Here is a 57,671-nt window from a genome sequence, read left to right on the forward strand (position 1 = left end):
GCGTCGCGTCGAGCCCGGTTATGTCTTTGAAAACGCCGGACTTGCCCAGAAGCTCGGTGAGCCCGCTGGTTCCCTGGCCAGGGGAGGGCAAATCGGGAGCGTTCTGGATGTTGATCAGCGGCGGCGCAAAGTCCTTGAACGCCGCTTTCCAGTCCGTAATGGTCGGAACGGGTGTCGTGACCGGCAGTACCGACGTCGGCTCGTCGGTCGTGAACTTCGTCCAGTCTTGCGAGGAGTTTTCCTTCACCATCTCGCAGGCATCGCACTGTCCCTGAACCGCCTCAAGGAAGACACCCTTCGATGGGACACTTATTCGGTAAGGGGGAATCGGCGTGTAGGGCTTGTAGTGGTCGAAGAGCGAGACTTTCTCGGCCTGACCGTCCTGATTGCTCTCGGCGATGTAGGACTGGCTCACGCGATAGCCGGCCGCGACCGGAAAGACCAGCGAGTTTCCGGTCACCGTCATCAGCTCGTTCTTGACGATCGACGCAAGGCTCCGGCTTCCGTTCGGTAGACCGAAGTCATTGAAGACCTGAATATTGAAGCCGTCGAGCAGCATGTATCGACGATCAGGGTCGAGGTTTAGCCACAGGGCCCTGTTATAGTGCTCTACGTTGCTGTTGAGGTGCTCGATTAGTTTCCGGACAAGGTATTTGTCTTCCTCCCGAGGATTGCGCTGCTCGTCGGAGTTCATTGGCGTGTCAATCAGTTGAATGCCATCGCCGAAATCGTCACCGAGGTACTTGTTGACGATAAATCCTTGGTAGTGCTTCGTGGTGTAGTTGATGTTGAGTGTCTCAAGGCTGAAGGTAACGAAGGCCCAAAAATCGGCCGAGTTCGCAATCGTCTTGGCAAAGTTGACGGTGATGTTCGGGATGCTCTTCCTTGGCAGCGAGGTATTAGTGCGCAAGTTCACGCGCATCAAATACGAGCCGCCGTGATACTTCGCGTTGGGGGTCAGATCGACGCTCCCGAACGGGCTGATGCTGATTGAGTTCTCTAGCAGTGCCTCGACCACGCGCGGCGCGATCTCATCATTGAAGGTCTCCTGCCAGCGCGAGATCGTCTTGTGTGCGAAGTAGTTCGCCAAGAACTCCTCGACGTTGGTATACCCGCAAAGATTAGCGAACGCCGTCCAGAGGTTGCCGTCCTTGGTGCCCTTATCGAAGAAGTTCCCGAAGTTGGTCACCTCTATGACGTCGGCTGGCTGGGCCTCCTGGAAGTTGTCGTAGATCAGAATGTGGTCGTTCGTGAACTTGACCTTTTCCTCCCAAGAACTCCCGACCATGTTCTTCCCGACCACCAAGTCGACGATCGAGCCGAAGATGCCCCCGCCGTTAGCGTTGTGGACCTCCTCTCGTTTAACTATCGGGAAGGACAGGATCCGGTCGAAGACCGTCTTCGGCCGGGGGATGTCGATCCGGATTGTCATGTAACCAGAGACCGAAGTTATCGGCTCGTCGCTATAGGCGCCAGCGGGGAAATCGACGTGGGCATAATTCGTCTTGATCCGCTCGTTGGCGTCGAACGCCGGGATGAGCGGGTGCTTGACCCGATAGCGCAGGAATGAGAAGGCTTGGAGATAGGTGTTGGAGGACATGGGCAGCAAACTGCGTGAGAGCACATCGGCCCACTTGTAGATGTTGTCCTTGGAGAACTCCGTCATCACGAGGGGCACGAAGATGCACTCCTCGACGTTGGCTAACTCTTGGTAGATAGCGAAGTGACGAAGCACCTCGAAATACATCATCGTCAGGGCGTGGCAATGATTGTGGTTGGCTACGACATCGGTGGTGACGGAATATTGCTGATCCTCCCGGACGGTCGTGACTACGGTTGCGTTGAGTTGCCGGTAGCTTTGCGCATTCTGGGTGATGGCCTGACGTAACTTCTCACCGAAGAACATCGACGTTCCGCGGGAGCTGTCTTGCGCGGCAGATGCACTCGCTGACGAGTAGCCGCCCGCGACGCCAAGGGACGCCCCGAACATGCCCATGCTTGCTGCCGCGCCCAATCCCGCGCTGACGCCGCCCGTGCTGGCCGAGCTGCTGCCACGGAGCGCCTCGTTGATGTTCCCGCCGAGCTGATCGGTGATGTCTCGTTCATTGAGAAGGCTCGCCGCCAAGCTTTCGCCTTGCGCAATGTTTTGCGTCTCCGCGCCCCGAAGGGCGTGTGCGGAATCGATCACAACAATCTGCTTCTTCTGACCAGGAGCCAATGCGAGGGAATAGAGGAGGTCACCAAGAGAATAGCCGTCTGCCCGGAACTCAGCTCGGTAGTGCAGGACGTGCCCGGTCGCCACCGTGACCGCCTGGTAAAAGGTCAGGCTGTCACCGGAGTCTGGAGCGTCCTGCCATCGGATGGGATTGTCCAAGTCCACGCGCGCGCGCTGGATCTTTTTGAAATCGCTCGTGAGCTCAAAGCTGAGGTCGAAAGTATGGCTGTCGACGTGCTTGACCAACGTGTAGTTCGACACATCCGGATCTGAGGTTCGCACGACCGCGTGGTAGCTGTATTCGCTTAACGTGCGGTTGGGGGTAGAGAGATTAACACACGATCCACCAATGTCCTGGGTGTAATCGTCGAACTTCACCAGCTCGGCCTGGCCGGGCAGTCGAGGAGCCTTCTTGGGTGCGCTACAGCCGCAGTCGTCCTTGGGCGCATGACAGCCACAGTCGTCTTCTTTCTGCACCTCATCACGTTTGGGAACGTCGATCAAAAGGTAAAGGAAGTCGTCCGTTACGGTTTCGTTCTCGCTGGCGCCACGCACGATCGGAACATTCACTGGACTGTTGGCGGCGACCGAAACCAAAGCCTGGGCGACGACGAAGCGACCAAAGGGATAGGGTGCGGAGAAGTTGCCGGATGCATCAGTTATTGCGGTCGAGACTACGCGCCACAGCTCATCGCCTTCCTGCTTGGCTTGTATGACAACCGTCAAGTCCTTAACGGGACAGGTCTTCGAAAGCTCGACCACTTGCCCTCGGAGCTTCTTACCCACGTTCGGGTTGGCATCGCGATCAGGTGGCAGCAGGCGAGCCGGAAGGACGCGGGAGACGACGATCAGCACTTCCTTTAGTCCGGGGTCATCCGGCGCAAACTGCTTGACCCAGAGCGACGTGCCGTCAAAGGCTTTGACCGCGATCGTGATCTGGCCAGCGACAGCGCCAACAAAGCTGAGATCGACTGACTCGAATTCGAACGGGATGCTGTTGTTAGTGATGTGATGGTTGGGCGCGTTCCAGTCGTAATGGACGACGTGCGGAATCAATGACTTGCCATCGCCACGACTCAGGTGCTCGACCGACAGGTCGTAGAAGAACAGATCATCTTTGGTAATCGGGACATTGCCCGTTGTGTCGACCTCGAAGTGCCCAGCGATCTTCAACGGCTGAATGACCGGGATCCGAATCGGGAAGTCGAAAAGTTCCGAGAATCGCCGATTGAAGAACTCGACGACCTCGCCGGTGCTCTGGAGATCGACCGCCTGCAACGCACGCTCGAGCAGGTCCTCGGAGAACCTGCGGCGGTCGGTCGGGTCACCGGGGTCGAAGGTGGCGCCGTCGATGAGCGCGGTTACAACGGAGAGCAGCGTCGTTTCATCGCCGCGTCCTGTGAGGCCATTGAACTCCGGTAGAAGTGATCGATAAGTATCATCATTCAGCAGAAAGATGTTGTTCTCCAGGAAAGGGACTACAGTCGCCAAGTCGAGCTCTACGGCGGTCCGGCGCATCGCGAATAGAGCATCGGACATTTGGCCAAATGTCCGAATCACATAGAGGACATGGAAGGACTCGGCCCCGATAGCTCTAGCTGACGACTCGATTTGAACGGGAATTACGAACCTCATGTAGTCGAGATCATTGGCGCGGCGAGCGTGGACTATATACTGCAGGAAGTTCGCGATGGACTCGATACGGGAACCGATAAGATCGGCGGTCTGCGCGGTCAGAGCGTAGTCGCCTGAAGTCAGCTCGTGCTTGGACTGTTGCCGATCGGTTGCCACCAGCTCCCGCACCACGTCACGGTGGCCGGTTTCCGTGCGGAGGTAATCGAAGATCGGAAACTCGGTGGCAATCGTGATAGAAGTGGAAGGTACTTGGGCAATGTCGCCACTGTACGTCAGTGGTCCTTGGATTCGGATCATGACCGCCACCCCTTCGAGCGAAGCATCCAATAGGTGAGCGGGGAGGAGACCGTCTCTTCCCCTGGCTCCGTCACTGGCCGAATCGAGGCTAATGCCGCGTGCTCAATTCTGTCTGTCATCTCGAAACCCTTGCCTCCCGATGCCACGGATCTTGAAACACTAAATTGACCATTCGTAGCGTTACTGCCGCGTTACTGCCGCGCCCTTGCCATCAGCCTCGTGTCCGACCCGGTACGCTCACTGACCCACTCGACGCTTGGTTCTAGAGTGAAGAGGGCCTCTCACAGGCTCAGGCAGCAAAGCCAGCCAGGCGCGAGCAGCCTGGGTCGATCAGCTACCTAACAGCGGGCGAAGCCGCCCATCGCCCTGGATGGCTTCGCTTCGGTGCCGATTTGGTGGGACTGAGTGAAAGCTTGTCCTCGGGTCTGCTGTGCCCGGGCGAGGGCTTCGGGCACGGATGCTTTCTCGGCCCCAGACCCTGAATGCCGTCGAGACCAGTGTCGCCGCAATCCAGGGCCTGAGCCACTGGGACGCGACGGCGCAGGCCAGGTCGCTCTGGACAGAAATGCTCGCAGCGAAGACATACCCGGATGACGAGCAAACCATCCGCCTGATCGCGAACCTCCAGTTCCCCGCCATCCGCGATCAACTCATGGCCGACATCCCCGGAATCGACGAGACCGTGGACCGTATCCTCCTGGCCTGAGCACACGACAAGCCGCAGTGGTCCCGCGTCGAGTGGGCCGACCGCAGTATGAAAGCCAGTGATCGAGGCTCTGTGGTCCGGCTGTTCAAGGCTCCCCGTGCGGGCGGACGCTCGGGGCGGCCATGCCGGACATGGTGCCGCGCCTTGACGATCGTCCGTCATGAATATCCGACGAATACGCGTCACCCCCGGCGATACCCGCGGGAACACTAGTCATCCGCCCTTGCCGCGAACGCGACCAAACGCCGGGCTTTCGCGCACGGATCATCTACAGCGAGGTCCCAAGCGATGAACCAAGCACTGTCTCGACTGTTGATAAAGACGAGATCCTAAGCGTCGTGCCAGTAGCTGATTGCCCAATCTTCCCCCTAGAAAGGTCTCGATATCTCACGTTCGTTAGCGGCCTGGCTGCCATGCAATTTGTGAGACGAGTCCCCGAATGGCCTCCGACGGCGCAAGGCCCATGTCCTCCTGCAGCTTCGCTCGATACTTATCGAAGGCCCGAAGCGCGGCGGCATTGTTACCCTGCTGCCGTTGAGCCTGGATGAGAAGTTCAACCGCACTTTCATAGAGCGGTTCAAGTTCCAGTGCTGCCTCCGCTGCTTCCAAAGCAACCTCAAATTCGCCGCACGCCAGCGACTCGCGGGCAATGATGTGGAACGCGTGGAGCCGGTCCTGCCGCAATCTGCTCTGTTCAAAGAGCACCCAATCGTCATACCAGCCCGGAAGCAGTTCGGCATCGCGGAGCAGGTTCAGGGACGATGCGGCGTCGCCGTTCAGCCCGGCGTGGCTCAGCCCTCGAACGAACGACCGGACCCGGTGTAAGTCGACGTCCACCAAGTCGCTAAGGGAAAGTTCGGCGCCCCGGTTCACCAAGAGGCCCGGGACCTGTCGTGAGACCAGGTGCATGCTTACCCGCAGGCTCTCCATGGCCAGACTCTCGCGACTCTCCGGCCATAGGAGCCCGACCAGGTAGCTTCGAGGGCGGGGTCCGTGGATAGCCAACGCAGTGATGAGCCGCTGTTGACGCGCTGCAACATGCATAAGGCACGAGTCCCTGCGCAGTTTCCACGATTGGAAAAGGCTCAGCTGAAAATGGCAAAAGCCGCCGCTTTCCATTGGTACCCCCCAAATCCAGCGTGACCGCGAGCTGAAACAGTCCTAGCCACGAGGATCCGCATTTCGGCTAGGGATGTCAATGACCCGCCGCCAGCGCCCGTTTCGCGAAGTGGCATAGCCCGAGCTCGGCACCTTAATAGCAAATGCACAACATTGTCTTCCTCAAAATTTTCCGTAGAACCCGAGTCAAAAGTCCCTAGTGTCCTGCGCCTGAAGTTCGCTTCAAAAGTCTGCCGATTGATTCGAGGATCTGCCCTGCGGTTTTGGTCCAAGTGAATGGGGTGGGTTTATCGTTCCATGCTTTGACCCAGCTGCGGAGGTCGGCCTCGAGGGCCTGGACGCTGCGGTGGTCGCTGCGCTGCAGGAGGCCCTCGGACGAAATCGAGAACAACGGTCGGGCCGGCTGAAGGACTATCGATGGCTACCGTGACACCTACAGGCGGGTCATCAAGCCCGCGCTGGCCGGACTCCGACTGCACGAGCTGAGCACCGGCCGTATAGACCGGTTCCTCAAAAACGTTGCCTCATACCACCCTGCTACCGCACGTCATTCCAAAATCGTGCTCACCGGCATGATCGGTCTCGCGGTCCGGCACGATGCCCTGCATAGCAATCCGGTCCGCGATGTAGGACCCATCAAGATCGCCACGAAGGACATCAAGGCACTTTCAGTCAAAGACGTTTACAAGCTCCGGTCTGTCATTGGAAGGTGGCAGGAGGACCCCACCCATCAGGGACGCCCGCGCGCTTCAGATCTACTCGACGTTCTCGACATCTTCCTTGCCACGGGCGCCCGAATTAGTGAGGTCCTGGCCATTCGCTGGCAGGACGTCGACCTCGAAGCGGAACCGCCAATCATCACCATCTCGGGAACTATCGTCATGGAGAAAGGGCTCGGCGCCTACCGGCAGGACCATCCGAAGACCAAGCCCGAAGAAATGTTCTTCCCGTCTTCCACAGGAACTGTGCGCAGCCCACACAACTTCCGCAGGCAATGGCGGGACGCACGTGCGGGGTCCCCCCCTATGAATGGGTCACGCCGCACGTCTTCCGGAAATCCGTTGCCACTCTCATCGACCAGGAATACAGTTCCAAGCATGCCGCCGCCCAGCTGGGTCATTCCGGAACTGCGATCACCGAGAAGCACTACATTGCCAAGGCAAGTGAATCGCCTGACCTAACGGAAGCCCTCCAAAAGTTTGGCAAGGAGCCACCGGGTCATCCGGAACGAAAGTCCGGATAAACGCCGGAACCTTTCCCAAAGCGTGTGGTTTCCGTGTGGTCGACCCATCAGCAGCTAAGAGAAAAGCCCTCCAACCCAACGTTTCCGCAGGTCAGAGGGCCTTCAATGTGGAGCTAAGGGGATTCGAACCCCTGACCTCTTCGATGCGAACGAAGCGCTCTACCAACTGAGCTATAGCCCCGGGCCGCTGCCATACCCTCGGAAACTCCGGGAACAGGCAAACCGGTGTCCCTAGGCTACAAACTATCGGCGCGCTTCGCCAGCCAGCTCCCGAATGTCTCACTTCCATAGCGGTGCTCGGGAACCAGGTCCCGGCCACGATGCGCGTGGCCTGGGCATAAGAAAGCCCCGGGCAGCAACCGGCTGCCCGGGGCGAAGAGGCTGGTTAGGCGCGGCGGCGCTGCAGGACGTCGTCCAGGTTGCTCAGGGCGCTCTGAGCCTTGGTCAGGGTCTTGGGAGCGCTTCCGCTGGCCGCCGGGACGGCGGCCGGGCCCTGCTTGAGGGACGGTTTGCCCACGGCTTTCGGAGCTTCGGGCAGGTCCAGCGGCTCCGGGGCAGCCCGTTCTGCCTTGGCAGCTTCCACGTAGGTGGGCTTGGGAACGTCCACAGGCTCCCATTTGGCGTCCGTGTTGACGGCCGACCCTGGTGCGGCGGCAGTCCTCAGGGCGGTGTCGCCCGAGGCCCTGGCTTCGGCGAGGGCAGCTTCACGCAGTTCCTGGGCCGTCAGCGGCTTAACCTTTGGCTTGTTTCCCGCTTCGGCGTCGAAAAGTGGGCTTTCCGGGGCGTCCACGGCCGGTTCCCGGCTGGGACGCGGTACGACTACCCGCATCTGCCGCTCCGGGGCAGTCATGGCTGCACGGAATGCCGCGTTCATTCTGGCGCGCCGGTCCCGCACCGCCAGCCGCCGGAGCCAGACGACGGACGCTACAGCAGCCAAGAAGGCCCCGACAGGCAACCAGGACGAGCCCATCCCGAACATGAGGAAGATGCCTGCCACGAACCCGGTGAGCAGGGACACGAGCCCCACCAGCGCGAGCGCACATCGTCCGTACCGGATCCTCAGTGCGCCCGGGCGCGCCGTCACCGCACCCGGGCCGGCGGCGGGTGTCCGGGATCCCTGCGCGGATCCGGTGGCCTGCTTGGTTTCCATTGAGTTCTCCTGCTGGGCGGCCATTTTCATGACGTTTCCGGCTTGGGGGTCTGCGGGTTCGGCGAAGTTGATTTCGGACATCAGCTCGGCTGCGGGCTGGAGCTGATGCTGGCGGTTTCTCAGAACATACGGGGCCACCCACACAATCCAGAGCGCGACAGCGACAACAAGGATCACTGAGCTGCTAAGGGGGAAGTCCACATTCAAAACCGTATGAGTAATTGGCCGACAGCTCTGGCATTAGCTCCGGTGTGTCGCAGGGCAGCTGGCAATTCAATGGATTTATGACGGAAAACACAGGAGAACAACCTCGGGGTGACTCCGGCAGCGGGCCAGCGTGTTGGTCAGGCCGGGCGGCTTCTCAACCACCTGGCCAGCAGCCCTTCGGGAACTTCCTCGGACGTCAGGGCGAACGAGCGGTGGTCCGCCCATTGGCCGTTGATGTGCAGGAACCGAGGCCGGTAGCCTTCGTCCCGGAAACCCAGCTTCTCCACAACCCGGAGGCTGGGCCCGTTTTCAGGCCGGATATTGATTTCCATCCGGTGCAGGCCGAGGCTGCCAAAGCAGTAGTCAGTGGCCATCGCAACAGCCGTGGGAGCAATTCCCCGGCCGGCACAGGACTTGTCCACCCAGTATCCAAGTGTGGCCATCATCGCCGATCCCCAGATGATGGACGACACCGTCAGTTGTCCAACGATGACTGGATCCCGACGGCCCGGAACACGCTCCGTGATCACGAAAGGCAGCGCCGTGGCCTGCGCAGCCTGGGCATTGAGGGACCTGACCATCTGCCGGTAGTCCGGCAGAGCCCCTCCGGGGGCCGGGTTCGAGGCCTCCCAGGGAGCCAGCCATTCAGAATTGCGGGAACGGACCGCCATCCATTCCTTGCGGTCCCGGTACCGGATGGGGCGCAGCACAATGTCGCCGCATTCCAGCGTCGCCGGCCAGATGCTGCCCCGCATGGGACGTTACTTGGCGAGGGAAGAGGTGAATTCCGGCAGCCACTCGCGCAGCCCGGGGCCGAGGTCGTCGCTGTCGCAGGCCAGCTGGACGCAGGCCTTGAGGTAGCTGAGCTTGTCGCCTGTGTCGTAGCGGCGGCCGCGGAACACCACACCGTAGACGCCGTATCCTTCGCCGTCCCCTGCAGCAAGTTCCTGGAGGGCGTCCGTCAGTTGGATTTCCCCGCCCCTGCCCGGTTCGGTGCGTTCGAGGACATCGAAGACCGCGGGGTGGAGGACGTAACGGCCGATGACGGCCAGGTTGGACGGTGCTTCGGCGGCGTCGGGCTTTTCCACGAGCTTCCGGATCCGTACGAAACCGTTCATGTCGGTTTCGTCGATGTCGGCACAACCGTACGCACTGATCTGGGATGGTTCCACTTCAATCAGCGCGACCACCGAGCCGCCGGTCTTGGCCTGGACTTCGATCATCTTGCTGAGCAGTTCGTCCCGCGCATCGATCAGGTCATCGCCCAGAAGCACCGCGAAGGGTTCGTATCCGACATGCTGCTTGGCGCGCAACACTGCGTGGCCGAGGCCCATGGGGTCGCCCTGGCGGACGTAGTGGATATCGCCGAGGTTGCTGGCGGCCTGGATGGCTTCGAGCTTGGTGGTGTCGCCCTTTGCTTCGAGGGTCGCCTCCAGCGACGGGACCCGGTCGAAGTGGTCTTCGAGGGCGCGTTTGTTCCGGCCGGTGATCATCAGGATGTCGGTGAGGCCAACGCTGACGGCCTCTTCGACGACGTACTGGATCGCGGGCTTGTCCACGACCGGCAGCATTTCCTTGGGCATGGCCTTGGTGGCCGGTAGGAACCTGGTGCCGAGTCCCGCAGCAGGAATGACAGCCTTGCGGACGGAAGTATTGGTGGTAGTCACTGGACTAATCTAGCGTCAGGGACCAAACATTGGGTAATTGCACTAACCGCCCGGGATGGCCTTTACCAGGGTCTCCGCAGGCGGGCCTCCTGACATGGAAGGACGGGCGTTGATGCCATCCAAGGACGAGATCCGCTCAGCCCACCGAATCCGGCGCGCAACAGTCCCTCCCGTCGGCCTTGAAGCCGCCGGGGCCGGTATCGCCCGTCACGGACTTCAGTGGGCCACCATGGTTGCCGCCGGTGAACGAAGCACTTTTGCCGTGTATCTGGGCGTGGGATTCGAGCCCCCCACGTTGCCGCTCATTGCCGCGCTTCACGGAACAGGGCACCGCGTTCTGCTGCCGGTCTGCCGCCCGGACCGCTCCCTCTCCTGGGTCTACTGGACCCCGGCGACCGACTTCGTCCGCAGCAGTTACGCCCCCATCGACGAGCCCGTCGGAGAACAGCACGGCATCGAGGCCATGCGCGACGCGGCCGGGATCTTCGTCCCCGCCACAGCAGTGGACCTGTCGGGTAACCGGATCGGACAGGGTGGGGGCTACTACGACAAGTTCCTCGCCGGTCTCGAACATGAGGGCGTGCCGGTGCCCGCGGCTGCGGTGGTCTTTGACGACGAAGTCCTTCCGGCCGGCAGCATCCCCGCCGAATCCTTCGACCGCAAAATCCCGGTGGCAGTCACACCGTCACGCCTCGCGCAGCTGATGTGAAGCCGGCTCGCAGCGGATGATAGAATTGGCACTCAGGCCCTGCGACTGCTAAGGGAAGGAACCTGCCGAGGAACAATCGGCGGTGATTCCTGCCAGGCAGCACGGGACCTGCTCGTTTGTCCCAGAGGAGGATTACCAGTGCCCACGTATGCATACGCCTGCAAGGACTGCAGCCACGCCTTCGAGATTGTGCAGTCGTTTACCGACAGCTCGCTCACCTCCTGCCCCGAATGTGAGGGGACCCTGCGCAAGAAGTTCAACAGCGTCGGCGTCGTCTTCAAGGGTTCCGGCTTCTACCGGACCGACTCACGCGACAGCAAGGGCAGCAGCGTCTCTCCCGCTCCGGCGGCCGTTCCCGCTGCCGCAGCCGCAAGCTGACTTAAACTCGGCGTCCGCTGCCGAATCTCGCGCAAAGCGCGAAGGGTGCCGGTCCGCTACTCATGGTGCGCTGCCGATGTCGGTTTTCCACATACGGCGTCCCCGGGCTGTCGCCGCGACGCGGCGCCTCCGTAGCCTCAAGGCATGCCATCCACCTTCCGCACCAACGGACGTTCATCGCCGCGGCAGAGCTTTCGGTCCGGACAGCCCGGCCGCCAGCGGCCGTCCGGCCTGCGACGCTTTCCGTCATGGCTCAACCGCCATCGCAGGCTGGTCGTCGCGCTTCTGCTGTGCGCCGCTGCCGGCATTTCCGTCCAGCAACTGACACCGGCACCCGCCCACACCGTCACTGCGCTGGCCTCCGCCCGTGACCTTCCCGCTGGAACCGCCCTCTCAAGCAATGAAGTGGTGCTGGTCGAGGTGCCACCAGGGATGATGCCCGCGGGGAGCTACGCTGACACCGCCGCCGTTGTGGGCAAGCAGCTGGCTGCACCGCTGCGCAAAGGCCAGCTGATCTCCGATACGCAGTTGCTCGGGCCGGGCCTGCTGGCCGGCACTCCCCCGGGATCGGCCGCCGTGCCCCTGAGAATGGCGGACCCTTCGTCCATCCAGCTCGTGGCACCCGGCCAGCTCGTCAACATCGTCATGACGAACGGCACCGACTACGGCAAAGCAGCCGAATCGCAGGTGCTGGCGGCCTCGGTGCCCGTGCTCTGGACGTCCGGGCAGGGCGGGCAAACCGGACAATGGCTGGGCACCGGCGAAACCGAGGGGCTCATCGTGGTTGCAGCGGATCCGGACCAGGCGCGCCGGCTCGCCGGCTCCTCAACGCAGGGCAAACTCTTCTTCGTCATGGTGGGAGCACCGGGCTAGCTGCGCTCGGACCGGCACGCTCCCCTGCCTACGGGAAGTCACCCCCAGTGCGGCGGTTTCTGTTCCTGCAGCCAGGCATCATGGTCGTAGTCGGAGCCCTGATCGCCCCAGCGCTTCGGGTCATCCTCGGAGGCCTTGTTGGGCAGCACTCCTGAAGGAACGCCGGCGCCGGCCGTCTGCGGGGTCCTGTCGGGCGCTACCCTCTCGGGCGCTATCCTGCCAGGCACCGAATTGTCCGCCTCACGGTGCGTAGCCCCGTGGCTATCCGCTGCGCTGTTGTTCATGTCCATGCCGTTGTCCTTGATACTTTCCACTGCCTTGGTGCGGGTCCTGAAGGACTCCTCCGGCTCGGTGCCGCCCTGTTCCAAGGATACCGAGTGCCGGTCCGGAGCGGCGGATTCGCCGGAAGCGCCCGGCTCTCCGCTGCCACCGTTGCCGGAGTCGCCGCTGCCGGAATCGGCTTCCTCTGCGGCCCCGCTGCGCCGGTCGGCGCTGTTCAGGGTCAGGTTGTCCACGTCGTCCTCGAAGAACGCCTGCGAGGAGGACGTGAAGCCGGTGACAGCCGGCTTCTCCAGCCCCAGGTAACCGCCGATCCGGTCGGCGCAAGCGGACGGGTCCGTAAACACCTCGATGGTCCACAAGGGCATGTAGCGCCAGCCCAGTCGTTCCAGCAGCTGAGGGCGGAGCCTGCTCCGTTCACGGACGCTCATCCGCCGGTACTGCTCGGTTCCGTCGGACTCGATGGCCACCGGCCGGGGGATGTCGGCTTCGTCATGGCCGATGGAATGCACCGGGTCCGCGGCCGCGGCCACGTCAAGCACACCGTCGTATTGGTGCCAGACCCGTGCTCCCCGGGCACGCAGCCTGTCACCCAGGTCTGCCACCAGGGGGTCGGCCCCGAGTGCCTGCTCGCTCGCTGCGGCGCGGGACGCCGGCGTCCCCAGATCAGTGTTGCCGGCTATCTCGCGGTTGAGCAGTTCATAGAAGTCGAGGGCGCCGTGGCTGAGGCGGGTGACGTCCAGGTCCTCCGGCTTGAAGCACGTCAGCACATGCAGGGAGCGCCGGGCACGGGTCATGGCGAGTGCGAATTTCGCCCGGCCGCCCTCGGCGGACAACGGACCGAAATTGTGCAGCGCGCGGCCGTGCGGCGTCCGGCCATAACCCGGCGAGAAGATCACGTGGTCCCGGACCAGGCCCTGGGCCCGTTCCAGGTCCACCACACGGAAGGATTCGGGTCCCGCGCTGAAGAAGCTCGCCAGCAGCGGGTAGTTGGGCAGTTGAAGGCGGATGGCCTCGCCGATCCGGGCGGCATGGCGGAGGCTGGCCGTGACCACTGCGAGGGAGGTCCGCGGGCGCAGGCGTGCATGCTCAAATACGAGGCCCACCACCCGGTTCACCTCGGCCACGGCGGATTCAACGCCTTCCTGGTCGGCGCTCGGAAGTCCGGTGCCATCCGGCAGGTATTCCACGAGCAACGCACGGTCAAGCCCGGTGGCCGTCTGTCCCTCAGGGAGCCGGTGAAGGCGGCCGTCGTAGAAACTCTTGCTCAGCTGCAGCACGAGCTCCTCGTCAACTGCCCTGTAGGCGGAGGTCAGACGCCGGGTCGGCAGCACCGCGGACAAGGCCGTGTAGGCACTCTCGACCGCCTGATGGGCCGTCTCGCCGGCAGCCAGCCGCTCGACGCCCACCGTGAAGGTTCGTGGGCTTGCGATTTTGTCGTCGCCAAAGGCAATGACCTGCCTGGCCCGGGCGATGGCCGGAAGGACAGCCTGGAGGGAGGTCGCTTCGGCATCGAGGATGACCACGGCGTCGAACTTCTGCTGCGCCGGCAGCAGTCCGGTCATGAGGTAGGGGCTCACGGACCACACGGGAACCAGCATGGGAACCAGTGCCGGGGCCTGCGCCGTGAGGGCGGCCAACGTGACCCGGCCGTCCTTCAGGAGGCTCCGGAGCAGGTCCGCCTGCCGCGGGTTCTCGGCAATACCGGCGCGCCACCGCTCTGACAGCGTCCACCGCAGCCGGGCAGCCCCGCTGGCGATATGGGCATTGTCCGCCAAACGGTATTCGGCTTCGAGCTGGCGAAGGGCGTCGCCGTCGGACATCGCCAGGTAGTCGTCGCCGCTGATCATTGCTTCAAGGGCCGACTGCCACCAGGCAAGTTCCAGCTCCGATGCAACGGATTCCGCGGGCACTTCGCGATCTGCCAGGTCTGCGAGCAGTTCCCCGAGCCCGTGCTCGCGCATGTTCTCGATGAGCAGCGTGCGCTCCGGGAGGGTCTTGAGCGTCCGGGTGTCAGCTACAAGCCGCTCCAGGCGTTCCATCAATTCCTCGTACGGAGTGTTCTGGAGGTCCCCGCCTGCTGCCGTATGCTTCACGGCAGCCCCCAGCTGGGCCAGCTCGCGCTCCAGGCTGCGGTACATCACGTTCACTTCGCCAAGGCCGGAAGGCACTGCCGGATGACGCTGCGTGGTGGCGTAGTCCGCCCAAAGCGCCCGCTGCTCCTGGACAAGCACCAAGGAGCTGTGGAGGTCGGCAATGTGCACGCCGGGACGGACATATTCCTTGGCTACGCGGCGGAGGCGGGAACGCTGCATGGACGGCATCTCGATGTTGCGTTCGCGGCGCCACGGGGAGGTGGCGGTCGCGGAGATGAGGTCATGGACCGGCCGGTCGAAGATGTCCGGGGTGAACTTGTCCAGGCTCTCCCTGACCGCCATCAGCAACTCGAGCTGGGCGCCCCATTCGGAGAAGGTCGCACCGAGGCGGATCTGTGCGTGCTCGGCTACTTCGTTCATCCGGTGACGCAGCACGGGGAGGTTCTTCTCAACCGAACGCGCAACTTCCTGCGCTTCCTCGGTTTCCTTGCGGGTCAGGAGCCGCGCGCCGTGCCAGGGGCTGGCAGTTGCGGCCCGGCTGAAACTGCCCAGTTCGGCCGCGCGGTGAAGGCGGCCGGCCAGTTCCTCACGGTCACGAATGTTGTCGAGGACACTTCGCTTGAGGCGCACTGTGGTGGCGGGAGCGGGCTGGATGGACGTCAGCTCAGCAAGCGACTGCATGGCCTGATAGGGCGAGCAGCCCCAGCGCTGCCGGACGTTGTGCAGCGAGTCCACATGGTCCATGAGGGCGTGGCGGTGCTCCGCAAGGGTGGTATGCAGGTTTTCCAGCTGGGGCTGAAGGGACTTTTCGTTCCGCATAATGGACCGCACCAGCTGTCCCTTGAGCTGCAGCGGCGTGACCGTTCCGGACAGCGCAAACAGGATGGACTCCAGGCCCAGCGTCTCAAGCTGGGCCCCGATCTCGCTGAGGCTGGCGCGCCGGTCACCCACCACAAGGACAGTCTTGCCTTCGTCCACCAGGGCACCGATGGTGTTGATGGCGGTCTGGGTCTGGCCCGTTCCCGGCGGGCTGCTGACAAGGAGGGAGTCCCCGGCACGCACGGCGTCCACCACGTACTGCTGGTCCGAGTCGGCGTCGAGAAGCAGCAGTTCCTGGGCCGGGTCCCGCTGGTCGATGTCCTGGAAGCGGTCCTCCGCCAATTCGGGCACGTCCACGGCCTCTCCGGCGGCGGCGCGGGCCAGGGCAGCGACGAGGGCGTTGTTCTGGTTGATCCACGGGTCCTCGAGGTTCCCGGACAGGTCCGCGAACGTTGACACGAGCAGGTTGTGCTCCACCTCGGCCCCGTGGATGGGTTTGATGAGCGTGCCCAGTCGGTCCAGCACCGGCAGGGGGTCGAACCGGGCCGTGCTGTAGGCCATCCGGGTCACAGCGTTTACGTCGAAAACAATGCCGTGGATGGTCTTCAGGTGCCGGATGAGCGCCGGGTTGATCTGCGCCTGCTCGGTCAACTGGAGTTCGTAGTCGTCCTCGCCCGGACGGACGGTCAGCGAAATGGCGGTGAGCATCACCGGGGCGGACACCCGCTGCGGCTTTCCGCCCACAGCCGACGTCCAGGACACCGTGCCGGCCGAAAAATAGCCGGCGTCGATGCCACGGTCGTTGCTGAGCTCGAAAATCTTGGAGCGGAGGTTGCGCGATGCCCGGGCAGCCACCACGTACTGGTCATGGTCGCGGATCAGCGTGGACAGGCGCGTGCGCCGCCCCGCCATGAGCTGCGCAAGTCCGGACGGATGCGCATGCGTGAGGTCGATGGAGCCTTCCGGGGTCTTGGTGAAACGAAGCATTGTGTCTGCTCCGGTGACCGGCTTAAGCCCGGACAGCCACTTCCTGAGCTCCTCGGAGCCCTCTGGGAGGCCTTGACCAACTGACACTACTGCCTTCTTTTCTGCGCTTGCACGTGACGCCCTGGACCATACCGGCATACTTTCGAGCGTAGCCCGAATCAGGGCCCAGTGAGAGTCCGCAACACTGGAGCGGGCCAAAATTGAGCCGGATTTAGCGAGAATAAAGCAACGTGGCCGGCCTCATCGCTGAGACCGGCCACTCACACTGCTATTCCCACTCGATGGTTCCCGGCGGCTTGCTGGTCACGTCGAGCACTACACGGTTGACGCCTTCCACCTCATTGGTGATGCGGTTTGAGATTTTCGCCAGCAGGTCGTACGGAAGCCGTGACCAGTCGGCAGTCATGGCGTCTTCGGACGACACGGGACGGAGGACGATCGGGTGGCCGTAGGTACGGCCGTCACCCATGACGCCGACGCTGCGGACGTCCGCCAGCAGCACTACCGGCATCTGCCATACCTCGTTGTCCAGGCCGGCTGCGGTCAGCTCGGCGCGGGCGATGGCATCAGCCTTGCGCAGCAGGTCAAGGCGTTCCTTGGTCACTTCGCCGACGATGCGGATGCCGAGTCCCGGGCCGGGGAAAGGCTGGCGGCCGACGATTTCCTGCGGCAGTCCGAGCTGGGCGCCCACGGCGCGGACTTCGTCCTTGAACAGTGCACGCAGCGGCTCAACAAGTTCGAACTGCAGGTCTTCCGGCAGGCCGCCCACGTTGTGGTGGCTCTTGATGTTCGCAGCACCCTCTCCGCCGCCGGATTCGACGACGTCGGGGTACAGGGTGCCCTGGACGAGGAACTTGATCTTTTCGCCGTGCGCAGCGGCTTCGGCGATGATGGCCAGTTCGGCTTCTTCGAAGGCGCGAATGAACTCGCGGCCGATGATCTTGCGCTTGGTCTCCGGATCGCTGACCCCGGCCAGTGCCGCCTGGAACCGCTCCTGCTCGTTCGCAACGTAGAGCTTGACGCCCGTGGCTGCCACGAAGTCGCGCTCAACCTGCTCGGCCTCGCCCTCGCGCAGCAGACCGTGGTCCACGAACACGCAGGTCAGCTGGTCGCCCACGGCACGCTGGACCAGGGCAGCCGCGACAGCCGAATCCACGCCGCCGGAAAGGCCGCAAATGACCCTGGCGTCGCCGATCTGCTTGCGGATGCGGTCCACCTGTTCCTCGAGGATGTTCCCCGTGGTCCAGTTCGGTTCCAGCTTGGCGCCCTTGAACAGGAAGTTCTCGAGCACCTGCTGGCCATATGCCGAGTGCTTCACCTCGGGGTGCCACTGCACGCCGTAGAGGCATTTCTCTTCGTTGGCGAAGGCGGCAACTTCGGCGCCCGCCGTCGTCGCGAGCACTTCGAAGCCCTCAGGCGCCTCGTGCACGGAGTCACCGTGGCTCATCCACGTGTTCTGGTGCTGCGGCATTCCTTCGAGGACCGAGCGGCCCTCACCCAGGATGGTGGTTAGCGTGGAACCGTACTCACGCAGTCCGGTCTTGTCGACCTTTCCGCCCAGGGCGTTGGCCATGGCCTGGAAGCCGTAGCAAATGCCAAAGACGGGGATCCCGGCTTCAAAGAGGTCGGCACCCACACTTGGAGCACCTTCCGCGTAGACGCTGGAAGGGCCGCCCGAAAGGATGATGGCAGCGGGGTTCTTAGCCAGGAGCTGCTCGGTGCTGTACGTGTGCGGAACCACTTCCGAGTACACGTTCGCTTCCCGGACGCGGCGGGCAATCAGCTGCGCGTACTGGGCACCGTAGTCAACAACCAGCACCGGCTTCTGGGAAGTCTGGGATGCAGTGGGAGTAGTCACCGTCCTAGACTACTTGGGCGCTTGCCCGGTCGCACGTTGAGACGGCTGTCTGCGGCGTAAAACCACCCCGGCGTTAGGGATCTCACACCGGCGCGGTCAGTAGCGCTTGGACGCCTGGGGATTCGCTGCGAGTTCCGCTTCCACCTCTGCATGGAACTTCTTCTCCACAAAGAAGGACAGGAACGGAACCACACCGCCCAGTGCGAGGATGATCAGTTTCGCGAACGGCCACCGCATCAGCGACCACAGGCGGAAGTTGGACATCAAGTACACGACGTACATCCAGCCGTGCACAATGAGCACCGCCACGGAGAGGTTCACTCCCCCGAGGACGCCCTGCGGCTCGGCATCGGCGAACCCGAAGCCAAACGGCTGGCCCGTCACCGCGTTGGTTCCGCCGGCGAACAGGTACTGGCCGAAGGCGTACCGCGCAACCAGTTCGGCGCAGAGCAGCAGCAGCATCCCGCCCGTCATGTAGGCCAGGACCTTGTAGAACTTGAGCGCGGACCGGATCTGGGCTTCTGTCCCGCCGAACCTGCGCTTCTTCACGGTGCCCGTTTTTGCGGTGCCTGCTCCGCTGGTCTCGGTAGGCTGTGGCTGGATGGCCGGCTTGGGATCGATCATGGCTGTACCTTTTGTTCAGACGGGCTGGAATTTTCTGGTGTGCCGGCGCGGGGCTCCGCCGGCGGGGGCTCGACGTCGGCGTCCGCGTCGTGTTCGCCGTCGAGCTCGTCTTCGAGGTCGCGGCGGTAGTCGTCCTTCACCATGCGCCACCAGATGAACAACGCGAAGCCGGCGAAAACGATCCACTCCACGGAGTAGAACAGGTTGAGCCAGTTCACCTGCTGGGCCGGGGGCTGCGGACCGATACGCAATGGTTTCAGCTCACTGCTGACCGCCGCGGGGCTGACGTCGGAGCCTCCGGTTATCTCGGAAGTGGCTGCCACAAACCCCGGATAGCTGCTGATTTCCCAGGCATTGATCAGTTCCGCTACGGATACTGCCGTGGCGCGTCCGGGTTCGGGGGCGGTGTTCGGCAGCGGAGCTTCGGACGGCAGGAGCCGTCCGGTCAGTTCAATAGTTCCCGACGGCGGCGCGCCGGCTTCCGCGGGGTCGGCCACCCATCCGCGGGCCACAGGGATCCACGTTTGGGGCGATGCCCCGGCGCCGTTGAGGACGGGGGCGTCCTGGACCGAAAACGCCGACACCACCCAGTAACCCGTGGCGCCGTCGTAAAGTCGTCCCGGGACCAGCACTTGCTTGTCGGGATCGTAGGCTCCTTTGGCGGTGACCATTTGGTCCGCCACGGAGCCATGGAAAAAGTCACCCGGCTGCAGCACCGTGGTGAGCGGCTTGCTCTCTTCGGTCCCGGTCGAAACGGGCGCTTCCGGCTGGGTTGACCGGCCGAATTGCCACTGGCTTAGCAGCACAAAAACCCCTGAAATGACGATCGCAAACACCAGGCCTGCGATCCAGCGGGGTTTGAGGGCAGTTTTCAACACACATTAACCGTACTTCGTCCTTGTGTAGAACAACGAACCGCAGGTTGCGCGAGCGGACACTTGGGGCCCCTCGCAGCGGGGCCGCAAGTGTACGTTCGCGCAGTTTTGGGCAGCCTGCCCCACTTTCTAGTGGTCGAAGAACACCAGGCTGGAGTTGATGAGTTCGGCGATCACTTCGGGGTCGTAGGCCCGGCGAAGGGATTCCCGGAACGACTCCTTGGACAGCGAGCGGGCCAGCGTGGCAAGTACTTCAAGGTGGTCCGAGAAGGAACTTGCCGGCGTCGCAATCAACAGGATCACCGTTGCCGGCCCGTCAGCGGCCCCGAAGTCCAGGGCCCGTCCGTACTTGGTGATGCCAACGGCAATCGAGGTCCGGGACACGAACTCGCTGCGGGCATGCGGCAGTCCGACTCCGCCGGGCAGGCCCGTTGCCAGCTGGTGCTCCCGGGCATTGACGTGCTTCAGGAAGCCGTCGAGGTCCGAGACGCGCCCGGCCGCGTAGAGCCGTTCGGCAAGCTGGGTCGCCGCATCCGTCTTGTCCTTGGCATCAAGCTCAAGAATCACCATTTCCGGTGTGGTGAGTTCGGCATCGTACCGGTCCAGTGGTTCCGCCAAGAGTTGTCCCTTCAGTGAGGCAGGAGGCGCGGGTCAGGCATCCGCCTTGTGTCAGCGCAGCGGGACGATGTCCTCCACACCCAGGCGCGCGGCGTCGGCAGATTCATCGTCGGGCTGCTCCTGGCTCAGCCGTTCAGCTTCCACCCGGGCAAGGTAATGCTTGATTTCGCTTTCGCGCTGCGCATCGCTCCAGCCAAGAATTTCTCCCATCAGCTTAGCGACTACCGGGACAGCGGACACACCCCGGTCCCAGGACTCGATGGAAATACGCGTCCTGCGTGTCAAAACGTCGTGTACATGACGCGCGCCTTCGTGCGTGGCCGCATAGACGGCCTCGGCCTGCAGGTAGTCGTCGGCGCCCGGCAGCGGTTCAGCCAGGGCCGGGTTCTCCTTGATGAGCGCCAGGACCTCCGTGGCCATCGATCCATAGCGGTTGAGCAGGTGCTCAATCCGGGCAACGTGCACGCCGTACTCTTCGGCCGTCCGGTTCCGGCGGTTCCACGCCGCCTTGAACCCGCTGGCACCCAGCAGCGGAATCGTATCGGTACAGCTAGGGGCTACACGTTCGTCCATGCTCCTCGTTGCTTCATCGACGGCGTCCTTGGCCATCACGCGGTACGTGGTCCATTTTCCGCCCGCCACCACGACAAGGCCCGGCACCGGGTGGGCCACCACATGCTCGCGGGACAGCTTGGCGGTTGAGTCGTTCTCCCCGGCAAGCAGCGGACGCAGCCCGGCGTAGACGCCTTCCACGTCCTCCCTGGTCAACGGCCGCTTCAGCACCTTGTTGACGTGTTCAAGGATGTAATCGATGTCCTTGCTGGATGCTGCCGGGTGCGCCTTGTCCAGGTGCCAGTCGGTGTCCGTGGTGCCGATGATCCAGTGCCGGCCCCACGGAATGACGAACAGCACCGATTTCTCGGTCCGCAGGATCAGCCCGACGGTGGACTGGAACCGGTCGCGCGGCACCACGAGGTGGATGCCCTTGGACGCACGCACCTTCAACTGCCCGCGGTCCGTCACCATGGCCTGGGTTTCATCCGTCCACACGCCGGTGGCGTTGATGACCTGTTTGGCCCGGATACTGAAAGTGGAGCCGTCCTCGCGGTTGACCACCTTGGCGCCCACCACCCGCTCGCCTTCTCGCAGGAAGTCGACCACAGCTGTCTGGTTGACCGCATGGGCGCCGTAATACGCCGCTGTACGGATGAGGTTGGCCACGTATTTGGCGTCGTCGACTTGGCCGTCGTAGTAGCGGATGGACCCGACGAAGGCGTCGTCCTTCAGGCTGGGCGCAGCACGCAGCGTCCCGCGGCGGCTCAGGTGCTTGTGGAAGGGCACGCCCCGCTGGTGGCCGCTGGAGATGGACATGACGTCGTAGAGGGCAATTCCGGCGCCGACATAGGGCCGCTCGAGGAAGGGCCTGGTCAGGGGGTAGAGGAAAGGTACCGGCCGGGCCAGGTGGGGGGCGATCTCCGACAGCAGCAGGCCGCGTTCATGAAGCGCCTCCTTGACCAGCCCGAAGTCCAGCATCTCGAGGTAGCGCAGGCCGCCGTGAATGAGCTTGGAGGAGCGCGAGGACGTGCCCGCCGCCCAGTCGCTGGCCTCCACGATTCCCACGCTCAGGCCGCGGGTCACGGCGTCCAGGGCGGCGCCGGTGCCCACGATGCCACCGCCGACGATGAGGATGTCGAGTTCCTTGCCCGGCTCCATTGTTGCCTTGAGCGCCGCCAGCGACGCCTCCCGGGCTGCGGGGCCGAGCGCCCCTTGGGCAAAGGACGAACCTCCGGAAGAACTGTTCATTTCACGCCTCCATCCGCATCAAACCTCGTTGTTCACCAGACTACTTCCTAGGCATGCGGATGGGCAGGCCCCGCTGGGGGCCTATGGGTGCCGGTCCCGGGGCCGCCGGGACCGGCACCATAGTGCCGTCAGCAGGATGGTGCGTCAGTTTCCCGAGTAGGGGGATACGACGACGTCGACCCGCTGGAATTCCTTCAGGTCCGAATAGCCGGTGGTGGCCATCGAGCGGCGAAGCGCGCCGATCAGGTTGGACGTGCCGTTGGTGTGGTGGCCGGGACCGAAGAGGACCTCCTCGAGGGGACCGACGGTTCCGACGTTGACCCTGTCGCCGCGCGGGAGCTCCAGGTGGTGGGCCTCCTGGCCCCAGTGCCAGCCCTTACCCGGCGCCTCTTCGGCGCGGGCAAGCGCACTGCCGAGCATAACGGCGTCGGCACCCATGGCGATGGCCTTGACGATATCGCCGGAGGATCCCATGCCGCCGTCGGCAATGACGTGGACATAACGGCCGCCGGACTCGTCCATGTAGTCACGGCGGGCGGCAGCGACGTCGGAGATGGCGGAGGCCATCGGCGAATGGATGCCCAGCGCCCGGCGGGTGGTGGTGGTGGCACCGCCGCCGAAGCCCACCAGCACACCGGCAGCGCCGGTGCGCATCAGGTGCAGCGCGGGCGTGTAGCCGGCAGCGCCGCCCACGATCACGGGGACGTCGAGCTCGTAAATGAACTGCTTGAGGTTCAGCGGCTCGTGGTCCTTGGAGACGTGCTCGGCGGAAACGGTGGTGCCCCGGATGACGAAAATGTCCACGCCGGCGGCGACGACGGTTTTGTAGTGTTCCTGGGTGCGCTGTGGCGTGAGCGAACCTGCAACGGTCACGCCGGCTGCGCGGATTTCGGCCAGGCGGGAGGTGATCAGCTCCGGCTGGATGGGCGCCTGGTACAGCTCCTGCATCCGTCGGGTGACGGCGGGGCTGTTGGTCTCGTCCTCCAGTGCCCCGATCTGGTCGAGGACGGACTGGGGGTCCTCATACCGGGTCCACAGCCCTTCCAGGTCCAGCACGCCCAGTCCGCCGAGGCGGCCCAGCGCAATGGCGGTCTCGGGCGACATCGCTGAATCCATGGGAGCCGCAATGACGGGCATGTCGAACTTGTAGGCATCTATCTGCCACGCGACCGAGACGTCCTTGGGATCACGCGTCCGACGGTTGGGGACGATCGCGATGTCATCCAGGGAGTAGGCACGACGCCCACGCTTGCCACGGCCAATCTCAATCTCATAAGTCACGTGACCACTTTACTTGACCACGCGGGATACGGCGGGGCGACTCCCGCGACGCCCCCTTGAAACTGATAGTCCACACTTTATTGACCACTTTTGTCAACTGTTTACAAGCTTAGAAAATACGCTTACGTTTACTCTCGGTTACCACCTGATCCATTACGTGACCATCCATCACTCCATCATCCGGGCCACCCTGTGCCCGATCCGAGAAAGAAGATCCCTTGGGAAGATCAGCTAGCGCATCCATCAGGCGCCACCGCATCCTGGCCCTGTCGCTCGCCGCAGCAGTCGGCACCCTGGCCTTCGCCAGTTCACCGGTCTTCGCCACGACCGAAGCCGGGGACGGGTCGGCACCCGCGCCAGCCGCGGTCCAGAGTTCTCCGGTGCAGGACGTGGCCGCCGGCGAGGCCTATACGAAGTTCATCGTGGACTACAAGGAGAGTGCGGCGAATGCCACACCGAACGGCCGCGCCAACGCCTGGGGCAAGGCCGCCAAGTCACAGGGCGTGACAGTGAAGGAAGTCCGCACCCTGGCCACCGGCGGAACGCTGATCGAGGCGGACAAGGCCCTGTCCGGGCAGGCCGCCGAGGACTTCATGGCCGAAATTGCCGCGTCGGGCTCAGTCGAATCCGTCGAGCCCGACGCCCGGATGACCGTGGCGCTCACGCCCAACGATCCGCGGTACGGCGAACAGTGGGACTTCACCGCCACGAACGGCATGCGGATTCCCGGCGCGTGGGACGTTGCAACCGGAACCGGTGTGACGGTGGCCGTAATCGACACCGGCATCACCGCCCACCCCGACCTGGATGCGAATGTGCTCCCCGGTTATGACTTTGTCTCGGACGCCACCGCGGCACGGGACGGGAACGGACGGGACGCCTCCGCCCAGGACCAGGGCGACTGGTACACCGCCGGCGAGTGCGGCCAGACGACGGCCGGCAACAGTTCCTGGCACGGAACGCACGTCGCCGGCACCGTGGCCGCGGTGACGGGCAACGCCACCGGAGTGGCCGGCGTCGCTCCTAACGCCAAAGTGGTGCCGGTCCGCGTGCTGGCAAAGTGCGGCGGTTCCCTCTCTGACATTGCCGATGCAATCATCTGGTCTGCAGGCGGCACCGTCTCGGGCATCCCGGCCAACGCCAACCCCGCCAAGGTCATCAACATGAGCCTGGGCGGTTCCGGCGCCTGCGGCAGCACCTACCAGGCCGCCATCGACTCGGCCGTCTCGCGCGGGGCAACGGTGGTGGTGGCGGCCGGAAACAGCAACCAGGATGCTTCCGGTTTCCGTCCCGCCAACTGCACCAGCGTTGTGAGCGTGGCCGCAAGCAATCCGAGTGGCACCCTCTCCTACTACTCAAACTACGGCGCCTCGGTTGACCTGACAGCGCCGGGCGGCGACGTCAGGGTTACCGGCGGAGGAATCCTCTCCACCATCAACACCGGCACCACCACACCGTCCGCCGCGGGCTACGCCAACTACCAGGGCACGTCCATGGCCGCTCCGCACGTGGCCGGGCTCGCCGCGCTGATGAAATCCAAGACGTCCTCACTCACCCCGGCCCAGGTTGAATCCACCCTCAAGCAGGGAACCCGGGCCATGCCTGGCGGCTGCACCACCGGCTGCGGCGCGGGACTCTCGGACGCGACCAAGACCATGGGCCTGCTGGGCGGGACCACTCCCCCGCCGTCGGGCAACCTCCTGCTGAACCCGGGTTTCGAAGAGGGCGCAGTTTCCTGGACCTCCGACCACGCCGACACGTTTGAGACCGGCACGAATGCCCGGACGGGTTCCCGTTTCGCGGGACTCAACGGCTGGGGCCAGGCAACCTCCTACAAGCTCGACCAGGCATTCGCAGTCCCTTCCACCGTATCTGCCGCGTCGCTGTCCTTTTACCTGAAAGTGCAGTCGGACGAAACCACAGCCAGTTCGGCTTATGACACCCTGAAAGTCCAAGTGATCAGCGGCGGCACCACCACCACGCTGGCCACGTACTCCAACCTCAACGAGTCCACCGGCTATGTCCAGAAGCAGCTTGATCTTTCCGCCTACAAGGGGACGAGCGTGACCCTGCGCTTCCTGGGCGTTGAGGATTCATCGCTGTCGACGTATTTCTTCCTTGATGACACGTCGGTGACCACCTCCTAGCCCCCACCCGGGAACCAGTAGTGAGGGAACCGCCGGCCGCGCAATCTTGCGCCGCCGGCGGTTCCTGCGTGAAGTACCCCGGACTGGCCGTCTGGTACTGCCGTCAGACGCCGATAACGAACTCCGGGGACAAGTCCCCATCGCGTGGCGTTTGATCGTGGAATAGTTTGAACTGACACATCGCAGGCGGGTATCACCGGCAGGAACAATTGGGGGGAAACTATGGCGCCAGGCCTTTACGGTGCTGACATCGAACAGCTTCGGGCACTGTCAACTCGCCTTCGAACCGGGACCCGGCACGCGATTCACCCGCCGGGCGCTGGGGCTGGCGGCCCTGCCCGACGACCACGACCTGGTCCGGGCCGGTGTCGGCACCCTGAACGTCAGGGATACCGCCTCGGTTGATGGTGAGAAGATCAGCCTTCACGGCCCCGCCCGCCACCTCGCCCGGGTCTTCAGCTCCGCAACGCTGTGGTTCGACATCACCAGGGTTGGGCCGGACGCGGTGGCGCCGGCTTACATAGCAGACTCCCCGGTTGGCCGGGTGGCACTCTTCCTGCGTCCCCTGAGCGAGTACGTGTGCCTGCCAATGAATGACGGCGCGGCTGAGCCTGCCATCGCAAACATTAAGGTTCTCGAAAACGGTGTCCTCCAGCTGGCCGCACCGCCGCTCGACGACAGCGGCCAGCTGACGGTGCGGGATCTTGCGGCCGGGGAACAGCCCGGGGCGGCAGTCCGCGCGCTCCTGTCGGTGCCGGCATGACGGGCATGGCCACGGATCCCCGTGCGACGGCCTTCGGCTTAGCCCAGCGCCGGTCCTGGGTTTTCTCCGCCTGGTGGTATCCCGCAGTGCTTGCGATCTCGGGAGCAGTGCACGCGGGACTCGCACTGGTCCTTGGGCAAAGCGCGGAACCGGGACTCTTTATGGCAATCCTCGGTGCAGTCTTCGCGTCCTTGGGTTGGGTCTTCACAGTGTGGCCGCGGTTTACGCGCAAGCCTCCAAAGCCTGCTTCGGACATCCCCCGGGTGGAGCAGGGAATCCGGATCACGCCCGGCATGATACGGACCTTCCTGATCGCCAGCGCATTGGGCATTGCTGCCCTTGTGCTGTTCACTCCCAAGGGCGGCTGGCCGGAGACGCTACCCATCCTGGGCATGCTCATGACGCTGCCGCTGGGCGTGGCCGCGGGGCTGGCATATACCGGCCGGCTCATGACGAACAGTGCCGAACTGTACGCCCGGTGGCTGGAACGCCGCTGAGGCCGCCCGGCGCACCGGTCAGATGCCCTCGGCTTCGTCCACGGTGAGCTGGGATTCGAACATCCGGAAATACCGGCCCCGGAGGGCCACGAGCTCGCGGTGCGTACCCTGTTCCACGATCCGGCCGTCCTCCAGCATGTACACGATGTCAGCCTTTTCGATCGTCGCGAGCCGATGGCTGATGGCGATGATGGTGCTGCTCCGGTCGGCGAAGAGCCGGGTGAAGATCCGGTGCTCGGCGAGGGCGTCAATCGCCGACGTCGGCTCGTCCATCACCATGAAGGAAGCGTTCCGGTAAAAGTTCCGGGCCATCGCCAGCCGCTGCCACTGGCCGCCGCTCAAACCGCTTCCCTTGCGGCCCCGCGGGTCCTCCATCCAGTTGCTGACGTGGTTGTCCAGGCCGTTCGGCAGTTTGTTGATGAATTCAAGCGCCTCGGCGTCGGACGCCGCCCGCCGGATCCGGTCTTCGTCCCGCGGCGAATCTATGTCGCCAAAGAGAATGTTCTCTGCTGCCGTGGCGAACTCATACTTGAGGAATTCCTGGCTGAGGACCGCGAGATGGCGGTGCCAGGACTTGACGTCGACGGCGGCGAGGTCGACTCCGTCGAGCAATACCTGGCCGGAATCGGGGTGGTACAGTCCCGCCAGAATCCGGATCAGCGTTGACTTCCCGGCACCGTTCTCCCCCACGATGGCGATGTGCTGGCCCTCGCGGATGGTCATGCTGATGCCGCGTATCACTTCGATGTCGCTGCCTGTGTAGGTGAACCGGATATCCCGCAGCTCCACGGTTTTCGGAGCCTGCAGCAGCGGCGGGGCGTGGTCCGTGTGCACAGGCATTGCCATGAAGAGCTCGTAGTCTTTGAGGTTCGCCAGGTCCTCGTCGATGGAGCTCAACGAGGATACGAGGTTGTTGGCCGTGGACAGCGCCCTGCTGACAATCTGCTGGACGTAAAGGAACTGCCCCACCGGCTGGGCGCGGGCGATGATCTGGCCCACCACCCAGATCAGCGAAACAACCTCGGCGCCGTACTGCAGGGCGTCCGCCGCCAACTGCTTGGGGATATAGCGCTTCTGGAAGTCGAGCCGCCGTTTCTCATCGGCGTCCCGGAGCAGGGAGCGAAGCCCCATGAGGTACCCGACGATTCCGTACAGACGCATCTCGGCAATGTGCTGCGGACGCAGGAGGTTTGTTTCAATCATCCGGCGTTGCCGCCGGGAGTCCACCTGCGTGTTCCAGTGGGCAATCTGTTCACGGGAGAGTTTGAACTGCAGGTAGACGCTCGGGACGATGGCCACCAGGACAATCACGGCGATCCACCAGCTGACCAGCAGGAGTGCCCCGACGGCCAGGATCACCGAGACCAGCTGCGTGAAGATCGCGGCGATCCGGTCAAGGACCCGGGCATAGGAATCGGAAAACCGCTTGGCGCGGTCGTACAGGTCCACCGTTTCCTTGTCGTCGTACCGCCAGAACTCGAGTGCCAGGAACCGCTCGTACATAAGGTCCCCCACGATGGCACCCACCCTGAAGCTCATGAGCTGCTGGATGTACCGGTCCACGCTGCTGAAGGCACCCCAGAACAGGCCCAGTGCGGCGGTGATGATGACATAGACAATCGCCTGCTGGCCGGCGGCGGCATCGCCGGCGTACGCGGCTGCCAGGGCGGTGGTGGTCAGCGCCGCAAAGTAGGTGGTGACCAGGGGCAGGAGTGCCGAGATGAGCGAGCCCACCACCTTCATCACGACGGCGGCAGGAGAGGCCCGGAAGCTGACCCGCAGCACTTGAGCCACGGCCCGCGCATAGGGCCTGAGGGCCAGCCGCCGCTGGGGTTCCCTTTTCGGGTTTAGTTCGGCGGGGTGGCGTGGTTCGGACATGGCTCCAGCCTAGTGCGGTGGGCTGATTGAGCTGTCCCGCCCGGTGATTGAGCTTGTCGAAATCCGGTTTCTACGAGCTCAACCACCGGTGCGCCCGGGATTAGCGCGAACCGTAGTTGGGCGCTTCCACCGTCATCTGGATGTCGTGCGGGTGCGATTCCTTGAGGCCGGCCGGGGTGATGCGGACGAACTTGCCGCGTGCCTTCAGCTCGGCAACCGTAGGAGCGCCGGTGTAGAACATGGTCTGGCGGAGGCCGCCCACCAGTTGGTAGGCAACGGATGCCAGCGGGCCCCGGTAAGCCACGCGGCCTTCGATGCCTTCCGGGATCAGCTTGTCGTCGCCGGAGACGTCGGCCTGGAAGTAACGGTCCTTGGAGTAGGACGTGTTCTTGCCACGAGTCTGCATGGCCCCGAGGGACCCCATGCCGCGGTAGCTCTTGAACTGCTTGCCGTTCACGAAAATGAGCTCACCCGGCGATTCGTCGCAACCGGCCAGCAGGGAGCCGAGCATCACGGTGTCGGCGCCGGCAACCAGCGCCTTGCCGATGTCGCCCGAGTACTGGAGGCCGCCGTCGGCAATCAGCGGAACGCCGGCCGGGATAGCGGCCTTCGCGGACTCGTAAATGGCGGTGATCTGGGGAACGCCCACGCCGGCCACAACACGCGTGGTGCAGATGGATCCCGGACCCACGCCTACCTTGATGCCGTCTGCACCGGCGTCGATCAGCGCCTGGGCGCCTTCACGGGTGGCGGCCTGGCCGCCGATGATGTCCACGTGGGCGGCGACGGGATCGGACTTCAGGCGGCGGATCATGTCCAGCACGCCCTGGGAGTGTCCGTTGGCAGTGTCCACGAACAGTGCGTCCACGCCGGCGTCGATGAGGCTCATGGCGCGTTCCCAGCCGTCGCCGAAGAAGCCGATGGCGGCGCCCACGCGGAGCCGGCCTTCATCGTCCTTGGTGGCCAGCGGGTACTGCTCGGCCTTGGTGAAGTCCTTGGTGGTGATCAGGCCCTTAAGCCGGCCCTGATCGTCAACCAGCGGAAGCTTTTCGATCTTGTTGGTGGCGAGCTTGTGCGAGGCTTCCTCGCGGCTGATGCCGACGTGCCCGGCGACCAGGGGCATCTTGGTCATGACGTCGCTGACGAGGCGGATGGGGAAATCGGCTTCCGGCACAAAACGGGTGTCGCGGTTGGTCACGATGCCCAGGAGCCGCATGCCCTCGTCCACCACCGGCAGCCCGGAGACGCGGTACTGCGAGCAGATCTCGTCCAGTTCGGCGAGTGTCGCTTCCGGTCCGATGGTCAGCGGGTTGGTGATCATCCCGGATTCGCTGCGCTTCACACGGTCAACCTGGTCGGCCTGGTCCTGGATGGACAGGTTGCGGTGAACCACGCCCAGGCCACCCTGGCGGGCCATGGCGATCGCCATTCGCGACTCGGTGACGGTGTCCATGGCCGCGGAAAGCAGAGGGGTCTGGACGGAGATGCGCTTGGAGATGCGGGACGAGGTGTCCGCTTCCGACGGGATGACGTCGGTGTGCCCGGGAAGGAGCAGGACGTCGTCGTAGGTCAGTCCGATAAAGCCGAACGGGTTGTGTTCGGGCTGGGTCATGAGTGCGCCTCTTACCTTATTTCTGGGGTTCACGGGTAGGGGTTGCAGCTGATGACCAGCCCGTCATTACGGGACTGGCCTGTGCAGATGGTGGTGCGTTCGTGCGGAAGTATTGAATAAATTCTAGAACCTCGGCGGCGATCCCCATATTCCGCGGCGGTAATGTGAGGAACCGCACGCCCGGCTCAGCGCGGGCCCGGACCTCTGGCGTCAGGTCCAGCCGGTGGCGGCCAGCAACCGCTGCTCGAACATGGGAATCATGCTCTGCACGTATGTCTTGGTGAGGTGGTTGTCATCCTTGTAGACGTATACATTGCCCACCACCGCCGGACAGATTCCATCCGCGCAGATGAAGTCGCTCAGGTCCATCAGATGGAGCCCGGCCACCTTGCCGCGGTAGGCGTCCAGGGGCGACGAGTCCGCGAGCGATTCACTGAGGGGCGGATTGCACTCCTCCGCGGCGGCGCCCCTCTTCTGCACGCACTCCGGCATGTTGGACCCAAACCGCGGGTTGTCCCGGACCCCCACCACGTCCATTCCGGCGTCGGTGAAAGGTTTGATGCCCTCGAGGTAGCCGGGAACTTCAGTTTCGAACGGCGCCTCTACGTGCGTCAGTGACGCAACGGTGAACACCGCGTCCGGCTTGTGCTCGAGCACATATTCCGCGCTGGCCTTGTTGAACGCATTGCACTCGGCGTCGCGCTCTGGGGATTCAGCACCGAATCGGCAGTTGCCCTTGAGCAGCGTGACCACTTCCCAGCCGTGTTCCTTGGCGATCGGGCCCAGCGCCGCCATGTATTGCTGCGCGTGCGAATCGCCAAGCACCACGATCCGCTTGGTGACAACCTCGGGCTTGCTGTTCTGCAGGCAGCCGGAGAGCAGCGGATCGCTAGGCACATTCCCGTCCGTGCAGAGGCCGTCAATATCCGCCCACTCGTTCTTCATGGCTGCCGGCGCCGGGATGATCTTCGCTTCGGGCGTCGGTTTGCCCATATTTTCGGGGGCCAGGGCGGCCGCACCGGGAGTCAGTTCCCTCGGCTGCGCGGCGGCCGCGGCTTCCTCTGCTGTCAGCTTGGTCTGCCAGAGGGAGACCGGCCCGGCGAGCAGCGCTCCGCACGCCACGATCACAACAGCGTTCCGCCAGATCCGCCGCTGGGGCCAGTGCCATTCGCGCAGGGGCTTTTCCACAAACCGCGTGGTGAGGACGGCCATCACCACGGAAGCCGCCACAATGGCCAGGCCTTGGACGAGGTTGGGCGAGACAACCCCGGTGCCGGCGAGGGCGAGGACCAGCAGCGGCCAGTGCCAGAGGTACAGCGCGTAGGAGTTGTCGCCCAGCTTCACGAGGGGTTTCCAGGTCAGGAGTCGGTCCGCACCGAAGCGGCTGCCGCTCTGGCCGGCCACGATGATTGCCGCGGCCGCCAGCGTGGGCCACAGCGCCACAAACCCCGGGAAGGACCGGTCCACGGTCAGCAGGAGGCCGCAGGACACCATGGCCGCCACGCCGGCCCACCCCAGGACGACGCGAAGCAGCTTTCCCGGCTTCAGGTAAGGCAGGGCCAGGGCGAGGAGGGAGCCCAGCGCGAACTCCCACAGCCGGGTCCGGGTGTCGAAGTAGGCATAGGCCTGGTTCGTGGCGGTCTGGTCAATGGAATAGGCCAGCGACGCAGCGAAGATTACGCCGAAGGCAAGGGCCAGCAGCAGGCGGTAGCTGACCGCCGGCCGGCGCAGGACGCGGTGCAGTGCGGCTGCTCCGGCAAACACCAGGGGCCACAGGATAAAGACCTGCCCCTGAATGGCGAGTGACCAGAAATGCTGGAGCGGGCTCGCGCCCGAGTGGTCCTGGGCGTAGTAGTCAACCGCCGAGTCCGCGAGCAGCCAGTTCTGCCGGTAGAGCAGGGAGGCCCACGCCTGCTCCAGGACGTCCGGCCAGCGGCTTTGGGGAAGGATGGCCCAAGTGCCCGCCAGGACACCGAGGATAACGACGACGGCGGCCGGCAGCAGCCGTTTGAACAGGTGCAGCCAGTGGCTGACCAGTTTGAGGGGGCTGCCGCTTTCCACTTTACGCACGAACGAGAGGGTGAGCAGGAATGCGGAGATCAGCAGGAAGATGTCCACACCGCCGGACACCCGGCCCAGCCAGACGTGGTACGTGACCACCATCAGGACGGCGAGTGCCCGGAGCCCCTGGACTTCTGGGCGGTACCCCTTCCCGGCTGCCTTGTTCGTCCTGTTCCTTTTGCTCGTGGTTTCCGTCCCCATTAGTCCTTCCAGCCCGTTGCCGCCATCAGCCTTTCTCCAAAAGTGGATGACATGCTGGCGACGTACGTACGGGTGAGGTGATTGTTGTCCAAATAGACGAATGTATTTCCGACAACGCCTGGGCAGTAGGTTCCGTCACAGATCAGATCCGTCATGTCAACAAAGGCTAGGCCGCGAATCCTCCCTTCCAAAGAAGCAAAGGGGCTCTCCGCTGCCAGCAGGTCGGCCTGCCCGAGCCTGCAATCTGGACTGTCCTTACCCTTGCTCACAATGCAGTCGGCGATATTGAAGTCGAAACGGGGATTGTCGCGGATAGCAACAACATCGATTCCCCGGTCCGTCCATGATCTGGCGCTTTCTTCAAGTCCAGGGGTGAGGATTTCGGCCGGGGACGACGGCGCCGCTGCGGTGCCGACGACCATGATGGCGTCTGGCGGGTTCTTGGCAATCTGTTCCCGAACCGCGTCGTTGTACCTCCCGCACTCGGGGTTCGTCTGTTCCAGTTCCGGTGTTGACGGCTGAACCTGGCACCCGCCCTTGAGCATCGCATAGACGGTCCAACCCTTTTGTTGGCCGATCTCTCCTATAGCTGCAAGCCATTGCTGGGCGTGGGAATCACCTAGGACCAACACCGACTTTGCCGAATTTCCGGGTTCCCCACTCTGGCTGCATGTGTCCCTGACCGTATCGTCCTCCGGTTCCAGGTCACCGGTGCAGGGGCCGGACAGCGTGGCCCAGTCCAAAGGCAACTGCTCCGGTGTTGGGAGTATCTCCGCATCCCTGTCACTCTGGTCAACAAACCCGGGGACCAAGGCCTGCGCGCCGGGATTGTTTCTCTGCGCAGCGGCCTGTGCCGCCTGGGCAGCAAAGCGCTGCTGCATTTGGATTGCCGTCAACGGAAGCGCGACAGTGACGAGACAAGCGCAGACGGCGAGAAGTGCACGACGCCTGTTGACTTCCGGCCACTGCCATTCACGCCAGGGCTTCTCGATGAATTTGGTGGTCAGGAACGCCAGTCCCATCGACAGGACAATAATGATGCTTCCTGAGACAGGACCGGCATGGTCGCGGCCTGTTGCCGCCAGCGCAATGACCAGGATTGGCCAGTGCCACAGGTATAGGGCGTAAGAGTTGTCACCTAGGCGGACTAAAAGGCCGGCACTCAAAATTCGGTCAACACCAAACCGGCTTGCCGTTTGTCCCGCTACGATGACGCACGCCGCAGCGAGCGTGGGCCAGAGGGCTGCCACGCCGGGAAATGCAGCTTGGACATTCAGCAAAATTCCACAAGTCAGCATGGCCACGATGCCCACCCAACCGAGGACTATGCGCACGGCCCTGGGAATGCGTAGACCGGGGAGAATCAAAGCGACCAGTGTGCCAAGGGCAAATTCCCACAACCGCGCGCCAGTGTCGAAATAGGCTTGTGCCTGGTTTGTCAAGGTGAAGAAAATCGAGTACGCCAGCGACACCAGGAAGATGCACGCAAAAATGTAGCAGAGCAATATGCGGTACCTCAGACGGTAGCGCTTGGCCACAACTGCTGCGCCGGCAAAGATCAGTGGCCAGAGAATGAAGATTTGGCCTTGGATGGATAGGGACCAGAAGTGCTGGAATGGGCTGGCCAGGCTATGGTCCATCGCGTAGTAGTCCACTGCACGAGACTGGAGCAAAGCATTTTCATAGTAGAACAGGGACGCCCAGGCTTGGTCCACAATGTCCAGCCAGCGCGTGCGCGGCAGTACCAGGTAGCTCACTGCCAAAGTTGCCGCGATGACAGTGACCGCCGCCGGCAAGAGGCGCCGGAACAGGTGCAGCCAGTGCTTGATAAGTGCCATTGGCCTGCCCTGCTCATATTTGCCCACAAACTGCAGGGTCATCAGGAAAGCAGAGATCAGCAGGAACACGTCAACCCCGCCGGAGACCCGGCCAAACCAGACGTGATAGCTAACCACCATCAGCACAGCCAGCGACCGCAGGCCTTGGATTTCGGGCCTGAACTTTGACTTTCGGCTCGGTCCAGCTCCGGCGCCACTGCGGCGCGGCGAGGCTAGGGCTCTCGCTACAGACATAGAAAAACCCCTCAAGCGGACAACCAAAGCATCCATGTTACCGATTCGTAACTTTCATCGCCAATCGGCGGCGCGGGAGAAGAGAACCCCCCACCTTTCATTAAGGCACTCCAAACTGGGAGTTTCCAGAGGAATGCGCCTTCGGGGGCGGGCCGGGAAACTAGGCTGGTGACGAAGCGGGATGGTGGAACCCGGAAATGCTGAGGAGTGGCCATAGTGATCGTTCAGGTGCGTATCTGCACTCCCCCTGAGCTCTCCGACCTGGTGGTGGAAAGCTGCACCCAGCAGACTGGCGCGGCCGAAGTAGCCGTGCACAAGGGCGCGTCCATCCATCCGCCGGGCGACGTCGTAGTGGTCCATATGGCCAGGGAAGCAGTAGAAGAGCTGCTGGAAAAGCTGCATGTCCTGAAGATCCAGGAACTTGGCTCTATTGCCATTTCCATGCCGGAGCTCATGCTATCCCGGCTCGCCGACCGGGCTGAAGCCGCTGCGCCGGGAGACGGGGCGGACGCCATGATCTGGGACGAGGTGACGCGCCAGACGGGCGAGGATTCGCGGCTCACATGGAGCTATTTGGCGTTCCTGGTCCTTGCGACGCAGCTGGCCGCGATCGGGATTGTCACGAATTCCACCATCGCCATCGTCGGGGCCATGGCCGTTGGACCCGAATTCGGACCGCTTGCAGCCCTTGCCGTCGCCATAGCCCAGCGCAAATGGAAACTGGGACGCAGTGCCGCGCTGGCGTTGGGGGTCGGCTTTCCCGTGGCAATGCTCCTGGCGGCGCTGACGGCCTGGCTGTCCGTGCCTCTGGGGCTCTTCCCCGCCGACACCCTCGACACCGGATCCGCCGTCGAGTTCATCTACCACCCCGGGCCTTATTCGCTGATCGTTGCCGTGCTGGCCGGTGCCGCCGGGATGCTCTCCGTCATCAGCCGGCGGTCCGCCGCCCTGATCGGTGTCTTCATTTCCGTGACCACCGTTCCCGCCGCAGGGTTCGTGGCCGTGGCGCTCGTCCTCGGCGAGTACCAAAAAGCGGCGGGGTCCGCCCTGCAGCTGCTGCTCAACCTTGTGGGCATTGTGGTATCGGCGCTTGCCGTGCTCATTTTCTACCGCCTCATCACCAAACGCCTGCCGGACGGAATGGCCCGGAGGCTGAGGCGCCAGGCGCTGCGCGCCCGGAGCTAGCCCCGAGCCCCCGAGCCAAGGCCAGCGACGGCGCGAAGGCAGGCCCCTAGGCCAACGACGGCGAGGTCAACGAGGTTGCAGCCGGGATCTTTCCCGCCAGATACCGGGCGTCCCGGCATGCACCGATGAGAGTAGCCGATGTCGCGGCATACATGAATTCCTCGCCGAGGAAGAACAGTCCCGGCAGGTCCGTGGCCACGCCGCGGTGCTGCCGGGGCCGGCCGCCGTCGTCGAACACCTGCGGTTCAATCCAGTCGAAGGACTCGCGGTAGCCGGTGCACCAGATCACGTTGGACACCCCATCGAGGGGGCTGCCCGCCACAACAGGCCGCCCATCCTGCACTCCAGTCACCCGGGGCACAATGTCGACGCCCGCGGCAGCAAGGTCCTTGCGTTTCGTCCTGATCAGGGGGTCGGCATGCGCCAGTTTGTGCTGTGCAGCCTTACGACCCAGCGGATTGTCGACGGTGAGCACGTGGACCCCCAGGAACCGCACCACTGGCAGGGCGAAGCGCGCGGCGTTCCTGCCGTGGCGCACGGGCAGCTCTCCGCTCGGCTTTCCTGCGACCACCGTGGGGTGCGTCCTGCTCACTTCCAGGGCAATTTCGGCTCCCGAGTTGCCTAGCCCCACGACGAGGACGCGCCCTTGCCGGAGCTGGCCAGGATTCCGGTATTCGCTGGAGTGCAGCTGGACGATGGACGGATCCAGCCCGGACGCAAAGTCCGGCAGCCTGGGCGCCTGCGTGCAGCCGGTCGCCACAACGACGTTGCCGGCTTCCCAGCGGCGGCCGCCGGAGACCGCGACGAACCGCCCCTGTTCCCGCCATAGCCTCTCGACCCGGATCCCGGTACGCACCGGAAGGTCAAAGGTGGCGGCGTAGCCTTCAAGGTAGTCAGCGAGGTCGTCTTTGCCGGGAAAGGACAACCTGTCTCCCGGAAACGGCATGCCGGGAAGGCCGTCGTACTTGGCCGGCGTGAACAGCCGCAGGGTGTCCCAGCGCTGCCGCCAGGCGTCACCGATTCTCGGATTCGCATCCAGGATGAGGAATTTCCGGTCCTGGCGCGTGAGGTAGTGGCCGATGGCCAGGCCGGACTGGCCCCCTCCGATGACCAGGGTGTCGAGCACTTCGACTGCAGACCCGTCGTCGTTATTGTTGCTCATTGCAGTGCCTCCTGTTCAACCGCTATGGGTTCATTCAATGAACCGTCCCGGTCACTTCGCGGACGCCGTGGCTCCGGACCGCACCGTTCAGCCTGGTAGCGCAGCCACCACACCAGCATCAGCGCGGAGGCCAGCACGTAGAGCGCGTGAAGCAGCCAGATCGGGCCGGCCGGGAGGTGGAAGACGTACACGGAATGGACAGCGTTGGCCACATTGCTCAGGACCAGGCTGCTGAGGCTATAGGACGCCAAATCACGGGTCCGCACTGCCTTGAGAAGCATCGGCAGCAGGCCAAGGGCGAACAGCACGGTCGAGAGTGTGCCGGCCAGGACGGGAAGGTTCATAGTTCGACACTAGTTCCGCGACCTTGCGCTCCGCGTCGGCAGAAATATGTAAGTTTCAGCGAGCAGGCTGGGCAGTTATATGCAGCCCCGGCTTACGCTGTGAGCCCGTGGTCGTAGGCGTACTTTGTGGCGGCCACCCTGGACTGCAGCCCCAGCTTGAGCAATATGTTGCTGACATGCCGGGCCACGGTCTTTTCACTCAGGTAGAGCTCCCCGGCGATCGCCCGGTTGGCCATCCCGGAGGCCACGAGCCGGAGCACTTCGAGTTCACGCGGCGTGAGGGGTCCGGGCTGCGCGTCATGCGCCGGAGTGTCCTGGAGCGACGCTGCCCAGGCAGCGGCGGGGGCGGCGCCGAGGGCAAGGAATTCCGCGTGTGCCGCTTCGAAGTCCATCACCGCCGAATCGTCGTCGCCGGATGCGCGGCAGGCCTGGCCCACAAGGGTGCGGCAGCGCGCAGCTTCGAACGGAACGCCCAGTTCCCGCCAGAGCGTCCACCCCCGTCGCAGGACCGGCTGCGCCAGGGCGGGTTCTCCTTCGGCGAGCAGGACGGCCCCGCCGGCCTGGCAGGACGCAGCCTGCAGCATCGGCATCCCGCAGTCCTGCGCCACGGAGGCCAGTTCGTCGGCGGCCCGACTCGCAGCGGCTGTGTCCCCCGCGGCCAGTTCTATTTCCACGAGCGCCGGCAGCAAGTGGCGGCGCGTGGCCAGGTCGGCAGCGTCTGCTGCCCTGCGGATGAGGGTCTGCGCGGCGGGGACCTCTCCACGGGCCAGCTTGAGCAGCGCGAGTCCCGGCTGGGGCTCATAGCCGCTGCGCGCCGCCTGCCGGTAGCAATCCTCTGCCGCCGCGAACTCACCCCTCAGCCGTTCCACTTCGCCCTGCTGGTAGTAGCCGCCGTAGAGGGCCTGGTAATCCCCCGCCGCAGACAGCCGCTGCGCGTCCTTGGCGGCGCTGACGGCGTCATCCCAGGCCCCGTGCAGCCGGTACAGGTCGGCGCGGTGGCTCTGGCACTGGCCGCTGAACAGGACCATGTCCGGCCGTCCGCCGCACCACCGGTCCAGTGCGGCCGTCCACTCCAGGGCGCGGCGCAGATCGAAGGCCAGGTGGCAGGTGCCGATGACGGCGCAGTAGATGATCCCGGAGGGGACTGGCGAGAGCTCCCCGGCGGTTACCGCGACCATCACCTCATCAAGGAGCCCGACGCCGGTGCTGATGTCACCGAGCGCCACGCAGGCCTGGCCCGTTCCCAGCAACGAAAGCGAGATGAGGTCCCGGTCCTGGAACTTCTCCCCGATGGCCAGGGCGTCCGTGAACACCCGGCGGGCACCTTCGGGGTTGCTTCCGAACAGCATGCCCAGTGCCGTGGGCATCAGCAGCAGCCCCTCCACTGCGCAGGGTTCGTTCAGCTCAGCCACCAGCCGTCCGGCGCGGGCGAACCATCCCGTACTGCGGGCCGGCTGGCCCGCGTTCATCAGGTGTATGCCGATCCACCCGGCGCAACGGGCCGCGCCCGCCACGTCGCCGACGACGAGGTACTCCTCGTGCGCGCGGGTGAGGGTGTCGATTCCGGCGTCGGTTTTGCCGGTCAGGATTTCCACGGTGGCCAGGCGCTCGAGGTCCGGCGCGGGGAGCCCCCCGCTCTGGTCGGCATCGAGGAAGTGCTCGACGGCGTCGGTCCAGCGATGTTCCTCGAAGGCGGCTCGGCCCCTGTCCAGGCCGGCTTCGGACGTTGCCATGATGCCTCCCCGCACCCTTCCGAGCTCCATCTAAGCGCCACGGTACGCCGGGGGTGCCGGGTGCACAAGCTCCGGCAGCAAGCCCCGGACCGGGGTGAAAAGAGGTGTAAGACAGAATGCAAAGGGGTTCAAACGGGCGCGAAAAAGCCGGCCCGGCGTGAGCGGTTCCTGGGAACCGCCCGGCCGGACCGGCCTTTTTGCTGCGCTAGTAAAGCACAGCACTGCCTGCAAGCTAGTGCTTGTGGCCTGCGTGCTCGTCCTCGTCGGCCGGCTTTTCGACAACGAGGGTCTCGGTGGTGAGAACCAGCGCTGCGATGGAAGCCGCGTTGCGGAGGGCTGCGCGCGTCACCTTGACGGGGTCGATGACGCCGGCAGCGATGAGGTCTTCGTACTCGCCGGTCTTGGCGTTGAAGCCGTGGTGGATGGCGGATTCCGCGACCTTGGCAGCGACGACATAGCCGTCGAAGCCGGCGTTCTGGGCGATCCAGCGCACAGGCTGGACCAGGGCGCGGCGCACGATGCCCACAGCGGCTGCTGCGTCACCTTCGAGCGCGGTGACCGACGGATCCTCGTCCAGTGCCTTCAGGGCGTGGATGAGGGCGGAACCGCCACCGGCTACGATGCCTTCTTCGAGGGCAGCGCGGGTGGAGGACACGGCGTCCTCGATGCGGTGCTTCTTTTCCTTCAGCTCAACCTCGGTGGCTGCGCCAACCTTGATCACGCCGATGCCGCCGGCCAGCTTGGCCAGGCGCTCCTGGAGCTTTTCCTTGTCCCAGTCCGAGTCGGTGCGGGTCAGCTCGGCCCGCAGCTGGGCAACGCGTGCCGCAACGTCCTCGGCCGATCCGGCGCCGTCAACGATGGTGGTGTTGTCCTTGGTGACCGTGATGCGGCGGGCAGTGCCGAGCACCTCGAGGCCAACGGAGTCCAGGCTCAGGCCGAGTTCCGGGGAAACAACCTGTGCGCCGGTGAGCGTCGCGATGTCCTGCAGCATGGCCTTGCGGCGGTCGCCGAAGCCGGGAGCCTTGACGGCAACAACGTTCAGGGTGCCGCGGATGCGGTTGACGATCAGGGTGGAGAGGGCTTCGCCTTCAACGTCCTCGGCAATGATGAACAGCGGCTTGGAGCTCTGCAGCGCCTTTTCCAGCAGCGGCAGGAAGTCCTGCACCGAGGAGATCTTGCCCTGGTTGATCAGGATGAGGGCGTCTTCGAGTACTGCTTCCTGGCGTTCCGCGTCGGTGACGAAGTACGGGGACAGGTAGCCCTTGTCGAACTGCATGCCCTCGGTGAGGACCAGTTCGGTCTGCGTGGTGGAGGACTCCTCAATGGTGATCACACCATCCTTGCCGACCTTGCCGAAAGCCTCGGCCAGGAGCTCGCCGATCTCATCGCTCTGGGCGGAGATGGCTGCGACGTTCGCAACCTGGGTGCCTTCAACGGGACGGGCGTTCTCGAGCAGGCGTGCTGCGACGGCCTCAACCGAGACCTCGATGCCGCGCTTGATCTGGCCCGGAGCGGCGCCGGCTGCAACGTTGCGCAGGCCTTCCTTGACCAGTGCCTGCGCCAGGACGGTGGCGGTGGTGGTGCCGTCGCCGGCGACGTCGTTGGTCTTGGTGGCGACTTCCTTGGCCAGCTGAGCGCCAAGGTTTTCGAACGGGTCATCCAGTTCGACTTCGCGGGCGATGGTCACACCGTCGTTCGTAATGGTGGGAGCGCCCCACTTCTTGTCCAGCACGACGTTGCGGCCGCGCGGGCCAAGCGTCACCTTGACAGTGTTGGCGAGCTTATCGATGCCGGCTTCAAGCGACCGGCGGGCAGCGTCGTTAAACGCAAGCTGCTTTGCCATGGTTGTGTCCTTTCGAGACAGAAACCCCGCGCCGCTGACCAGTCAGAAATGAATCAGACGGATCGGCGGCGCGGGGTCAAAGAGTTACTTTACGACGATCGCCAGAACGTCGCGGGCGGACAGCACGAGGTACTCGGTGCCGCCGGTCTTGACTTCGGTTCCGCCGTACTTGGAGTAAATAACAACATCGCCGACGGCGACGTCGACCGGAACGCGGTTGCCGTTGTCGTCGAAGCGGCCGGGGCCTACTGCAACAACTTCGCCTTCCTGCGGCTTCTCCTGTGCGGAGTCCGGGATAACCAGGCCGGAAGCCGTGGTCTGCTCGGCTTCGAGCGGGCGGACAACAATACGATCCTCAAGAGGCTTAATAGAGACCGACACTCGGACCTCTCCTTTTCGTCAGCAAATTCATGGACTGGAAAACTGTTGCGCCTATGCATGCAAACCGTCGTCGCGGTGCCGGCAGCAGCGTGGCTGGCAGTTCTTCATGTATTAGCACCCTCCTAGGGAGAGTGCTAATGACGACTCTATGTAAGTCGTTAGCACTCGGTCAAGGCGAGTGCCAGAATTTCGTCCGCGGTGAACGCCTAGCGACCTGCCAGGTCCTCAAAGTCGACGTCGTCGCCGTCGTCCGTGTCGTCGTCGTTCGTAACGTTGCGGTTCCGGTACAGCACGACGGCGGCGGCGAGCGCCGTGGCGACCGAGGCGACCAGGAACACGAGGCCTCCTGCGCGGACAGCGGCGTACGACTCGCGGATTTGCCGCGCCTCGTCGGTGTCGTCCTGGATGTTCTTGCCGCCCACGGAGTACACGGTTGCGTTGAAGGAGTCCAGGAAGAAGATGATCACCAGGAGCGCCAGGCAGACGACGGCGATGGCGGCACCGGCGATCAGCGCGGGGCGGGCGTACCTGGCAAGGCCCGTGTGCTGGTGGTGGTCATTGCGTTGATCTTCTACGGGTGGCTGCGGCCCTGCGCTGTCTTCCATGCCTCCAACCCTATCCGTACAGGGGTGCCGGGCTGCCCGATGAGTCTTCTCGATTAGGCTTGATGACATGGCTGACGCACCGCAGGACCTGATCGCCCCGCTCCTGACCAGCGAAGGCTGGGAGCTGCTGGCGTCGCTGGGGCCGTACCGGGAGGACGATGCGTTCCGGCTCAATGAGTCGCTCCGGAAAGCCGGCCACTCCCCCGCGCTCGTCTCGGCAGTCCTCACCCAGTCCAGGCTGCGGACCAAGGCTGAGGCCAAATTCGGCGAATTCGCCCGGCAGATGATCTTCACCCAGGCGGGCCTTGAACAGGCCACGCGCCTCAATGTCGCCGCCCGGCATGCTGAACGGTTCGCCTCCGCGGGAATCGAGCACGTGGCGGATCTCGGCTGCGGGCTGGGCGCCGATGCCATGGCGCTGGCCTCCATGGACATCCGGGTCACGGCAGTGGAAATGGACGAAACCACTGCCGCCTGCGCCACCATGAACCTGATTCCCTTCCCCCACGCCAGTGTGGTTCACTCCGATGCCACCTCCGTCCCGCTCGACGGCGTGGGCGGCGTCTGGCTGGACCCGGCCCGCCGCACCACCTCCACCTCGGGCACGCGCCGGATCTGGGATCCGGAGGAATTCTCGCCGCCGCTGTCCTTCGTGGAATCCCTCGCCGAATCCGGGCGCGCGGTAGGCGTGAAGATGGGGCCCGGCATGCCGCACGAATCCGTCCCTGCCGGTTGCGAGGCACAGTGGGTCTCGGTAGGCGGCGACGTCACCGAAGTGACACTGTGGTTCAATGCGGTCAGCCGCCCCGGCATCCGGCGGGCCGCCCTGCTCCTGGGCCCGCAGGGCGCTGCCGAAATCACCAGCGCGGAAGGGTTCGACGGCGGACCGGTGGCCCCCGTGGGTCCGGTGGAGGGCTACCTGTACGAGCCCGACGGGGCCGTCATCCGGGCCGGGCTCGTGGCGGATGTCGCGGCGCGGCTGAACGGCCACCTCGTGGACGAACACATTGCCTACATCTGCGCACCGGAGCTCGTGGACACCCCGTTTGCCAGGGCCTACAAGGTCCTGGAGGTGATGCCGTTCAACGTCAAGGCCCTCAAGGCGTGGGTGAAGCAGCACAACATCGGCGTGCTGGACATCAAGAAACGGGGCACATCGGTCACGCCGGAGGAACTCCGCAAGCAGCTCCTCGCCGGAGGCAAGGGGTCAAAGGGCAAAAAGACAGCCACCCTGGTCCTCACCAGGATCGGCGAGGACCGGGTGGCCATTTCGGTGCAGCCGGTGCAGCCCAGGTAGCCTGCTGCCCGGTGACCGGGCATGCCTGGGCATGGCCTGCTACTGGGCGCGCATGAAGTCTTCGGCCGCGCGGACCTGCTCGTCCGTGGGCCGGACGCCGGTGTACAGCACAAACTGCTCCAGGGCCTGGATGGTGGCCACTTCGGCGCCGGTGATGACCGTCTTCCCGGCAGCCCGGGCAGCCTTGACGAGCGGCGTCTCGGCCGGCAGCGCGACGACGTCGAACACCACCTTCGCGGCATCCACCGCCTCCGGCGGGAAGGACAGCGAGTCGGCGTCGGGACCGCCGGCCATTCCAACGGGTGTCACGTTGATGATCATGTCCGCAGTGCTGCCAGCGTCCGCCGCGGGCAGTTCGGCGCTCCACTTGAAGCCGTAGAGGTCCGCGAGCGGCTTTCCTGACGCCTCGTTGCGGGCAACGATGGTGACGTCGCGGAAGCCTGCATCGCGGAGGGCGGCGGCCGTGGCTTTGGCCATGCCGCCGGAGCCCTTGAGCAGCACCGAGTAGTTCGTCGGGACGGCGTTGCGCTGCAGCAGCTGCTCGATCGCCGTGTAATCCGTGTTGTAGGCCGTGAGCTTGCCGCCGTCGTTCACGATGGTGTTGACCGAATCGATGGCCTTTGCCGAGGGGTCCATCACGTCCACCAGCGCAATGACGTCTTCCTTGTACGGCATGGACACCGCGCAGCCCCGGATGCCAAGTCCACGGACCCCGGCAATCGCCTGGGCAAGGTCCGTGGGCGCGAAGGCCTTGTAGATCCAGTTCAGGCCCAGCTGCTCATACAGATGGTTGTGGAAGCGGGTCCCGTTGTTGCTCGGGCGGGCCGAGAGCGAGATGCACAGGGTCATGTCTTTATTCAGAATTGGCACGGGTCCATTAAACGCCCCCGGAGCCCGGACAGCACTGTTACGCCACGGAGCGGTGCGTTAGCAGCCGCTTCCGGGCGCAAAAGGTCCGACGGCGGCGGGCAGCTTTCCGGGGGCAGGCGCCTTGCCCGCGAGGACGGCCACCAGGGCGTTGAAGGCTTCCTGGCTGCGGCCGTAGAGGGCAACTTTGGCGGGGGCCGCCGATCCGGCCAGCGGCCACGGCGCATCGAGCGCCACCACGACGTCGCCTTGGGCCGGGGGCCCTTCATAGCCGATCAGCGTCACGAGCGGTCCGGCGCCGAGCGAAATGCCGGCCGCGCGGGCGGCCTCGGCGAAACGCGCGCGGTCCTGTTCATTGCCGCCGGCCAGCCGGACGCTGCCGGGCACCATCGGCCCATGGCACGGCCCGGCCAGGACGGTGACTGCTGCTGCGGACACCCGCTGGGAAAGGGCGGAGCCGCTTCCGGGCGCGGCAGCCGGGGACGCAGGGGTGCGGGCGCGCCACATCATCATGGTCACCACCCGCTGGGCTGCCTCGTCGAGGCGGGACGCCGGCAGCGCGCCGGTCTCGACGGCGCCCACCACGGCTGCGTGGGCGGCTGCGACGTCTCCGGGCATCAGCAGCAGGTCCGCCCCGGCGGCCAGTGCCAGCGGTGCGGCGGACTCTCCGGGGAACTGCTTGTGCACCGCGCCCATGTTGAGCGCATCCGTCACGGCCACACCCTTGAAACCCATGCCGCGGAGGGCGGCGTAGCTCGCTTTGGACAAGGACGCGGGCACGCCCGGCTCCAGGGCGGGCACGGAGATGTGGCCGGTCATGATCATGGGCAGGCCTGCTTCGATGGCAGCCTGGAACGGTTTCCAGTCCTTCGCCCGGAGTTCCGCCACTGTTGCCTTCTGCACCGGCAGGTTCTCGTGCGAATCGACGGCCACGGAGCCGTGCCCGGGGAAGTGCTTGGCGGAGGGCAGGAGCCCGCCCGCCAGCATTCCCCGGGCAAAACCGACGCCGAGGCCTGCCGCAGCATCAGGGTTGCCGGACATGGCCCTGGCCCCGATGGTCGGGTCCAGCGGGCCGGCCGTGACATCCGTGGCCGGCGCGAAGTCCGCGGTGAAGCCGAGCCCGGCAAGCTCCGCGGCGAGCGCCCTGCCGGCGTCCGTAGCGAGCCCGACGTTTCCGGCGGCGCCGTAGCTCATGGGGGCCGGCCACTCGGTCAAGGGTGCGCGCAGCCGGGCGACCACGCCGCCTTCCTGGTCCACGCCGATCACGGCCGGCCAGGTGCGTCCGTCCGCCTTGGCCGCCTTCTGCAGGAGGCTTATCCCCGAGGCCATCGCGGCGGTGTCCACGGTTCCGTCGGCAGACCGCGGCACGTTGTCACCCATGACGATTGATCCACCCAGGTGCAGCTTTTCCATCGTGGCGGCGTGGGCAGCAAAGTCGGTTCCAGTGAAGAAGGGCATCAGCACCTGCCCGGCTTTCTGTTCGACGCTCATTTTTGCGACGGCGGCGCGGGCAGCGTCTTCGTCCTTCTGCTGCGGTCCCCAACCCAGCTGGCGTTCTCCGGGGGCGGGGGTTGAAGGCCTGGGCGCTGCCGGGCTCCCCGACGCGGGCGCGGAACGCAGGGCACTGCCGGACGCCGGTGCCGGTGCCGTTGACGATGGCGTTCCGGACTGCGGTCCGGAGGAGGGGGAAGGTGCGCCTGTACAGGCGGCGGTGGCAAGCATTGCCGCCGTCACCGCCAGCGTCGTCGCTGTTTTGTGGAAAGTCCTTGTGTGAAAACTGTCACTGCGTCCTTGAAACCAAGCCATCATCTCGATGCTACCCCTGCACTAGACTTGAACCACCCGTTGCCCGCCCTCTGGCTGCTTCTGCAACGGACGGCGGAACAGTGAAGGGACCACATGAAGATTGATTTCGCTTCATCCAGGCAATCAACTCTTGGTGTGGAATGGGAGCTCGCACTGGTCAATGCCCAGACCGGCGAACTGGCCTCCGTAGCCAATGAGGTGCTCCGCGGTGTGGCCGCCAACCATCCCGAGCTCAACGAGGACGACGAACACCCGCACATCAAACAGGAACTCCTGCTGAACACGGTGGAGCTCGTCACCGGTATCTGCGAGACGGTGGCGCAGGCCAAGGCGGACCTCAGCAGTTCGCTCGCCGCCGTGCGGGAAGTCACCGATCCCATGGGTGTCGAACTCTTCTGCGCCGGAAGCCATCCTTTCAGCCCTCCGCAGCTGCAGCCGGTCACGGACAAAGCACGGTATGCCAAGCTCATCGACCGCACCCAGTGGTGGGGGCGCCAGATGGTGATCTACGGCGTACACGTCCACGTGGGCCTGGACAGCCGCGACAAGGTCCTGCCGGTGCTGGACGGACTGCTGAACTACTTCCCCCATTTCCAGGCGCTCTCCGCCTCGAGTCCCTTCTGGGGCGGCGAGGACACCGGCTACGCATCCCACCGCGCGCTCATGTTCCAGCAGCTGCCTACCGCGGGCCTGCCGTTCCAGTTCTCCACCTGGGCAGACTACGAATCCTATGTCCAGGACATGTTCACCACCGGAGTGATCGACACCATCTCGGAGATCCGCTGGGACATCCGCCCGGTCCCCAACCTGGGCACCATCGAGATGCGCATCTGCGACGGCCTGGCCACGCTGGAGGAAGTCGGCGCAATCGCAGCCCTGACCCAGTGCCTGGTGGACGAATTCTCCACCATCATGGACAACGGCGGCACCATTCCCACCATGCCGCCCTGGCACCTCCAGGAAAACAAGTGGCGTGCGGCCCGGTACGGCCTCGATGCGATCATCATCCTCGACGCCCAGGGCAACGAGCAGCTGGTCACCGAGCACCTGCTCGAAACGCTGAACCGGCTCGCGCCCGTGGCCGCGAAACTCGGCTGCTCGGACGAGCTTGCCGACGTCGAAAAGATCATCAGCCGCGGTGCCGGGTACCAGCGGCAGCGCCGTGTCGCGGCGGAAAACGGCGGCAACCTCCAGGCCGTGGTGCTGGACCTCGTCAAACAGATGCGGAACGGCCCCACCGCCTGAATCCCCCTGAGTTTCCCCTTGAGGGGTTTTAGGCGGGAAGGGATACCGCCGTGACCGGCATGGACGAATCCGGGGCGAAACTGATGCCGCTGGGCTCGATGCCGGCCATGACCAGCTGGGCCCCGAGGGCGGCCACCATGGCCCCGTTATCCGTGCACAGATCCAGCGGCGGGACGGTCAGCCGGATCCCGGCCGCACTGCACCGCTGCTCGGTGAGCTGGCGCAGCCGTGAGTTCGCGGCAACTCCGCCGCCCAGCAGCAGCTCGGTGATGCCGTATTCCCGGCAGGCAAGCACCGCCTTGGACGTGATCACGTCCACCACAGCCTCCTGGAACGCGGCCGCGACGTCCGCGACCGGCACCTCCTCGCCGCGGGCTTCGAACTGCTCCACGCAGCGGGCGACGGCGGTCTTCAGTCCGCTGAACGACCAGTCGTAGCGGTGCGGGCCCGGTTCGTCCGCGGTGCCCATATATTTGGGCTGGGTCAGCCCGCGCGGGAACCGGATCGCCTTGGCGTTGCCGGTCCGGGCAAGTTTGTCGATGGCCGGTCCGCCCGGGTAGCCGAGGCCCAGAAGCCGGGCCACCTTGTCGTAGGCTTCCCCGGCGGCGTCGTCGATGGTGGAACCCAGCAGCTCGACGTCGTCAGTGATGCTCCGGATCCGGAGGATTTCGGTGTGGCCGCCGGACACCAGGAGGGCGCCCAAATTCTCAGGCAAGATGTTCTCAGGCAGGCTGTTCCCCGCCTGCAAGAGGCCGACGCCGACATGGGCCACCAGGTGGTTGATGGCATACAGCGGCTTGCCGGTGGCCACCGCGAGCGCCTTCGCGGCGCACACGCCCACCATCAGCGCCCCGGCCAGGCCCGGACCGGAGGTGACGGCGATAGCGTCGACGTCGTCGAGTCTTACTCCGGCCTCTGCGAGGGACGCCTGCAGCGTGGGCACGAAGGCGTCCAGGTGTGCGCGCGACGCGATCTCGGGGATAACCCCGCCGAAGCGGACGTGTTCCTCCATGGAGGAGGACACTGTGTTGCTGAGCAGGGCCGTTCCGCGCACGATTCCCACGCCTGTCTCATCGCAGGAGGATTCGATGCCCAGGACAAGGGGTTGCGTTTGGTTCATGGTGTGTCTGCCTCCGTGGCCGTCAAGTGGTCGGGGGTCGCATTAGTGGACTCCGGTCCTGCCAGAAGGCCGGAGTCCGGGAGTTGGAGGCGCATGATCAGGGCGTCCACCCCGTCCCGGTAATACCGCGGGCGGACGTGGATCTGTTCGAAGCCGAAGCGGCGGTAAAGCTGCTGGGCCCGGGGGTTGTCCGCCCTGACTTCCAGCAGCACGTCCGCCGCCCGGCGCCGCCGGCTTTCGGCGATGAGCTCGGTCAGCAGGGCCGAGCCGATCCCCCTGCCTTCACACTCCGGCACGACGGCGATGGTCTGCACGTCCGCGATCGGTTCGATGCACATCAGACCGGCGTAGCCCACGATTTCGCCGGCAGCCTCGGCCACCAGGTAGTGGCGGGTTTCGGCCTGTGCCAGTTCGTCATGGAACATCTGGAGCGGCCAGGCGTCCACCGGGAACAACCTGCATTCGAGGGTGTGCACCGCAGGGATATCCGCACCGCTCATGGCCCGCAATGTCACGCCGTTCGGGACGACTCCGGTGATTCCTGCCGTCCCGTTCACAGCGCACGCTTCCGGGGGCCCGGGACCTGGGCGTCGGACTCGCGGAGGTACAACGGGGTGGAGTCCGGCAGCTGCTCCCCCGCGGCCAGCCGGGCCAGTGCGAACTGGCCCAGGTAAAGGGCATCGGGCTGCTCCGAGCTGAAGTCCGGATCAGCACGGAGGACATCCTCGTAGATGCCTGCGCCGGCTCCATAGGCCGGCAGGTCGGGCAGCCCGGCCGCGAACCCCACGTGCGGGCCGTCAACCAGCAGGGGCAGCTGGCCGTCTGCGAGTGAATAGCGGGCCCAGTACACCTCTTTGCGCCGGGCATCCGTTGCCACCAGGAATTCCGGCACCGCGGACGTCGATTCAGCCACTTCCAGCGCCATGGCGTCCAGGCTCATCAGGCCGTACAGGGGTTTGCCCCACACGTAGGACAGGGTCCGTGCGGTGGCAATCCCGGACCGCAGCCCCGTGAACGGCCCCGGGCCAACACCGGCCACAATCGCGTCGATGTCCGCACCCGTCACCCCTGCGTCGGCGAGCATGTCGCCGATGCCCGGAGCCAGCACTTCGGCATGGCTGCGGGTGTCCTCGGTGGAGAAACTCGCCAGCACCCCTTCGGGCGCATCGTCCGAAACCAGGGCGGCACTGGCCACGGCTGACGTGTCGATGGCAAGGATCAGCATCAGTCATTCCCTTTCAAGGCGGCAGGCAGCAGGGGCTGCTCAGCCCAGCGCGGGCCGAAGCCGCGGATCACGATGGTGCGGGGTTCGTCGTCGTCGTCCGTATCGAAGTCCAGCACACCGTCCTCGGAGTCTGGTGAGCTCACCAGCGGCCGGTGCAGTTCGACGTCGAGCAGGCTGTCGCTAAGGTGCTCCACGCGTCCGCGGCCCCACTCCACCACCGTTACGGTGCTGTCCAGCGTGTTTTCGAGGTCGATGTCATCGATTTCGGCGGCGCTTTCGAGCCGGTACGCATCAACGTGCACCAGGTCTGGTCCGCCGGGACGCGGCCCGTCCGCAAGGTTGGGATGGATGCGGACCAGGACGAACGTGGGCGAAATGATGCCGGCCCGGACACCCAGGCCCTCGCCGAGCCCCTGGGTGAAGGTGGTCTTCCCCGCGCCGAGCTCGCCCGTCAGGACCACCAGGTCGCCGGCCTCGAGAACGGCACCAAGGGCGGCAGCCAGGGCATGGGTTTCCTCGGCGGTCTGCACCGAGAGGGACAGCTCCCACTGCGGATCGCTCATCGTGATTCACCCGGCCGGTCTGCCGGATTTTCGTTGACGTACCGCCTCGGGACGCGCGGGCTGATCCGCGTCACGATCTCGTAGTTGATGGTGCCGGCGGCGCGGGCCCAGTCGTCCGCCGTCGGGCCGCCGTCGGCGCCGTCGCCGAAGAGGACCGCCTCGGCACCCAGCAGGCTGGGTCCGCCGGATGCCACGCCGCGGGGTCCCAGGTCGATCACCATCTGGTCCATGGCGATCCTGCCCACCACCGGGTAGTTCCGGCCCTCCACCCGGACGGGGCCGCCGGTGGCAACGCGCGGCACGCCGTCGGCGTATCCAAGCGGGATCAGTCCCAGGGTGCTGGTGCCGGAGGTGCGGTAGTTGAGTCCGTAGGAAACACCCTGGCCTGCCGGGACGTCCTTGCAGTGCGACACCTTGGTGCGGACGGTCATGGCCGGGCGCAGCCCCAGTTCGGCCGGCGACTGGCCGTCAAACGGTGAGAGCCCGTAGATACCCAGGCCCACCCGGACCAGGTCGAAGTGTGTGTCGGGGCGGGAAAGCGTGGCCGGCGTGTTGGCCAGGTGGCGGACTTCGGGGTCCACTCCGGCGTCCTCGGCGATGGCCAGGACTTCGCGGAAGGCCTGCAGCTGCTGGTCCGTTTCCGGGCGGTCCGGTTCGTCCGCCACGGCAAGGTGGGAGAAGATACCCACCACACGGAGAAGGCCTTCGTCCTGGTATTCCATCGCTTCGCCCACCAGGCTGTCCCAGGCTTCCAGCGTTGCGCCGTTGCGGCCCAGGCCGGTGTCCACCTTCAGGTGGACCCGTGCCGGCCGTTCCTGCTCGCGGGCCGCCAGGACAATCTTCTCCAGCTCCCAGCCGGAGCAGCCGATGTCGATTCCGGCGGCGACGGCGGCACCGAAGTTGCTGTCCGGCGTATGCAGCCACGCGAGAAGCGGCGCCTCGATGCCGGCGGCGCGCAGGGCAAGCGCCTCAGAGATGTGCGCAACACCGAGCCACTGCGCCCCGGCGTCGAGCGCTGCCCGGGCCACCGGAACGGCACCGTGCCCGTAGGCATCAGCTTTCACCACGGCCATGACCTGCGCCGGTGAGGCAACGGCTGCCAGGTGGCGGACATTGTGCCGGATGGCGTCCAGGTCGATCACTGCTGAACGTTCGCTGGCGGGGCTTTCACTGGCGGAGCCTGGCGCTGAGTCCGGGACGGGCCGGAAGTCGCCGGTTGCTGCTGGGTAGGTCACCCTAGTGATTCTAGTGGCGCCGCGGCGGGTGGCTTAATTTGGCCAGGCGTGCCTCCACTATCGGCTCCATCACCCGGGTATAGGGTCGTGCGGTATGGCACTGCGACTTGTTCAAGTGAATTTCAAGGCCCGGGACGACTCAGCCCTCGGCCGGTTTTGGGCGGAGGCTCTCGGCTGGGGCGTTTCCAGCGAGGGGCCCGGTGTGACCAATGTTGAACCCGTGGGCTTCACCTGGCCGGACGCCGCCGCCGTCTGCGTCGATGTGGTCAGCGTCCCGGACCCCGAGACAGTGAAATACCGCGCGCACCTTGATCTCGCCACCACCTCTGCGGCCCATCACGAGGAGCTGGTCGCGCACTTGTTGGAGCTGGGTGCCACGGCCGCCGACGTGGGCCAGGGCGATGTGCCGTGGACGGTTCTGGCCGACCCGGAGGGCAATGTGTTCTGTGTGCTGGAGCCGCGACCGATCTACCGGGACACCGGGCCCATCGCCACAGTGGTGGTCAACTGCGCGGATCCGCGGGCCTTGGCCCGGTTCTGGAGCGAGGCTACGGACTGGACCCTGCATGAGCTGACCGACGATCATGCGCGGCTGCGTTCGGCCAAGGGTGTCGGGCCGTACCTGGAATTACTTCGCACGTCCGGCGTGGAGACCGTATGGAACCGTGTCCATCTCGACCTGATGCCGTATCCCGGTGACGATCACGCGGCAGAGGTGGCCCGGCTGCGGGCCCTGGGTGCCACTGACGCCGACGTCGGCCAGGGCGATGTGCCCTGGGTGTGCCTCGCCGACCCGGAGGGCAACGAGTTCTGCGTCCTCACCCCGGGCTGAGCCCCGGCTCGCCGCGCGTCCAGGAGACGCGCCCTACGCGTCGGAGAGGTGGGCGATCGTGGCAGTGGCCCGGCGCAATGCCTGCGGGGGAACGTCGCGCACGATTTCCTCCAGGAAGCTGAAGCGCCGCAGCCACTGGCTGCTCTGCCGTTCAGGCCTGGCGTTGGCCCGCTTCCACCAGTCGGCGATGTCGCCCCAGCCGGGCGCTGCCAGGGAACCGCCCACTTCCTGGACCGCCAGGGACGCGCACAGGTTGGCGAACCGGAGCCGGTCAGCGAGCGGCCAGCACGCCAGGCTGCCCACAATGAACGCCGCGCCGAAGCAGTCGCCGGCACCGGTGGGGTCATAGGCGGAGACCGGCAGGGACGGCACCCATTCCTCCTCGCCCGTCTCGGAGTCCACGGCCATGGCACCCTGCGGCCCCAGGGTCACGACGGCCACCGGAACCCGGTCAGCGAGCGCATACAGTGCCGCCCATGGTGTGTCCCGGCCGGTGAAGGCCATGGCCTCGCGCTGGTTGGGCATGAATGCATGGAAATACTTCAGGTTGTCCAGCCGGGCGGACGACCATTTGCCGGTGGCGTCCCAGCCGACGTCGCCGAAAAGTTTGACCCCCGCGCTGTTGGCGGCAATGGCCCACGGGGCCAGTTCCTCGTCCAGGTCAGCGACGGCGGCGAGCGCGGCGGGCGGTGTGCCGATCAGTTCTGATGAGGTGACCGGTGCAGGGTGGCCGTGGGTCACCATGGAGCGGTCGTGCTGAACGCTGAGCGAGACCGTCACGGGTGAGTGCCAGCCGGGGATGCGCTTGGAGAGGGACAGGTCCACGTGCTCCTGGGCGGCCAGGATCTTCCAGTTGTAGTCCCCATAGCCGTCGTCACCGAAGGCGGCCGCCAGTCCGGTGCGCAGGCCCAGGCGCGCGGCGGCGATGGCTTGGTTGGCCACACCGCCGGGGCAGCTGCCCATGCCCTCGCTCCAGATCTCGGTCCCCGGCTCAGGCGCGTGGGGCAGGCCGGTGAAGATGATGTCCTGGAAAACCGTCCCGGTCAGGAGCAGATCGAAGCTCCCGTCCGCGGGCGTGCGGACGGCGGAGAGCGGGTCGAACCGGCGCTCTGGTATCGCGTCCATGTTCGGCAGACTACGCCCTCGCGCCACCCCTGCAAAGTGCCCCGCCGCGGCGCACCGAGAGGCGTGCGCCCGGTGGCCGAATAGACTGCGTGGTATGCGGCTCATGATTGCCGGTGGCGGCGGGTTCCGTGTCCCGCTGGTGTACCGGGCGCTCACCTCCGGCCCCTTCGCAGGGCTGGTGCGCGAGCTTGTGCTCTTCGACGTCGATCCCCTGCGGCTGGCCGCCATCAAGGCGGTCCTGTCATCGATGGGTCCTTCCGGCGGGTCTCCTTCATCCGGCCACCCCGGCCCTGCGGTCAGCACCACCACCTCGCTGGCCGAAGGCCTTGACGGCACCGACATGGTATTCGCTGCCATCCGCCCGGGCGGAACGGCGGGCCGGATAGCCGACGAACGTGTGCCCCTCGGCCTCGGCCTCCTGGGCCAGGAAACCACGGGCGCCGGCGGAATCTCCTACGCGCTGCGATCCATCCCCGGGATGCTGGAACTGGCCCGCGAAATGAAGCGGCGCTGCCCGGAAGCCTGGCTGGTCAACTTCACCAACCCCGCCGGAATGGTCACCCAGGCGCTGGTCCCTGTGCTGGGCAGCAGGGTGATCGGCATCTGCGATTCGGCCGGCGCCCTGGTTCACCGGGCGGCCCGGGCGGCCGGTGCCCCGCTGCCTGAGGGAAAGCTCGACGGAGTGGGCTACTACGGGCTCAACCATCTGGGCTGGCTTTACCGGCTGGAGTCCGGCGGTCAGGATCTGCTGCCCGGACTGCTGGCGGACGCGCAGGCGCTGTCCGGATTCGAGGAGGGCAGGCTCTTTCCACAGCCGTTCCTCCAGTCCCTGGGCTGCCTGCCCAACGAGTACCTGTACTACTACTACGACACGCAGCGGGCCGTCGGTGCCATCCGCACCATGCGGCAGACCCGCGGCGAATCGATCCACGAACAGCAGTCCGGGCTGTACCCCGCGCTGGCCGCCGCCGGGTCCCGGGCCTACGAACTGTGGGACGCGGCCCGGCGCTCGCGCGAGGAAGGCTACCTGGCCGAGGCGCGCGAGGGCGGAGAACAGCGTGACGAGGACGACCTCGCCGGCGGCGGATACGAGCGCGTTGCCCTCGGTGTGATGCGTGCCCTGTCCGGCGGGAAGGGCGGCGGGGCCGCCGAGCTCATCCTGAACACCCCGAACGCCGGTGCGCTTCCCGGGCTGCCGGCGGACGCCGTCGTCGAGGTTCCCTGCGTGGTGACGTCCGACGGCGCGGTGCCGGTGCCGCAGGACCGTCCGGCGGACGCCCAACTGGCTCTCATGCAGCGGGTCAAGGAGGTGGAGCGGCTGACGGTGTCCGCGGCGGTGCGCGGCCGCCGTGACGACGCCGTCCGGGCGTTCGCGCTCCACCCGCTCATCGATTCCGGGGAGCTCGCCGTCGAACTGTTGGACGGGTACGAGGCGGCCTTCCCCGCGCTCCGGCGCCTGTGGCGCGACGGATCCTGACACCGGGAAGCCCTGAAACCGGCTGGTCCTGAAGCCCTGTTGCCGGCGGGTCCTACAGCTTGCGGTACATCACCTTGAGGCCCACGTAGCCCAGCGTCGGGTGGTTGAAAGCCTCCGGGATGGTGGCCAGGACTTCGAACCCCATGCCCTGCCAGGCCGACACCGCGCGGACGTTGCTCTCCACCACGGCGTTGAACTGCATGGCGCGGAAACCGGCCGCGCGGGCCGCGTCCAGGGAGTAAGCGCAGAGCGCCTTGGCCAGCCCCTTGCCGGCGTGGTCCGGGTGGACCATGTAGCCGGCGTTGGCCACGTGGCTGCCTCCCCCGCCCTGGTTGGCGTGCAGCTCACCGGTGCCCAGCACTGCACCGTCCCGGACAGCCACGAACGCCTGGCCCGGAGCGTCCTTGAACCAGCGGGCCCGGGCTTCGTCCTCCGTGGTGCCGCGGTCCCAGGTGAAGGTGTCGCCGGCCCGGATGACGGGTTCCAGGATCGTCCACATGCCGGGCCAGTCGGCCGCGGTGGCCGGGCGGATATCGATACCGGCTGCGGTGCCGGCTGAGTCTGCGGTTGCGTCTGCGGTTGGGCTCACAGCCGCCACGTTAGCAGGAGGGCCACGGCTGGTGTACAGGAGGACCGCACGGCATTCGGTCCACTGTGAAGGCCGGGGCACTTCAGGAGTACTGTTTTATCGGATGCAGTTCCGCCAGCCGAAGGGAGAGCCGTGACTCTGATCCGCCGTGTCGCATTCCTCTCCCTGCACACCTCGCCCATGGAACAGCCCGGTTCCGGTGACGCCGGCGGCATGAACGTGTACGTGCGGGCGCTCGCGTCGGCGCTGGCCGCCAGCGGTGTGGAAGTGGAAATCTTCACGCGGTCCACGTCGTCGGGACAGCCCGCCGTCGAACACCCGGACCCCGGCGTGTGCGTTCACAACGTGATCTCCGGCCCGCCGCGGAAGCTGCCCAAGGAGGAACTTCCGGAGCTGCTGCACAGCATGGTGGAGGAAGTCGAGCGGATCCGGCAGCGCCAGCCGCACGGCCGGTACGACCTCATCCATTCGCACTACTGGGTCTCCGGCGTCGCCGGGCTGGAGCTTTCGCGGCTGTGGGGGGTGCCGCTGGTGCACACCATGCACACGATGGCCAAGGTCAAGAACCTGCTCCTGCACTCCGGCGAGAAACCCGAACCGCGGCGGCGCGAGGACGGCGAACACCGGATTGTCGACGGCGCCACCCGGCTGATCGCCAACACCCCGGCCGAAGCCGCCGAGCTTGTCTCCCATTACAACGCAGACTTCGACCACATCGACGTCGCTCCCCCGGGCGTGGACCTGACAGTGTTCACCCCGGCCTTCCGGACCCGTTCCCGCGCACAGCTCGGTGTGCCCGCCGGCAAATTCCATCTGCTCTTCGCCGGCCGGATCCAGCGGCTCAAAGGCCCGCAGATTCTCGTCAAGGCGGCTGCCTTGCTCCGCTCCCGCCGCCCGGACATCGACCTGCAGGTCACCATTTTGGGCGCCCTCAGCGGGGCCAAGGACTTCGACCTGAAATCGCTGATCAGCGACGCCGGAATGGACGACGTCGTCACGCACCATCCGCCGGTGAACGCACCTGCGCTTGCCAACTGGTTCCGCTCGGCCGACGTCGTGGTGATGCCCTCGTACAGCGAGTCCTTCGGGCTGGTGGCGCTGGAAGCCCAGGCCTGCGGGACACCCGTGGTGGCCACCCGCGTGGGCGGGCTGTCCCGGGCCATCTTCGAGGGACGGACCGGGCTGCTGGTGGACGGCCACAAAGCCGCCGACTGGGCCGATGTGCTGGAGGCGCTCTACGACGACCCCGCCACGCGGGAGGACATGGGCCGCGCGGCAGCCGTGCAGGCCCAGGGCTTCGGCTGGCAGCGAACCGCCGCGATCACGCTGGAAAGCTACCATGCCGCCGTAGACCAGTACATTGATAGTCACAGAATTCCGGCGGGCCACACGCCTTAGCCGGGAGTGCCGGGAGGGACCCCCGAACGGCTTTGCCTGCAGCCACGAACTGAAGGACAACGATGTCTGACAACAACGTCATGAGTGACCTGGAAATCGCCCAGCGCGCCACCATGCGGCCCATCGAGGAAATCGCCGCCGCGGCCGGCATCAGCACCGATGCCCTGGAACTCCACGGCCGGTACAAGGCAAAGATCGATCCGGCGAAGCTACTGGTGCCGGGAGGGGCGCCCGACCGGCTGCCGGGCAAGGTGGTGCTGGTTTCGGCGATGTCCCCCACACCTGCGGGCGAGGGAAAGTCCACCACCACCGTGGGCCTGGCGGATTCCCTGGCGCGGGCCGGGAAGAAGGTGATGATCGCGCTGCGTGAGCCGTCCCTGGGGCCCGTACTTGGCATGAAGGGCGGAGCAACCGGCGGCGGCTACTCGCAGGTGCTCCCGATGGAGGAAATCAACCTGCACTTCACCGGGGACTTCCACGCCATCACCTCGGCGAACAACGCGCTCATGGCCCTGGTGGACAACCATATTTTCCAGGGCAACGAGCTCAACATCGATCCCCGCCGGATGACTTTCAAGCGGGTCCTGGACATGAACGACCGCTCGCTCCGCGAGGTAGTGATCGGTTTGGGCGGCCCGTCCCAGGGGACACCACGGCAGGACAGCTTCGACATCACCGCGGCGTCCGAGATCATGGCCGTCTTCTGCCTGGCCACGGACATTGCCGATCTCCGTGCCAGGCTGGGCCGCATCACCTTTGGCTACACCTATGACCGTGAGCCCGTCACGGTGGCGGACCTGGGCGTCCAGGGTGCACTCACCATGCTGCTGAAGGATGCCCTGAAGCCCAACCTCGTGCAGACCATCGCCGGAACTCCCGCCCTGGTGCACGGCGGCCCGTTTGCCAACATCGCACACGGCTGCAACTCGCTGATCGCCACCCAGACCGCGCGCCGGCTCGCGGACATCG

General features: G+C 65.2%; 46 protein-coding genes and 1 tRNA gene (2 of these 47 cut by a window edge). 15 read left to right on the forward strand and 32 right to left on the reverse strand.

Features of this window, described 5'->3' with window-relative positions:
• Positions 1 to 4,147, reverse strand: the 5' portion of a protein-coding gene (locus AC07YR_RS05925; protein WP_494733420.1) for a hypothetical protein. It extends 1,346 nt beyond the left edge of the window; only the first 4,147 of its 5,493 coding nucleotides appear in the window; its start codon is at positions 4,145 to 4,147; the stop codon falls past the left edge of the window.
• Positions 4,148 to 4,604: 457 nt separating this feature from the next.
• Here AC07YR_RS05925 and AC07YR_RS05930 point away from each other — a divergent pair, with 457 nt between their 5' ends.
• Positions 4,605 to 4,853 carry a hypothetical protein gene (locus tag AC07YR_RS05930; protein ID WP_494733421.1) on the forward strand — a complete coding sequence of 83 codons (249 nt, stop codon included), beginning with the start codon at positions 4,605 to 4,607 and terminating at the stop codon, positions 4,851 to 4,853.
• Between the two features lie 396 nt (positions 4,854 to 5,249).
• On the opposite strand, the gene AC07YR_RS05935 is transcribed toward AC07YR_RS05930, so the two are convergent.
• The 5 genes from AC07YR_RS05935 to galU all read right to left on the reverse strand — a co-directional run bounded on the left by AC07YR_RS05935 (position 5,250) and on the right by galU (position 10,239).
• On the reverse strand, positions 5,250 to 5,783 hold the full coding sequence (locus tag AC07YR_RS05935; protein WP_494733422.1) for an AfsR/SARP family transcriptional regulator: 534 nt from the start codon (positions 5,781 to 5,783) through the stop codon (positions 5,250 to 5,252).
• Positions 5,784 to 7,323: 1,540 nt separating this feature from the next.
• Positions 7,324 to 7,396 (reverse strand) — tRNA-Ala (locus AC07YR_RS05940).
• A gap of 204 nt (positions 7,397 to 7,600) precedes the next feature.
• Positions 7,601 to 8,542: a hypothetical protein gene (locus AC07YR_RS05945; RefSeq protein WP_494733423.1), complete on the reverse strand. Its 942-nt coding sequence runs from the start codon at positions 8,540 to 8,542 to the stop codon at positions 7,601 to 7,603.
• A 167-nt stretch (positions 8,543 to 8,709) separates the two neighbouring features.
• The gene (locus AC07YR_RS05950) at positions 8,710 to 9,327 is read right to left on the reverse strand and encodes a GNAT family N-acetyltransferase (protein ID WP_055796909.1); all 618 of its coding nucleotides are present in this window, start codon (positions 9,325 to 9,327) and stop codon (positions 8,710 to 8,712) included.
• Between the two features lie 6 nt (positions 9,328 to 9,333).
• Entirely contained in the window at positions 9,334 to 10,239 is a 906-nt protein-coding gene (gene galU / locus AC07YR_RS05955; RefSeq protein ID WP_436058169.1) for a UTP--glucose-1-phosphate uridylyltransferase GalU, read from the reverse strand.
• A 112-nt stretch (positions 10,240 to 10,351) separates the two neighbouring features.
• On the opposite strand from galU, the gene AC07YR_RS05960 reads away from it, so the two are divergent.
• From AC07YR_RS05960 to cpaB, 3 genes are all read left to right on the forward strand, one after another.
• Positions 10,352 to 10,948, forward strand: a complete 597-nt coding sequence (locus AC07YR_RS05960; RefSeq protein ID WP_494733424.1) for a 5-formyltetrahydrofolate cyclo-ligase — start codon at positions 10,352 to 10,354, stop codon at positions 10,946 to 10,948.
• Positions 10,949 to 11,086: 138 nt separating this feature from the next.
• A complete protein-coding gene (locus tag AC07YR_RS05965; protein WP_055796912.1) occupies positions 11,087 to 11,326 on the forward strand; it encodes an FmdB family zinc ribbon protein in 240 nt (79 codons plus the stop codon).
• 144 nt (positions 11,327 to 11,470) lie between these two features.
• Positions 11,471 to 12,199, forward strand: a complete 729-nt coding sequence (cpaB, locus tag AC07YR_RS05970) for a Flp pilus assembly protein CpaB (RefSeq protein ID WP_494733425.1) — start codon at positions 11,471 to 11,473, stop codon at positions 12,197 to 12,199.
• 38 nt (positions 12,200 to 12,237) lie between these two features.
• Here the strand turns inward: cpaB and AC07YR_RS05975 are convergent, their stop codons facing one another.
• The 7 genes from AC07YR_RS05975 to AC07YR_RS06005 form a co-directional block, all read right to left on the reverse strand.
• Positions 12,238 to 16,518, reverse strand: a complete 4,281-nt coding sequence (locus AC07YR_RS05975; protein ID WP_436058172.1) for an AAA family ATPase — start codon at positions 16,516 to 16,518, stop codon at positions 12,238 to 12,240.
• Positions 16,519 to 16,648: 130 nt separating this feature from the next.
• Positions 16,649 to 18,238, reverse strand: coding sequence for a glutamine-hydrolyzing GMP synthase (guaA, locus tag AC07YR_RS05980; RefSeq protein WP_494733426.1), 1,590 nt, complete (start codon positions 18,236 to 18,238; stop codon positions 16,649 to 16,651).
• A gap of 96 nt (positions 18,239 to 18,334) precedes the next feature.
• Positions 18,335 to 18,862, reverse strand: a complete 528-nt coding sequence (locus AC07YR_RS05985; protein WP_055796919.1) for a DUF3817 domain-containing protein — start codon at positions 18,860 to 18,862, stop codon at positions 18,335 to 18,337.
• Entirely contained in the window at positions 18,859 to 19,740 is an 882-nt protein-coding gene (locus tag AC07YR_RS05990; protein ID WP_494733427.1) for an SURF1 family protein, read from the reverse strand. Before AC07YR_RS05990 ends, AC07YR_RS05985 begins: the two co-directional genes overlap by 4 nt.
• A gap of 126 nt (positions 19,741 to 19,866) precedes the next feature.
• Positions 19,867 to 20,355, reverse strand: a complete 489-nt coding sequence (locus AC07YR_RS05995) for a PTS sugar transporter subunit IIA (protein ID WP_055796925.1) — start codon at positions 20,353 to 20,355, stop codon at positions 19,867 to 19,869.
• A 51-nt stretch (positions 20,356 to 20,406) separates the two neighbouring features.
• Positions 20,407 to 22,158, reverse strand: a complete 1,752-nt coding sequence (locus AC07YR_RS06000) for a glycerol-3-phosphate dehydrogenase/oxidase (RefSeq protein ID WP_436058175.1) — start codon at positions 22,156 to 22,158, stop codon at positions 20,407 to 20,409.
• Between the two features lie 144 nt (positions 22,159 to 22,302).
• Complete coding sequence (locus tag AC07YR_RS06005; RefSeq protein ID WP_055796931.1) at positions 22,303 to 23,439, reverse strand: GuaB3 family IMP dehydrogenase-related protein; 1,137 nt, start codon at positions 23,437 to 23,439, stop codon at positions 22,303 to 22,305.
• A 218-nt stretch (positions 23,440 to 23,657) separates the two neighbouring features.
• On the opposite strand from AC07YR_RS06005, the gene AC07YR_RS06010 reads away from it, so the two are divergent.
• The 3 genes from AC07YR_RS06010 to AC07YR_RS06020 all read left to right on the forward strand — a co-directional run bounded on the left by AC07YR_RS06010 (position 23,658) and on the right by AC07YR_RS06020 (position 26,846).
• Positions 23,658 to 25,586 (forward strand): S8 family serine peptidase, encoded by a 1,929-nt coding sequence (locus AC07YR_RS06010; RefSeq protein ID WP_494733428.1) that lies wholly within the window; start codon positions 23,658 to 23,660, stop codon positions 25,584 to 25,586.
• Positions 25,587 to 25,827: 241 nt separating this feature from the next.
• On the forward strand, positions 25,828 to 26,349 hold the full coding sequence (locus AC07YR_RS06015; RefSeq protein WP_494733429.1) for a hypothetical protein: 522 nt from the start codon (positions 25,828 to 25,830) through the stop codon (positions 26,347 to 26,349).
• Positions 26,346 to 26,846 carry a hypothetical protein gene (locus AC07YR_RS06020; protein WP_494733430.1) on the forward strand — a complete coding sequence of 167 codons (501 nt, stop codon included), beginning with the start codon at positions 26,346 to 26,348 and terminating at the stop codon, positions 26,844 to 26,846. Before AC07YR_RS06015 ends, AC07YR_RS06020 begins: the two co-directional genes overlap by 4 nt.
• A gap of 18 nt (positions 26,847 to 26,864) precedes the next feature.
• On the opposite strand, the gene AC07YR_RS06025 is transcribed toward AC07YR_RS06020, so the two are convergent.
• The 4 genes from AC07YR_RS06025 to AC07YR_RS06040 all read right to left on the reverse strand — a co-directional run bounded on the left by AC07YR_RS06025 (position 26,865) and on the right by AC07YR_RS06040 (position 34,670).
• Complete coding sequence (locus AC07YR_RS06025; protein ID WP_028269501.1) at positions 26,865 to 28,724, reverse strand: ABC transporter ATP-binding protein; 1,860 nt, start codon at positions 28,722 to 28,724, stop codon at positions 26,865 to 26,867.
• A gap of 100 nt (positions 28,725 to 28,824) precedes the next feature.
• Positions 28,825 to 30,336: an IMP dehydrogenase gene (guaB, locus tag AC07YR_RS06030; protein ID WP_494733431.1), complete on the reverse strand. Its 1,512-nt coding sequence runs from the start codon at positions 30,334 to 30,336 to the stop codon at positions 28,825 to 28,827.
• A gap of 210 nt (positions 30,337 to 30,546) precedes the next feature.
• Entirely contained in the window at positions 30,547 to 32,598 is a 2,052-nt protein-coding gene (locus tag AC07YR_RS06035; protein ID WP_494733432.1) for an acyltransferase family protein, read from the reverse strand.
• Positions 32,598 to 34,670 carry an acyltransferase family protein gene (locus tag AC07YR_RS06040; RefSeq protein WP_494733433.1) on the reverse strand — a complete coding sequence of 691 codons (2,073 nt, stop codon included), beginning with the start codon at positions 34,668 to 34,670 and terminating at the stop codon, positions 32,598 to 32,600. Before AC07YR_RS06040 ends, AC07YR_RS06035 begins: the two co-directional genes overlap by 1 nt.
• A 216-nt stretch (positions 34,671 to 34,886) precedes the next feature.
• Between AC07YR_RS06040 and AC07YR_RS06045 the strand changes: the two genes are divergently transcribed.
• On the forward strand, positions 34,887 to 35,855 hold the full coding sequence (locus tag AC07YR_RS06045; protein WP_494733434.1) for a DUF389 domain-containing protein: 969 nt from the start codon (positions 34,887 to 34,889) through the stop codon (positions 35,853 to 35,855).
• A 46-nt stretch (positions 35,856 to 35,901) separates the two neighbouring features.
• Here AC07YR_RS06045 and AC07YR_RS06050 read toward each other — a convergent pair whose 3' ends face one another.
• The 6 genes from AC07YR_RS06050 to AC07YR_RS06075 form a co-directional block, all read right to left on the reverse strand.
• The gene (locus tag AC07YR_RS06050; RefSeq protein ID WP_494733435.1) at positions 35,902 to 37,017 is read right to left on the reverse strand and encodes a flavin-containing monooxygenase; all 1,116 of its coding nucleotides are present in this window, start codon (positions 37,015 to 37,017) and stop codon (positions 35,902 to 35,904) included.
• A complete protein-coding gene (locus tag AC07YR_RS06055; protein ID WP_494733436.1) occupies positions 37,014 to 37,361 on the reverse strand; it encodes a hypothetical protein in 348 nt (115 codons plus the stop codon). Before AC07YR_RS06055 ends, AC07YR_RS06050 begins: the two co-directional genes overlap by 4 nt.
• Positions 37,362 to 37,453: 92 nt before the next feature.
• Positions 37,454 to 39,094, reverse strand: coding sequence for a LuxR C-terminal-related transcriptional regulator (locus AC07YR_RS06060; RefSeq protein ID WP_494733437.1), 1,641 nt, complete (start codon positions 39,092 to 39,094; stop codon positions 37,454 to 37,456).
• A gap of 232 nt (positions 39,095 to 39,326) precedes the next feature.
• Positions 39,327 to 40,937: a chaperonin GroEL gene (gene groL / locus AC07YR_RS06065; protein WP_028269509.1), complete on the reverse strand. Its 1,611-nt coding sequence runs from the start codon at positions 40,935 to 40,937 to the stop codon at positions 39,327 to 39,329.
• Positions 40,938 to 41,021: 84 nt separating this feature from the next.
• A complete protein-coding gene (groES, locus tag AC07YR_RS06070; protein ID WP_028275747.1) occupies positions 41,022 to 41,318 on the reverse strand; it encodes a co-chaperone GroES in 297 nt (98 codons plus the stop codon).
• A 206-nt stretch (positions 41,319 to 41,524) separates the two neighbouring features.
• Positions 41,525 to 41,923 carry a hypothetical protein gene (locus AC07YR_RS06075; protein ID WP_436058185.1) on the reverse strand — a complete coding sequence of 133 codons (399 nt, stop codon included), beginning with the start codon at positions 41,921 to 41,923 and terminating at the stop codon, positions 41,525 to 41,527.
• Between the two features lie 67 nt (positions 41,924 to 41,990).
• Between AC07YR_RS06075 and AC07YR_RS06080 the strand changes: the two genes are divergently transcribed.
• Positions 41,991 to 43,220, forward strand: a complete 1,230-nt coding sequence (locus AC07YR_RS06080) for a THUMP-like domain-containing protein (RefSeq protein ID WP_494733438.1) — start codon at positions 41,991 to 41,993, stop codon at positions 43,218 to 43,220.
• Between the two features lie 39 nt (positions 43,221 to 43,259).
• On the opposite strand, the gene AC07YR_RS06085 is transcribed toward AC07YR_RS06080, so the two are convergent.
• Positions 43,260 to 44,090 carry a shikimate 5-dehydrogenase gene (locus tag AC07YR_RS06085; RefSeq protein ID WP_494733439.1) on the reverse strand — a complete coding sequence of 277 codons (831 nt, stop codon included), beginning with the start codon at positions 44,088 to 44,090 and terminating at the stop codon, positions 43,260 to 43,262.
• Positions 44,091 to 44,147: 57 nt separating this feature from the next.
• Positions 44,148 to 45,545, reverse strand: a complete 1,398-nt coding sequence (locus AC07YR_RS06090) for a glycoside hydrolase family 3 N-terminal domain-containing protein (protein WP_494733440.1) — start codon at positions 45,543 to 45,545, stop codon at positions 44,148 to 44,150.
• On the opposite strand from AC07YR_RS06090, the gene AC07YR_RS06095 reads away from it, so the two are divergent.
• Both AC07YR_RS06095 and AC07YR_RS06100 read left to right on the forward strand, forming a co-directional pair.
• Positions 45,532 to 45,861 (forward strand): hypothetical protein, encoded by a 330-nt coding sequence (locus tag AC07YR_RS06095; protein WP_494733441.1) that lies wholly within the window; start codon positions 45,532 to 45,534, stop codon positions 45,859 to 45,861. The two genes, AC07YR_RS06090 and AC07YR_RS06095, sit on opposite strands and share 14 nt — an antisense overlap.
• Positions 45,862 to 45,986: 125 nt before the next feature.
• Positions 45,987 to 47,138, forward strand: a complete 1,152-nt coding sequence (locus tag AC07YR_RS06100) for a glutamate--cysteine ligase (protein ID WP_494733442.1) — start codon at positions 45,987 to 45,989, stop codon at positions 47,136 to 47,138.
• A 28-nt stretch (positions 47,139 to 47,166) separates the two neighbouring features.
• On the opposite strand, the gene tsaD is transcribed toward AC07YR_RS06100, so the two are convergent.
• The 5 genes from tsaD to alr are packed head-to-tail and all read right to left on the reverse strand — an operon-like array spanning position 47,167 to position 51,281.
• Positions 47,167 to 48,258, reverse strand: a complete 1,092-nt coding sequence (gene tsaD / locus AC07YR_RS06105) for a tRNA (adenosine(37)-N6)-threonylcarbamoyltransferase complex transferase subunit TsaD (RefSeq protein WP_494733443.1) — start codon at positions 48,256 to 48,258, stop codon at positions 47,167 to 47,169.
• On the reverse strand, positions 48,255 to 48,758 hold the full coding sequence (gene rimI / locus AC07YR_RS06110) for a ribosomal protein S18-alanine N-acetyltransferase (RefSeq protein WP_055797303.1): 504 nt from the start codon (positions 48,756 to 48,758) through the stop codon (positions 48,255 to 48,257). Before rimI ends, tsaD begins: the two co-directional genes overlap by 4 nt.
• 53 nt (positions 48,759 to 48,811) lie before the next feature.
• On the reverse strand, positions 48,812 to 49,483 hold the full coding sequence (gene tsaB, locus AC07YR_RS06115) for a tRNA (adenosine(37)-N6)-threonylcarbamoyltransferase complex dimerization subunit type 1 TsaB (RefSeq protein ID WP_436058193.1): 672 nt from the start codon (positions 49,481 to 49,483) through the stop codon (positions 48,812 to 48,814).
• A complete protein-coding gene (gene tsaE / locus AC07YR_RS06120) occupies positions 49,483 to 50,046 on the reverse strand; it encodes a tRNA (adenosine(37)-N6)-threonylcarbamoyltransferase complex ATPase subunit type 1 TsaE (protein WP_436058194.1) in 564 nt (187 codons plus the stop codon). Before tsaE ends, tsaB begins: the two co-directional genes overlap by 1 nt.
• On the reverse strand, positions 50,043 to 51,281 hold the full coding sequence (alr, locus tag AC07YR_RS06125) for an alanine racemase (protein ID WP_436058195.1): 1,239 nt from the start codon (positions 51,279 to 51,281) through the stop codon (positions 50,043 to 50,045). The genes tsaE and alr overlap by 4 nt, the downstream gene beginning before the upstream one ends.
• Before the next feature lie 94 nt (positions 51,282 to 51,375).
• Between alr and AC07YR_RS06130 the strand changes: the two genes are divergently transcribed.
• On the forward strand, positions 51,376 to 52,113 hold the full coding sequence (locus AC07YR_RS06130) for a VOC family protein (protein WP_436058196.1): 738 nt from the start codon (positions 51,376 to 51,378) through the stop codon (positions 52,111 to 52,113).
• A 33-nt stretch (positions 52,114 to 52,146) separates the two neighbouring features.
• On the opposite strand, the gene AC07YR_RS06135 is transcribed toward AC07YR_RS06130, so the two are convergent.
• Positions 52,147 to 53,238: a PfkB family carbohydrate kinase gene (locus AC07YR_RS06135; protein WP_436058197.1), complete on the reverse strand. Its 1,092-nt coding sequence runs from the start codon at positions 53,236 to 53,238 to the stop codon at positions 52,147 to 52,149.
• Positions 53,239 to 53,332: 94 nt separating this feature from the next.
• Here AC07YR_RS06135 and AC07YR_RS06140 point away from each other — a divergent pair, with 94 nt between their 5' ends.
• A complete protein-coding gene (locus AC07YR_RS06140; protein ID WP_436058198.1) occupies positions 53,333 to 54,715 on the forward strand; it encodes a family 4 glycosyl hydrolase in 1,383 nt (460 codons plus the stop codon).
• Between the two features lie 52 nt (positions 54,716 to 54,767).
• Here AC07YR_RS06140 and AC07YR_RS06145 read toward each other — a convergent pair whose 3' ends face one another.
• Positions 54,768 to 55,304, reverse strand: a complete 537-nt coding sequence (locus AC07YR_RS06145) for a GNAT family N-acetyltransferase (RefSeq protein WP_494733444.1) — start codon at positions 55,302 to 55,304, stop codon at positions 54,768 to 54,770.
• A gap of 132 nt (positions 55,305 to 55,436) precedes the next feature.
• On the opposite strand from AC07YR_RS06145, the gene mshA reads away from it, so the two are divergent.
• Together mshA and AC07YR_RS06155 are read left to right on the forward strand one after the other, a co-directional pair.
• Positions 55,437 to 56,702 carry a D-inositol-3-phosphate glycosyltransferase gene (gene mshA / locus AC07YR_RS06150; RefSeq protein WP_494733445.1) on the forward strand — a complete coding sequence of 422 codons (1,266 nt, stop codon included), beginning with the start codon at positions 55,437 to 55,439 and terminating at the stop codon, positions 56,700 to 56,702.
• A gap of 62 nt (positions 56,703 to 56,764) precedes the next feature.
• Positions 56,765 to 57,671, forward strand: partial view of a formate--tetrahydrofolate ligase gene (locus tag AC07YR_RS06155; protein ID WP_494733446.1) — the 5' portion only. Its footprint extends 791 nt past the window's final position; 907 of the gene's 1,698 nt are visible here — the first part of the coding sequence; it begins with the start codon at positions 56,765 to 56,767; its stop codon lies off the right edge, out of view.

The sequence above is a fragment of the Arthrobacter sp. GW460-12-1-14-TSB2 genome (assembly GCF_059423525.1).

Bases quoted from the DNA above. Each gene is read 5' to 3' on its own strand.
- AC07YR_RS06000 (WP_436058175.1), bottom strand. From the start codon at position 22,158: ATGAACAGTTCTTCCGGAGGTTCGTCCTTTGCCCAAGGGGCGCTCGGC.
- AC07YR_RS06060 (WP_494733437.1), bottom strand. From the start codon at position 39,094: ATGGCAACGTCCGAAGCCGGCCTGGACAGGGGCCGAGCCGCCTTCGAG.
- AC07YR_RS05935 (WP_494733422.1), bottom strand. From the start codon at position 5,783: ATGGAGAGCCTGCGGGTAAGCATGCACCTGGTCTCACGACAGGTCCCG.
- AC07YR_RS06075 (WP_436058185.1), bottom strand. From the start codon at position 41,923: ATGGAAGACAGCGCAGGGCCGCAGCCACCCGTAGAAGATCAACGCAAT.
- rimI (WP_055797303.1), bottom strand. From the start codon at position 48,758: ATGAGCGGTGCGGATATCCCTGCGGTGCACACCCTCGAATGCAGGTTG.
- AC07YR_RS05975 (WP_436058172.1), bottom strand. From the start codon at position 16,518: ATGCCGGTATGGTCCAGGGCGTCACGTGCAAGCGCAGAAAAGAAGGCA.
- AC07YR_RS06025 (WP_028269501.1), bottom strand. From the start codon at position 28,724: ATGTCCGAACCACGCCACCCCGCCGAACTAAACCCGAAAAGGGAACCC.
- AC07YR_RS06140 (WP_436058198.1), top strand. From the start codon at position 53,333: ATGCGGCTCATGATTGCCGGTGGCGGCGGGTTCCGTGTCCCGCTGGTG.
- AC07YR_RS06135 (WP_436058197.1), bottom strand. From the start codon at position 53,238: ATGGACGCGATACCAGAGCGCCGGTTCGACCCGCTCTCCGCCGTCCGC.
- tsaB (WP_436058193.1), bottom strand. From the start codon at position 49,483: ATGCTGATCCTTGCCATCGACACGTCAGCCGTGGCCAGTGCCGCCCTG.
- AC07YR_RS05930 (WP_494733421.1), top strand. From the start codon at position 4,605: ATGCTTTCTCGGCCCCAGACCCTGAATGCCGTCGAGACCAGTGTCGCC.
- AC07YR_RS06050 (WP_494733435.1), bottom strand. From the start codon at position 37,017: ATGAGCAACAATAACGACGACGGGTCTGCAGTCGAAGTGCTCGACACC.
- AC07YR_RS06080 (WP_494733438.1), top strand. From the start codon at position 41,991: ATGGCTGACGCACCGCAGGACCTGATCGCCCCGCTCCTGACCAGCGAA.
- AC07YR_RS05960 (WP_494733424.1), top strand. From the start codon at position 10,352: ATGCCATCCAAGGACGAGATCCGCTCAGCCCACCGAATCCGGCGCGCA.
- cpaB (WP_494733425.1), top strand. From the start codon at position 11,471: ATGCCATCCACCTTCCGCACCAACGGACGTTCATCGCCGCGGCAGAGC.
- AC07YR_RS06100 (WP_494733442.1), top strand. From the start codon at position 45,987: ATGAAGATTGATTTCGCTTCATCCAGGCAATCAACTCTTGGTGTGGAA.
- AC07YR_RS05950 (WP_055796909.1), bottom strand. From the start codon at position 9,327: ATGCGGGGCAGCATCTGGCCGGCGACGCTGGAATGCGGCGACATTGTG.
- AC07YR_RS06035 (WP_494733432.1), bottom strand. From the start codon at position 32,598: ATGGGGACGGAAACCACGAGCAAAAGGAACAGGACGAACAAGGCAGCC.
- AC07YR_RS06040 (WP_494733433.1), bottom strand. From the start codon at position 34,670: ATGTCTGTAGCGAGAGCCCTAGCCTCGCCGCGCCGCAGTGGCGCCGGA.
- AC07YR_RS05985 (WP_055796919.1), bottom strand. From the start codon at position 18,862: ATGATCGATCCCAAGCCGGCCATCCAGCCACAGCCTACCGAGACCAGC.
- AC07YR_RS06020 (WP_494733430.1), top strand. From the start codon at position 26,346: ATGACGGGCATGGCCACGGATCCCCGTGCGACGGCCTTCGGCTTAGCC.
- AC07YR_RS06055 (WP_494733436.1), bottom strand. From the start codon at position 37,361: ATGAACCTTCCCGTCCTGGCCGGCACACTCTCGACCGTGCTGTTCGCC.
- groL (WP_028269509.1), bottom strand. From the start codon at position 40,937: ATGGCAAAGCAGCTTGCGTTTAACGACGCTGCCCGCCGGTCGCTTGAA.
- AC07YR_RS06130 (WP_436058196.1), top strand. From the start codon at position 51,376: ATGGCACTGCGACTTGTTCAAGTGAATTTCAAGGCCCGGGACGACTCA.
- guaB (WP_494733431.1), bottom strand. From the start codon at position 30,336: ATGACCCAGCCCGAACACAACCCGTTCGGCTTTATCGGACTGACCTAC.
- tsaD (WP_494733443.1), bottom strand. From the start codon at position 48,258: ATGAACCAAACGCAACCCCTTGTCCTGGGCATCGAATCCTCCTGCGAT.
- tsaE (WP_436058194.1), bottom strand. From the start codon at position 50,046: ATGAGCGATCCGCAGTGGGAGCTGTCCCTCTCGGTGCAGACCGCCGAG.
- AC07YR_RS06090 (WP_494733440.1), bottom strand. From the start codon at position 45,545: ATGCCCTTCTTCACTGGAACCGACTTTGCTGCCCACGCCGCCACGATG.